Annotated in this window: 45 protein-coding genes and 3 pseudogenes (1 of these 48 running past the window's edge); 4 read left to right on the top strand and 44 right to left on the bottom strand. The window is 49.9% G+C overall.

The genetic code is table 11. The features are described from left to right. The 4 genes from PVA01S_RS08125 to PVA01S_RS08110 all read right to left on the bottom strand — a co-directional run. On the bottom strand, positions 1-611 hold the 5' portion of the coding sequence (locus PVA01S_RS08125; RefSeq protein ID WP_127606700.1) for an amidohydrolase family protein. 493 nt of this gene lie to the left of the window's left edge; 611 of the gene's 1,104 nt are visible here — the first part of the coding sequence; it begins with the start codon at positions 609-611; its stop codon lies beyond the left edge, outside the window. Between the two features lie 29 nt (positions 612-640). Further along, positions 641-1,132, bottom strand: a complete 492-nt coding sequence (locus tag PVA01S_RS08120; RefSeq protein WP_127606698.1) for an aconitase X swivel domain-containing protein — start codon at positions 1,130-1,132, stop codon at positions 641-643. After that, positions 1,129-2,409, bottom strand: coding sequence for an aconitase X (locus tag PVA01S_RS08115; RefSeq protein ID WP_127606696.1), 1,281 nt, complete (start codon positions 2,407-2,409; stop codon positions 1,129-1,131). Before PVA01S_RS08115 ends, PVA01S_RS08120 begins: the two co-directional genes overlap by 4 nt. 62 nt (positions 2,410-2,471) lie before the next feature. Beyond that, positions 2,472-3,803, bottom strand: a complete 1,332-nt coding sequence (locus tag PVA01S_RS08110; RefSeq protein WP_127606694.1) for an FAD-dependent oxidoreductase — start codon at positions 3,801-3,803, stop codon at positions 2,472-2,474. Positions 3,804-4,129: 326 nt separating this feature from the next. Between PVA01S_RS08110 and PVA01S_RS08105 the strand changes: the two genes are divergently transcribed. Beyond that, entirely contained in the window at positions 4,130-5,029 is a 900-nt protein-coding gene (locus tag PVA01S_RS08105) for a LysR family transcriptional regulator (protein WP_127606692.1), read from the top strand. Positions 5,030-5,141: 112 nt separating this feature from the next. On the opposite strand, the gene PVA01S_RS08100 is transcribed toward PVA01S_RS08105, so the two are convergent. From PVA01S_RS08100 to PVA01S_RS08070, 7 genes are all read right to left on the bottom strand, one after another. Continuing rightward, entirely contained in the window at positions 5,142-5,798 is a 657-nt protein-coding gene (locus tag PVA01S_RS08100) for an ABC transporter permease (protein WP_127606690.1), read from the bottom strand. After that, positions 5,798-6,577 carry an ABC transporter ATP-binding protein gene (locus PVA01S_RS08095; RefSeq protein WP_127606688.1) on the bottom strand — a complete coding sequence of 260 codons (780 nt, stop codon included), beginning with the start codon at positions 6,575-6,577 and terminating at the stop codon, positions 5,798-5,800. Before PVA01S_RS08095 ends, PVA01S_RS08100 begins: the two co-directional genes overlap by 1 nt. A 24-nt stretch (positions 6,578-6,601) precedes the next feature. Further along, positions 6,602-6,991, bottom strand: a complete 390-nt coding sequence (locus PVA01S_RS08090; RefSeq protein ID WP_054795741.1) for a VOC family protein — start codon at positions 6,989-6,991, stop codon at positions 6,602-6,604. A gap of 30 nt (positions 6,992-7,021) precedes the next feature. Continuing rightward, positions 7,022-7,837 carry an ABC transporter permease gene (locus PVA01S_RS08085; RefSeq protein ID WP_127606686.1) on the bottom strand — a complete coding sequence of 272 codons (816 nt, stop codon included), beginning with the start codon at positions 7,835-7,837 and terminating at the stop codon, positions 7,022-7,024. A 77-nt stretch (positions 7,838-7,914) separates the two neighbouring features. Beyond that, positions 7,915-8,982 (bottom strand): ABC transporter substrate-binding protein, encoded by a 1,068-nt coding sequence (locus PVA01S_RS08080; protein WP_127606684.1) that lies wholly within the window; start codon positions 8,980-8,982, stop codon positions 7,915-7,917. Positions 8,983-9,096: 114 nt separating this feature from the next. Further along, positions 9,097-10,176, bottom strand: a complete 1,080-nt coding sequence (locus PVA01S_RS08075; protein ID WP_127606682.1) for an ABC transporter substrate-binding protein — start codon at positions 10,174-10,176, stop codon at positions 9,097-9,099. Positions 10,177-10,513: 337 nt separating this feature from the next. Beyond that, complete coding sequence (locus PVA01S_RS08070) at positions 10,514-13,612, bottom strand: hypothetical protein (RefSeq protein WP_127606680.1); 3,099 nt, start codon at positions 13,610-13,612, stop codon at positions 10,514-10,516. A gap of 208 nt (positions 13,613-13,820) precedes the next feature. Between PVA01S_RS08070 and PVA01S_RS08065 the strand changes: the two genes are divergently transcribed. Both PVA01S_RS08065 and PVA01S_RS08060 read left to right on the top strand, forming a co-directional pair. After that, positions 13,821-14,204 (top strand): hypothetical protein, encoded by a 384-nt coding sequence (locus tag PVA01S_RS08065; protein ID WP_054795735.1) that lies wholly within the window; start codon positions 13,821-13,823, stop codon positions 14,202-14,204. Between the two features lie 71 nt (positions 14,205-14,275). Next, on the top strand, positions 14,276-14,482 hold the full coding sequence (locus PVA01S_RS08060) for a hypothetical protein (RefSeq protein WP_174817568.1): 207 nt from the start codon (positions 14,276-14,278) through the stop codon (positions 14,480-14,482). 154 nt (positions 14,483-14,636) lie between these two features. On the opposite strand, the gene pgmB is transcribed toward PVA01S_RS08060, so the two are convergent. From pgmB to PVA01S_RS07910, 30 genes and pseudogenes are all read right to left on the bottom strand, one after another. Further along, positions 14,637-17,606: a beta-phosphoglucomutase gene (gene pgmB, locus PVA01S_RS08055; RefSeq protein ID WP_127606678.1), complete on the bottom strand. Its 2,970-nt coding sequence runs from the start codon at positions 17,604-17,606 to the stop codon at positions 14,637-14,639. Between the two features lie 31 nt (positions 17,607-17,637). Further along, entirely contained in the window at positions 17,638-18,978 is a 1,341-nt protein-coding gene (locus tag PVA01S_RS08050) for an FAD-dependent oxidoreductase (protein WP_127606676.1), read from the bottom strand. Positions 18,979-19,004: 26 nt separating this feature from the next. Next, a complete protein-coding gene (locus PVA01S_RS08045) occupies positions 19,005-19,847 on the bottom strand; it encodes a carbohydrate ABC transporter permease (protein ID WP_127606674.1) in 843 nt (280 codons plus the stop codon). A 36-nt stretch (positions 19,848-19,883) separates the two neighbouring features. Further along, a complete protein-coding gene (locus PVA01S_RS08040; RefSeq protein ID WP_127606672.1) occupies positions 19,884-20,786 on the bottom strand; it encodes a carbohydrate ABC transporter permease in 903 nt (300 codons plus the stop codon). A 163-nt stretch (positions 20,787-20,949) separates the two neighbouring features. Then, positions 20,950-22,278, bottom strand: coding sequence for an ABC transporter substrate-binding protein (locus PVA01S_RS08035; protein ID WP_127606670.1), 1,329 nt, complete (start codon positions 22,276-22,278; stop codon positions 20,950-20,952). A gap of 114 nt (positions 22,279-22,392) precedes the next feature. Then, on the bottom strand, positions 22,393-23,991 hold the full coding sequence (locus PVA01S_RS08030; RefSeq protein WP_127606668.1) for a response regulator: 1,599 nt from the start codon (positions 23,989-23,991) through the stop codon (positions 22,393-22,395). Next, positions 23,984-25,792 (bottom strand): sensor histidine kinase, encoded by a 1,809-nt coding sequence (locus PVA01S_RS08025; protein ID WP_127606666.1) that lies wholly within the window; start codon positions 25,790-25,792, stop codon positions 23,984-23,986. Before PVA01S_RS08025 ends, PVA01S_RS08030 begins: the two co-directional genes overlap by 8 nt. A gap of 220 nt (positions 25,793-26,012) precedes the next feature. Continuing rightward, positions 26,013-27,584: a phospholipase D-like domain-containing protein gene (locus tag PVA01S_RS08020; protein WP_127606664.1), complete on the bottom strand. Its 1,572-nt coding sequence runs from the start codon at positions 27,582-27,584 to the stop codon at positions 26,013-26,015. 425 nt (positions 27,585-28,009) lie between these two features. Continuing rightward, a complete protein-coding gene (locus PVA01S_RS08015; protein WP_127606662.1) occupies positions 28,010-28,810 on the bottom strand; it encodes an undecaprenyl-diphosphate phosphatase in 801 nt (266 codons plus the stop codon). Next, positions 28,810-29,547, bottom strand: a complete 738-nt coding sequence (locus PVA01S_RS08010) for an ABC transporter permease (RefSeq protein WP_127606660.1) — start codon at positions 29,545-29,547, stop codon at positions 28,810-28,812. The genes PVA01S_RS08015 and PVA01S_RS08010 overlap by 1 nt, the downstream gene beginning before the upstream one ends. Then, positions 29,540-30,496 (bottom strand): ABC transporter ATP-binding protein, encoded by a 957-nt coding sequence (locus PVA01S_RS08005; protein ID WP_127606658.1) that lies wholly within the window; start codon positions 30,494-30,496, stop codon positions 29,540-29,542. The genes PVA01S_RS08010 and PVA01S_RS08005 overlap by 8 nt, the downstream gene beginning before the upstream one ends. Positions 30,497-30,522: 26 nt before the next feature. Beyond that, on the bottom strand, positions 30,523-31,548 hold the full coding sequence (locus tag PVA01S_RS08000) for a sensor histidine kinase (protein ID WP_127606656.1): 1,026 nt from the start codon (positions 31,546-31,548) through the stop codon (positions 30,523-30,525). Further along, positions 31,535-32,251 (bottom strand): response regulator transcription factor, encoded by a 717-nt coding sequence (locus tag PVA01S_RS07995; protein WP_127606654.1) that lies wholly within the window; start codon positions 32,249-32,251, stop codon positions 31,535-31,537. The genes PVA01S_RS08000 and PVA01S_RS07995 overlap by 14 nt, the downstream gene beginning before the upstream one ends. A 152-nt stretch (positions 32,252-32,403) precedes the next feature. Continuing rightward, complete coding sequence (locus PVA01S_RS07990) at positions 32,404-33,381, bottom strand: LacI family DNA-binding transcriptional regulator (protein ID WP_127606652.1); 978 nt, start codon at positions 33,379-33,381, stop codon at positions 32,404-32,406. Positions 33,382-33,477: 96 nt separating this feature from the next. Then, on the bottom strand, positions 33,478-34,401 hold the full coding sequence (locus PVA01S_RS07985; protein ID WP_127606650.1) for a phytanoyl-CoA dioxygenase family protein: 924 nt from the start codon (positions 34,399-34,401) through the stop codon (positions 33,478-33,480). A gap of 434 nt (positions 34,402-34,835) precedes the next feature. Further along, positions 34,836-35,657: a carbohydrate ABC transporter permease gene (locus PVA01S_RS07980; RefSeq protein WP_054799098.1), complete on the bottom strand. Its 822-nt coding sequence runs from the start codon at positions 35,655-35,657 to the stop codon at positions 34,836-34,838. Continuing rightward, positions 35,654-36,526, bottom strand: coding sequence for a carbohydrate ABC transporter permease (locus tag PVA01S_RS07975; RefSeq protein WP_127606648.1), 873 nt, complete (start codon positions 36,524-36,526; stop codon positions 35,654-35,656). The genes PVA01S_RS07980 and PVA01S_RS07975 overlap by 4 nt, the downstream gene beginning before the upstream one ends. Continuing rightward, the gene (locus PVA01S_RS07970) at positions 36,523-37,863 is read right to left on the bottom strand and encodes an ABC transporter substrate-binding protein (RefSeq protein ID WP_127606646.1); all 1,341 of its coding nucleotides are present in this window, start codon (positions 37,861-37,863) and stop codon (positions 36,523-36,525) included. Before PVA01S_RS07970 ends, PVA01S_RS07975 begins: the two co-directional genes overlap by 4 nt. 172 nt (positions 37,864-38,035) lie before the next feature. Continuing rightward, positions 38,036-38,959, bottom strand: coding sequence for a phytanoyl-CoA dioxygenase family protein (locus PVA01S_RS07965; protein WP_127606644.1), 924 nt, complete (start codon positions 38,957-38,959; stop codon positions 38,036-38,038). A gap of 124 nt (positions 38,960-39,083) precedes the next feature. Next, positions 39,084-40,034 (bottom strand): aldo/keto reductase, encoded by a 951-nt coding sequence (locus PVA01S_RS07960; protein ID WP_164751772.1) that lies wholly within the window; start codon positions 40,032-40,034, stop codon positions 39,084-39,086. Between the two features lie 195 nt (positions 40,035-40,229). After that, positions 40,230-42,044 (bottom strand): ABC transporter ATP-binding protein, encoded by a 1,815-nt coding sequence (locus PVA01S_RS07955; RefSeq protein ID WP_127606640.1) that lies wholly within the window; start codon positions 42,042-42,044, stop codon positions 40,230-40,232. 526 nt (positions 42,045-42,570) lie between these two features. After that, the gene (locus tag PVA01S_RS07950) at positions 42,571-43,956 is read right to left on the bottom strand and encodes a DJ-1/PfpI family protein (RefSeq protein WP_127606638.1); all 1,386 of its coding nucleotides are present in this window, start codon (positions 43,954-43,956) and stop codon (positions 42,571-42,573) included. Between the two features lie 75 nt (positions 43,957-44,031). After that, a pseudogene (locus PVA01S_RS07945) lies at positions 44,032-44,094 on the bottom strand (metal-sensing transcriptional repressor); the annotation flags it as partial. A gap of 894 nt (positions 44,095-44,988) precedes the next feature. Then, positions 44,989-47,154: pseudogene (locus PVA01S_RS07940) on the bottom strand (heavy metal translocating P-type ATPase); the annotation flags it as partial. A gap of 72 nt (positions 47,155-47,226) precedes the next feature. Further along, positions 47,227-48,033, bottom strand: a complete 807-nt coding sequence (locus PVA01S_RS07935) for a hypothetical protein (protein ID WP_127606634.1) — start codon at positions 48,031-48,033, stop codon at positions 47,227-47,229. Further along, the gene (locus PVA01S_RS07930; RefSeq protein WP_127606632.1) at positions 48,026-50,512 is read right to left on the bottom strand and encodes an FtsX-like permease family protein; all 2,487 of its coding nucleotides are present in this window, start codon (positions 50,510-50,512) and stop codon (positions 48,026-48,028) included. Before PVA01S_RS07930 ends, PVA01S_RS07935 begins: the two co-directional genes overlap by 8 nt. Then, the gene (locus PVA01S_RS07925; protein WP_127606630.1) at positions 50,509-51,201 is read right to left on the bottom strand and encodes an ABC transporter ATP-binding protein; all 693 of its coding nucleotides are present in this window, start codon (positions 51,199-51,201) and stop codon (positions 50,509-50,511) included. Before PVA01S_RS07925 ends, PVA01S_RS07930 begins: the two co-directional genes overlap by 4 nt. Before the next feature lie 201 nt (positions 51,202-51,402). After that, complete coding sequence (locus tag PVA01S_RS07920) at positions 51,403-52,050, bottom strand: response regulator transcription factor (RefSeq protein ID WP_127606628.1); 648 nt, start codon at positions 52,048-52,050, stop codon at positions 51,403-51,405. A gap of 16 nt (positions 52,051-52,066) precedes the next feature. After that, complete coding sequence (locus PVA01S_RS07915; protein ID WP_127606626.1) at positions 52,067-54,508, bottom strand: sensor histidine kinase; 2,442 nt, start codon at positions 54,506-54,508, stop codon at positions 52,067-52,069. Between the two features lie 568 nt (positions 54,509-55,076). Then, complete coding sequence (locus PVA01S_RS07910) at positions 55,077-55,637, bottom strand: cupin domain-containing protein (RefSeq protein ID WP_127606624.1); 561 nt, start codon at positions 55,635-55,637, stop codon at positions 55,077-55,079. 72 nt (positions 55,638-55,709) lie between these two features. Between PVA01S_RS07910 and PVA01S_RS07905 the strand changes: the two are divergent. Continuing rightward, positions 55,710-55,991, top strand: a pseudogene (locus PVA01S_RS07905) (IS110 family RNA-guided transposase); the annotation flags it as partial. Positions 55,992-56,178: 187 nt separating this feature from the next. On the opposite strand, the gene PVA01S_RS27620 reads toward PVA01S_RS07905, so the two are convergent. The 3 genes from PVA01S_RS27620 to PVA01S_RS07890 form a co-directional block, all read right to left on the bottom strand. Further along, a complete protein-coding gene (locus PVA01S_RS27620; RefSeq protein WP_307720671.1) occupies positions 56,179-56,490 on the bottom strand; it encodes a type 1 glutamine amidotransferase family protein in 312 nt (103 codons plus the stop codon). A 113-nt stretch (positions 56,491-56,603) separates the two neighbouring features. Further along, positions 56,604-56,987: a type 1 glutamine amidotransferase family protein gene (locus PVA01S_RS27615; RefSeq protein WP_306439335.1), complete on the bottom strand. Its 384-nt coding sequence runs from the start codon at positions 56,985-56,987 to the stop codon at positions 56,604-56,606. 2 nt (positions 56,988-56,989) lie between these two features. Further along, complete coding sequence (locus PVA01S_RS07890) at positions 56,990-57,640, bottom strand: DUF2306 domain-containing protein (RefSeq protein ID WP_127606622.1); 651 nt, start codon at positions 57,638-57,640, stop codon at positions 56,990-56,992. Positions 57,641-57,671 lie beyond the last annotated feature (31 nt).

The raw sequence follows: 57,671 nt of genomic DNA, 5'->3' as shown, positions 1-57,671 counted from the left end.
CCGGATGGCGTCGGAGGATACGAAGGACCGATTCCTTCGTTGCCCGGATGAATGGCTACCGGCAATCCGTGCCGTTCAGCCGCTTCGTAGATCGGATGAAAGAACCGCTGTCCGAGCAGTGTTCGCGACACGCTGCACATCATCACTTGAACGATATCGGGATGGCCGGCCAGCCGCTCGATTTCTTTGACTGCTGCGGCCGGGTCGGTATGGCTAACCAGAATCGAGCCTTTATAACGAGGGTCGGCTTTCAGCCAAACTTCATTCTGCCAATCGTTGTGAGCCGACGCTACAGCATTGGCGTAATCAGGATCGTAGTTTAAAGAAATGCCGATCATGGAAGCGTTCCCTGTCAAAATCGCATAATCGATTCCATACTTATCCATGTGGTGTTTCAATGCGAATACGGGGTCGCTGCCGGGTTTGCTGCCTATATCAGAGATGGCGTCCTTCCGGATATACCCGACGGAGCTCCATGGTTTTCCGCCGACGCCGATCCCGCTCTCTAACCATTGTTGATGAAATGCTTTTGGTAAAAAGGGAAGGAGATCTTGGGGACTGGAAAGATCATTGTGAAAGTCTGTATCAATCAATCGAGGGGCTACACCCATTTGTTTCACTGCTCCTTCTTCGTTATTGTTCATACGCCGGCGGCTTCACTGCGTTGTTCGGCCGCTCCAAGCCGCGAGTCCGTTGTGGTTTCGTCCCGTTGGATGTCCTTTTTTTTAGTGATTTCGACGATGCCGTTATCGGCGTCCACCTTGACCCAATCCCCCGTTTCAATCATATCCAGCGGGTCCTGATCCAGATCGGTCACTGTAGGCGCATGTGAAACTACGGTACCTAAGGCCGCCTTCGTCGTCATGATATTAAAAATCATGGCTTTAGGGGCCGCACCCACCATTCGCGCCATGTGAAAATAGGCGGACCAGCCGGAGGATCCCTTGGCACCGGGGAATACAAGAACTTTATCCTTAAAGCTCTGGCCTTGCAGCTCATGCTGCAATTCAATAATCGTACCGGTCATCGGGTTGATGCCGCCCCAGCCGGAAATCGTATCCCGGGTCACCAGAGCCTCGCCTTCCGCGCAGCCGCCAACTACTTTTCTTCCATGCAATACGATCTTTGTCATCTCAGCCCTCCACTCCACTTGCCGGTTACAGCCGCATCGATGCAATCCTTCAGTGATCCAAACCAGCATTGTATCCCCATGATCGCCGGCAGGTAGTGGGCTTGCTTCGCCGAATCGGTTGCCACCACTTTCGTTCCGGGCGGTAACACTTGCCCAAGTGCAGGGCATGTATCGCTCATCAAGAAACCTCCGGCTTCGGTAATGATTTGGGTATAACCGTTCCGGTCCGCCAATTCCCGGATAGCCCTCGGCGTAAAAATCCACAGCTGCGTACCGCTGTTTACGCGTTTGCCTTTCAGCAGCTTGCAGATTTCCCAAATCTGCTCGATAGACGCGTGCGGGCAACCGAGCATAATAAAGTCTACATTCGTGTCTTTGGCCGAAACGTTCAAGCGATCATACGCCTTTTGCCGCTCCGCCTTTCCAAATTTGAAGGTGTACTGCGGCTTTCTCTTTCCTAAAGCATCCTCGATGGATTGCGCCTCAGCCGTTATTTTAGGGATATGATACATTTCAACTCCGCCCGATGACGCTGCAGAGGCTCCGAAATGCTTGATGCGATATGAATTTGGAACATGTCGGACGCCGCTAAGGACCGGTACCCGATCGCCCACGACCTCTCCGACATAGTACCCGAGCAGCCCCCAATCGGTCATGCTCTCGACTTCCCATTCGACTTCGACCAAGTCTGTAGCTAAACGATTCTCGTCGATATGGTATCCCCAGTATGGAATCCGGCCGGTCAGCATGGCAGCGCCCGTGCTTTCCCTTCCTTCACAATTCGTGCGGGCCCCGAGCACCGAGTTGATGTAGATCACGGCGGAAGATTCCATCCACGCACAGTGCTCTCCTTTCACCGGTATGTTCCCGACCTGATAAGGAGCGCAGGTGCTCATGAGCTGGATGCCGATCCCCGCGTTATATGCCTCGTGCTCCTTGATGGATTGTACTCTTTCAGGCGTACCCCCGAGCTGCTCCCAGTGGGCGGCATCAAAGCCGGTAATCAGCTGACAGGAGTGGGTTTTCACCATGGGAATTTCGACAGCCTCCTGACTGTCCAGATTGAATTCGGAGAATAAGGCGTCGAATCCATATTTAGCTGCATACTCCCGCATTAAGCCGCTCGAGGCGACTACCGTCGTGCTTACATTGCTGGTTTCCACCAGTTTTTCCGCTCCTAATGCCTCACCGTAACGTACAAGTAAATCCATTGCCTTTTGTACGGCACGACCATCCCGGCCATCGAGCATATATTTCTCTTCATCGCTCAATTTCATGGTGAACCTCCATTATTTCCTACAGTTTGAGCATGCCTAAATCCATGGACGCCGCTTCTTCCTTATGGAACAAGTGACTCGGTTGAACTGCGTTTATCGTTGCGCTCCAAGTTATCCCTCACTCGCTCATGCAGCGCATTGATGTCGATTTCATGCACGCTTCCCTCACCTGCAAGATCCAGCGCGTGAGCTGCGGCCGCTCCCATTGCAATGCACGGCCCCATTACGCGTACGCTTGAAAGGGCGGCTGTATCTGCGTCAATACAGCGTCCGGCAGCAACCAGGTTATCGACATCGGGGGGCGTCATGCTCCTGAGAGGCACATAATGAACATGGTCTTCGTCGAAAGTTTCCCATACATAACCCTCTAAATGGCTATGAAGCTCAATCGGCCAAGAGGTGCGCGCTACGGCATCGGGAAAGCGCGTACCCGCTCGCACCTCGTCAACTGTCAGCTGCTTGCTGCCGACAATCCAACGCGTTTGACGGATACCCGGCAGGCCGTAACCGCGGACGCGTGCCTGGCCGAACGCCAGAGGGAATTCCGTTTTCAAGAAATGAATGTACTTATCAGCCTGGGCCTTGCCCTGCAGTGCGCTGGCCGAGGCCGCCACCGGTTCAAGAGGTGTTTCCGTATGCGTCATGTTGACAAGGGCTGTACCACGTCCCGGGAAGGAGAATGCAAAGCCGTCTTTACGTCCAAGCCCGTACAACTCGCCCTTTTCTTTTTGATGTGCATACACTTCTTCTCTGGTTGGGTAATGGCTCTCATCCACACCTTCAAGCACGACCATCTGGGTACCGTACACCGAAACCTCGGCCGGTTCTTGGCAAGGCAGCCCTGCTTGCCAGGTTAGCGCTGCGTCACCCGTCGCATCGACAAAGCCGGTTGCAGTGAGATGGATGTCGCCGTAACGCGTGGAAAGATCAATCGAAGTAATGCGCCGTTCTTCACGTGTAACCTCCCTCAGAACAGCACCGAGAATGACCGTGATGCCGGCCGCTCGCACGGCCTCTTCAATCCACCTTGACAAAGCGATTTCGTCATACATGACGGAGTTCCATTCTCCCCAGCGATAATGCAATTTTCCGGCGGCGCCAAGATCCCGGATGATTTCGTCGGCAATCCCGTGCGTGAGCTGGTATCCGTTTTTTCCATTGGAAAACAGTCCGCAGAATATGCCGATGATCGAATTGACGGCCTGACCGCCCAGGGCTGGAAGCCCGTCGACCAAAACAACCTTGCGCCCAAGGCGCGCTGCCTCCAGCGCGGCCGAAATACCGGAGATTCCTGCGCCGACGACACAGATGTCCGCTGCTATTTCTTGTACAGGATTCGCATTGTTTTTCCGGACCACGCGTGTAGCTGTGCTTGCTTTTGCTCCTTCAATCATGTAAACACTCCTCCTGATTAGTTGTTAGGGTTAACTTCATGCCAACATTTTTGTAAACGCATACAGCTTTGATATACACAAAAATTAACAAAAAATATTCGGTAATACAATTTGTTTTGCGTATACAATGTATTGTAAAAAACGATAGCTTCAGCAAGCGCCTTAATTTCTCCGGCTGCCCATAACGAAAATAGTATTGGTACCGCATTTTAGATATTGTATACTTGTAGTAAATAGCCTCTAGCGTCTCCTGTACATCCGTAACAAGTCACAAATAATCATACGTAACGATTCACAATTCTAACGCTGCTTACGAGGGAGATACAATGGAAATTCATCAGTTGGAATACTTTCTGGCCGTGGAGAAATACAAAAACTTTTCTGCCGCCTCATTGGAAATCTCGATATCGCAGTCCACCTTGTCACAGCAGATCAAGAAACTGGAAGAGGAATTGGGCGTGAAATTGTTCGTGCGCCATCCGCGTTCAGTTCGTCTGACTCCCGCTGGAGAAGAGTTTCTCGTTCATGCACGAACCATCGTTGCGGAGATTAAACAATCCCTTGAAACGGTGCAGAAGTATACGAATTTTGATAAGGGGAATTTCAAAATCGGGGCATTTCCCCATGCTGAATATTTGGGGCTGAGCAAGATCATTATCGACTTCATCCGATGCTATCCAGGTATTCATGTAGAGGTTCACTCTGCCAGTACGGATGATTTGCTGAAGGAATTGCGTGAGAAAAAAATTCAGGCTGCGTTCATCAATTCACCCTTTACGGGCGATTATGACATTGATTTCAAGCCCTTGATGAGCGATCGGGTCGTCATGGTCGTATCGGCTTCCCATCCATTGGCCAAAGAAGAAAGCGTCGACCTTCACGATCTGTCTCAAGAAAATTTCTTAATGGTGAAAACCAGTCCTTGGCTTCGCAATGCTTTGCTGCATGTGTGCAGCGAAGCCGGGTTTCAACCCAAAATCATTTTGGATTGCAGCCATGTGGAAACCATGCGGGGTTTTCTGGAGGAAGGCCTTGGTGTAACCTTACTGGGGAGCCGGGTTGCCCAGCGCTTCGTCAACTCCAAAACTTCGATTGTGCCCATTAAGCAAGTGCTTGAACGGCATAGCGGTCTCGCTATTCCGAAATACCCTTTCTCCAAACCGCCGCTTGCTACGAATCTTTTCCGGAAATTCACCCTTGATGCGCTCTCTAAAGCCCCGAAATAGATGAACAGCCGGCGGATTCATAGCCGTCAAATCAAATGCACCCCTTAGAATATGGATTGGATTACCTTCGGATTTTTCCAATCTCTATTCTAAGGGGTGCGCCTGCATGGACCTATTTCCACGGCAGCAGCATGGTATAGCCTGCCGACAATTTTAACCCGGCAAAAATCATCGGCAGGGAAGCCGGCAGGATCACCTTACGAATCACATTAAGAGGCTTCGACCCGAAGGTCACCGCCGCTTTGATTAAAATCGGATCGACGTTTCTTACTCCGGAGTAGGTGTTGATGACGACAGGGAAAAATACGCCAACGGCAATGATTGTAATTTTCGGCGTTTCGCCGATGCCGAGCCATAGAATAAACAGCGGCAACAACGCGATCTTCGGGATGGGATAAAGCGAATAAATGATCGGTGTCAATATGGCGTCTATCCACCGGAAGAATCCGAGAAGAAGTCCTACGACAATGCCGATGCATACGCCTATAGCATAGCCTGAAGCTATCCGGTACAAGCTTGCCAGCACATTCTGGTGAATTTCCCCCGAAAGCAGCATGCCCCAGCCAGCTGTAACAATAGATATCGGCCCCGGTAAATACGACGATGACACGACCCCCAGACGGCTGAGCACTTCCCATACAACAAGAATTCCAAGTATCCCCAGCACCGAAACATATCCCGGTGTCTTTTTCTCCATAAAGGCTACGCGGTTACGGATAGCTTGCTTCGTAGACGGCGGAACGACTGGTCTGGAAACCGCTTGCTCCATCACTCGGCCTCCTTCAAGGCTTCTTGAGCGTCATGCCGAATAAGCTGCCAAATCTGATCCGCATAACGGTCAAATTCGACACGGTATTTTTCTTCATTACGCCCGGTTTTCGGCAGATCGATCGGAATAATACTCTTAATCTCTCCCGGCCGCCGTGACATCACAATAACCCGGTCAGCCAAATATACCGCTTCCTGGATGTTGTGTGTAACATAAAGCGTACTCAGCTTGGTACGGTTCCAAATCGACAGCAGCTCTTCCTGCATAATGGTACGTGTCTGTGCATCAAGCGCCGAGAACGGCTCATCCATCAGCAGCAGATCCGGTTCGACGGCCAGTGCCCTTGCGATCCCGGCCCGCTGCCTCATCCCGCCCGACAGCTGCTTCGGATACGCGGATTCGAACCCGCTCAGCCCGACCATCTCGATATACCGGCGTCCCTTTTCCCGCTGCTCCTCTTTGCTGGCCCCCCGCTCCTCCAGCCCGAACACTACGTTTTCGTAGACGGTTCGCCAAGGGAACAGCGCAATTTCCTGGAATACGATGGACAGGAGGGGCTCCTTGTTCCCCTTTACGCCCCCAAAATAAACTTCGCCCGAGCTCGGGCTCATCAGCCCACCGACAATATTTAGTAAGGTTGATTTGCCGCAGCCGCTTGGCCCGACCAATACGACAAATTCCTGCTCTGCTATCGTAAAATTGATGTTTTTCAGGGCCGTCACTTCTTGCTTGCGCGAGTCGATGAAGCGCTTTTCTACGTTTTCAACGATGATCTTCATGATTACTCCACCACCCTTTCAAGCTTATAGCTCCACATAATTAGATAGTTCGATTAGATTGTTGTCCGGATCGCGGAGATACACCGATTCCATGAGACCCATTGCTCCCGGACGGGATATTGGGCCCAGCTCGATCGGAACGCCGCAGCTTTCCAAATGCTTGATCACTTCAGGCAGAGGCGTTTCCGCAATAAAGCACAGATCTCCGGCACCTGGTACCGTCACAGCCGCTTTGGGCTCAACTTCACTGCCTTGCTCGAATAAATTGATGCGATTTTTGCCGCATTGCAGATATTTCCTCGTTCCTCCTGCAAATATTCCCACTTCCATGCCTAATACGTGCTGATAAAATTCACAAGTGGCGGTTACGTCACGCACCGTCAATACAATATGGTCCATACGATCAATTTTCACAGGACGTCCCTCCAATCTATGATGCCGGAATTACTTCCACGGCAGCAGCTTACGCTCCAGCCACTCGAGCAACCGGTTAAACGACAGTCCCAGTACGGACAAAAGCATGACGCCAACCATCAAATTCATGGTCATCATGAGGTTGCCGTAGCGCAGAATCATAGAGCCGACCCCGCTATTGGCGGCGATCATTTCCGAGGTAACCAGCAGCAGCAGTGAAATGGATGCGGACATTTTCAAACCGGCGAAAATCATGGGCAGCGAAGCCGGCAGGATCACCTTGCGAATCACATTGAAGGGCTTGGCGCCAAAGGTGACTGCGGCTTTTATCAGAATCGGATCGACGTTTTTCACGCCGGCATACGTATTGATTACGGCCGGAAAAAATACACCGATCGCAATAAGCGTTACTTTCGGCGTTTCGCCAATGCCGAGCCACATAATAAACAACGGCAGCAGCGCAATCTTCGGAATCGGGAAGATCGAGAATACGACCGGTGTCAGAACGGCATCCAGCCATCGGAAGAAGCCGAGAAGGAGTCCGATGATAATGCCGACGGACGCGCCGATTGCATAACCTGCGCCGATCCGGTACAAGCTCGCCAACAAATTTTGATGGATTTCCCCTGTCGTTAACATGCCCCAGCCCATTGCAACAATAGCCGTTGGCGCCGGCAGGTATAAGGCCGGTACCAATTCCATACGGCTTATGAGCTCCCAGACGATCAATATGCCAAGTATCCCCAGCACGGAAGCATATACCGGTGTTTTTTTGTCCAGAAAGGCTACCCGATTACGGATGGTTTGACGTGGCGCTGGAGCTGCTTGTTTCGATACTTGTTCCATCCTATTCAGCCTCCTTTAGCGCCGCTGACCGTCATCCGGTCAGCGGCCGGATCTTAATTGTTTCGTTTATCGCAGGCTTATTTCTCCAGTGTCTTTAACGCTGCATTGTATAATTCGGTATCCACGATTTCCTTGCTGTCCAGCGACTTGGTAATCAATTTTTCTTTCAGATACCAGTCGATTTGCGTCTTGATGTCGTCCGCCGTCAGCTTGGCATCCCGATCCATATACGGGAAAGATTCCTTGATAATCTCCTCCGGCTGCTCCGTATATTTAGCTACGATTTTTACGACTTCGTCATAGTTTTGGCCTTTGACCAATTGACCGTCCTTTTTAGTCAGTACGGCGTCATGATAATAGCGTGTCCCTTTGATGTAGGCCCTCATAAACCGTTCGGCTACATCCTTATCGGCTGTAAATTTCGGCGAGGTTAGAATTGCCGTCGATTGGTAGCTCATCTCGTCCGCCACGTTAGCCAGAACTTTGCCGTACCCTTCCTTCAAGGTAATCGCAATGTTCGATGACAGAAGCATAACCGCGTCCACATTTTTACCCTTCAATGACTCCATTTGAGCTCTGGTCGAATTCATCGAGATCAGTTCAATGTCCTTTAACGACATCCCGTGCTTCTCCAGAATATTTCCGATCATATAATGGCCTGCCGAACCTATCGAAGTAACGCCTACCTTTTTACCCTTTAAATCCTCAATTTTCGTAATGGGAGAGTCCTTGTGTATGACTACGGCCGATAGCTGATAGCCTTTCTCCTCTTTCCCCTTGTCGGCCACGATGGACATCTTTTGGCCTGCCGCTACCATGTTGTACAAGTCTGCGGTCAACCCGTTTGCAGCTACGTCGATGCTGTTCGATGCTAAAGCTACGTTAACAGCATTGGACGAATCGAACCATTTGTGCTGGACATCAAGATTTTCTTCCTTAAAAAAACCTTTCTCCATAGCAATATACAGCGGGGCCCCGCCGGTCAGCTTCAGCAAGCCCAATAAAACGGTAGCCTGTTTCTTTTCAGCCGGTGAATTGGAAGCGGGCGAAGCGTTACCCTGATCCGCTTCCTTCTTCCCACAGCCAAAGAGCGCCGTGGCGAGGAACAAGAGTACAGCTAGTGCGAATATCGATTTTTTCTGCATGCGTGTCGGCCTCCAAATCATGTTGTTTGTAACCGCTATCATCTTAAAGCTACCAAAACTATGAGGTTATTGCAATTTGTTTAAGATACACGCTCCATGATTAAAGCGATAACGTTAGTTTTTTAACGTTTTCAATGCTTCATCCAGCAGTTCAGTATTCACGATATCCTTGACCTGCAGCGGCTTGGGCATCAATTTTTCCTTCGTATACCAGTCGATCTGTGTTTGGATATCGTCAACCATAAGCTTGCCGTCCCGATCCATATAAGGGAAAGACTCTCTAATAATATCTTCCGGCTGCTCCGTATATTTGGCCACGATCTTTACGACCTCGTCATAATTTTGTCCCTTTACCAATTGGCCGTCCTTTCTCATCAGAACTGCGTCGTGATAATACCGCATTCCTTTCACATATGCCCGTAAAAAGCGTACTGCCGCATCCTTATTTTCCGCGAACTTCGGTGAAATGAACGTCCCCGTCGATTGGTAGGTCATTTCATCCGCCACATTGGCCAGCACTCTGGCATACCCTTCTTTCAGCGCAACCGTAATGTTGGATGTATTCAGAATAATCGCATCCACATTTTTTCCTTTAAGGGCCTCCATCTGGCCTCGGGTCGTATTCATCGGAACCAGTTCAGCATCCTTCACGGTCATGCCGTGCTTCTCTAAAATACGAACCGACATATAATGGTTGGACGAACCGATCGTCGTTAACCCGATTTTTTTACCCTTTAAATCCTCGATCGTCTTGATTGGAGAATCTTTATGCACGAGTAAGGCTGACAGTTGATAACCCTTTTCTTCTTTACCTTTATCGGCCACGATCGATACCTTTTGACCGGCCGCTACCATATTATACAAGTCTGCGGTAAAACCGGCCGCTCCTACATCCACATTGTTGGACGCGACGGCCACGTTGACCGCATTGGATGAATCGAACCATTTGTAGTCAACGGTAATGCCTTCTTCTTTAAAAAAACCTTTTTCCGAAGCAAGGTATAAGGGCACACCGCCGGCCAGCTTCAGCAAACCTACAGATAATGTAATCGGTTTCACTTCAGCCGGTGGATTAGACGTTCCCGCCGCCTGTCCCTTGGTATCTGCTTGTACGGGCTCATTTTTACTACAGGCAACGAGTGCAGTACTGAGAAATAATATAAAGAGCATCGCTGATAGTGCATGTTTTTTCATTGTTTATTAACCCCTTCCGCGCTTTAAAGTAATATTTTTTCCTGTTCCTAGGCAAACCATGAACAAATGCGCGTCCTGCATCTCAATGATCTATAGTTATTCGGTGATACCCCCCCTTGAATGGTAACGGTTTCAATACCTTGCGAAGTTAGCAAACCGTTTATCTGAAAAGTAACAAATATAGGGAGGCATTACAATTTGTTTTGAATATACAAGGTATCGTAAATAGCGATAGCTTAAAGGAGAAATGGCACCATCCACACTTTGGTAACAGCCTGTCCATGTTCTTGCCAACCCGAATTTCCGGCAAAAGAAATGTCAGGTTGTATGGGAATCCCTACACCTTCAACAAGAAGGAACGGGACATCTCATACCGGTTTCCATATCCGTCAAGAGCTATCGTTGACAGCGTATTTTTACCCGGCTTTAACTCTTCCATCCCCAGGTGCCGCCGGAGCGTCAGACCAGATGGCAGGCCTGAGGCGTCGAATGTCCGGTTTTCCTCGAAGAAGAAAGTGGCCATAGGCAGCACCTTATCGTTCAAGTAAACGGCAAGGAGGGCCGGCCATCCATCGGAGTTTGGAACAAGACCCGGATAATGGAGCACAGCTTCCAGTACCCGATGTGAACCACCGTTACGGACCAGATGGAAGAAAATCAAGGGGGCGTTAGATCCGGGCGCCGCCGGGTACAGCTGCCTCGGGTTCATCCTGAATTGATCGGTTAAGGCGTTCATTTCGCTCTTGAGACTATCGATTTCTTTTTCCTTGTTGAAGACAGGCACCACATAACGGACGAGAACCTCGAACAGTTGACCAAAGTTAAACTGGTTCTCGAATGCCCGCATCACCTCATCAACAATTTTGGCGGAGGGGGGTCCGATACGTCCAAGCCTGACATTCTCCTTGAGCTTAAACGGCGGGAGTCCGGGAATGGGACTGGGAATTTCTATCGATACGGGGACTGTCAGGTCAAAACCAAGATTCGCCGATTGAATCTGCCGTGTCACATGTTCGCGAAGCTGGCTCGTAATCGTGCGCTTAAAAGCATCAAAATCCCCGTTGTTTCGAAACGCATCCAAGATCGGGCCCGGGTCAAAATCAATCGTCCGCAATGGACCCAGAACGGCCGGCAAAATCACTCGTTCGACGCCCGCTTTGACTGCATTCGTTAGTTCACGTTCGACGGCATCCCGAATCTGCGGCACCAAGGACAGGAAACCTAAAGCTCTTCTGGCCTCCACAAGGAACAGATTGGTTAATTGATCCAGAACGATGGTTCGAATGAGATTTTCCAGATATTCGCCAATTTTGTTAATCTCCTTCTGGAATTCCTTAATGAGGCCTTCCAGCTCTGCAAGGATTTTGTCAAGAACAACCTTAAAGATCATTTGCAGCAAATCCATCGAAATTTTGTTCATCCGCCCGAACAGCAGTGCCGCCAGTTCCTGCCCTATTTGTTCAAGTGCGTCCTGCTGCGGAACCCATTCAGGCCGCCGCAATTCATTCATAAAGGAGAGCGGCTGATAGCCTTCGAGAGGCGTTACAACTCTTTTTAGCAGCCCGAATATGCGGGCTTGGGAATCCTGTGGGAAAGGGCCGAGGTTGGCCCCGACGATCTTCAAGCTTTCTTCCAGCAGCGTATCCAACAGCTCGACCTCGGGGCCTCCGCCCACGCCTTTCAAAACATCCATGATGTCCGAGATTTGACCCGCTGCACGATTGAGGAGACTTGCCACATTTTGCTGTACCGCGGTAAGAACGGTTTCGATCAAGATCACCATATTCCGGCCGATCATGGTCAATAGAATCGAGGATAGGGCTTCCTGCACTTCCTGCTTGCCGGTTCCGCCTTGGAACCCCCGCAGCACCTCGGGGAGCACCGCTTCATTCATCAATTGCAGGGCGGGGAGCAGTGCATGGTCTAATAGAGCGGCAATCTCCGGATTTCCTCCCAGAGCCCGCCTCACTGCAGGAACGAGCTGCCCGGATAGCAAATTCCCGGCGAATGACTGGAACTCGGGAAGTATCGCTTGCAGTAGTTCCTGCGCCGACACGGGGGTGCTTCCCTGGAAAGAAAATAGAGAGGCGGCAATGGTTTGCGGCGTACCGGTGAAGGCAGCGCCGAACACGCGAAGAAACGCCGTCGTTTCTCCGGACTCCTGCAGCAGTAAAGCAAGCGGATTGCCCATAAGAAACGTGATCAAGTCTTCTTTCCGCAAGGCCTGTTCCGAACCTTGGTTCAGTTGGAGATTGATCCAGCTTCTGACGGATGCCGGAGGCTGTGCGGCGAGATTTCCTGTAAACGTGTACAGCGCAGTATCTGCGGAAATGTGCGCAGCTGCATCATGATTCAAGGTGACTGCGGACCATGCCATAGACAAGGTTTGCAGCCATTGCTGCCTCTTGTCTCCTTCCGGAAAGGAAGAAATCAGGTTTTCGCTTGCTTGTAATATTTCATCCCAATCCTCTTGCGCGAGCACGGGTTCAGCAGCCTTCCCGCTCAGAAGGTTAAGGAATTGGCGGCTTTGCTCCGTCTGGATATTAGCTTCCTGAAGCAGGACCCGGAATCGCTCTACCGCAAAAGAACTGACTTGCGACAGAATCCATCTTTGCGCCTCCTGGACCATCACTTGAACAGAGCGCTGCCTCCATTCATCTGCAGTCACCGTATTGGCGTCGGACAAAGCTTTACCGATTTCATAGGCAAGGCGAACGGCGATTTTTAACACCGCTTCTAGCGAAGCAAGATCCCGGATTGCCCCTGCCGATTGCTCCGCCGAGCGAACCAGTCCGGAAACGAGGACGTCCGATATCCGGGCCACCAGACGACGGGCTTCTGTCATCTTCAAATCGAGGACCACCCGATATCCTCCGCCGGCTTTGAAACCCATCCCCATTTCGAAAACCATCTGAAACCCGGGTTCTTTTACCTCGTCACTGCGAAACAAGGATCCGGTTACAACCAGATTGGCATACGCCATGACAGCTATCGCCGCCTGGGCGTACAAGGCTCCTTCGAGGGAAACTTCCTCCAGAAAAATATCCAGCAAGTTTCCGAAGAGCCCCTGCACTTCCGGACGCTGCTTCAGCAGCTTCAGCAGGTCTCCAACGGTCATATCCAGGCTGAGCCCGACACCGGCAGCCAGCCGCGCTATCGCTTGAAGCCGGATCGCGAGTCCCGCCTCCCTGAACATATTCAGGGGAGTCTGCGCTTGAGCTTGCACCGTCGCTTCCGCGCTTATATGGGACAAAAAGCGCACGCTTCCCCATTTTTTCATCAGGCTGAAATACGCAAAAGCGTTCGCATTTAAATCGAAGCCTCTCCTTGTGTTCAATGCCGAAGAAACAGCTTGATGCCCCTGTATATCACCCCAAGGCCGGGCTGCACTGAATGCTTTCCGAAAGATTTGTTTGTCCAGATCGATGGAGGGCAATACAATCAGCTCCTTGAAGGGTCGAATATTTTGTAAATAGTATGGAGGGGCCATGCTAAATATGCGTTATGATTGGCGGGGGATGATTCATCCGATGGGAGATGGGAGATGGGAGATGGGAGATGCGAGATGCGAGATGTCAGGTGAACCAAATAGCCCACCCGGGCATACTTTATGGGGATTATCCCTATGGAAGGACGTTGAAAATATGTACAATAACCCTTGGTATCCCGTCTTCTACGGAAACCCTTATTATGCGAACAGGTCGTTCATGCCCGTCTATCCCCAACCGGATGGATCTGCTCCTTATGGAGCCGGACTCTGGAATAGCCAGATTCCTATTTCGCGGCGGGAAGTCATTATTGAACATAACCGGGTCACGATTACGGGTCCTGCCGGGCAGCAGATCGCGGAGAGAATCAGGAACGCGAGCCCCCGCTGCGCCTTGGCCTTCTTGTTCAGATGTCCCAGTGACGGAGTAGGACCCGCTCAGCCCGGACAAATGCAGACGGACGGACCCCCTACGCCCGTCACCCCTGGACCGGAAACGATGCCGGTGATCCCGATGCCGTATCCGCCCTACCGTTATTAAATGACATAAGAAAACGGGCACCCTAAAGTGCCCGTTAGCCACCCATGCCCCTCTCGGGGCACCACAGAATAATGAAAATTGAGCTCATCCATTTTATACTATTCTTACTTTCCATCATGACGATCGCTTACCATTTGCTGACCCGGCAGGAAGACTACAAAGACTTAGGGGCGGATTACTTCGAGAAGCGACACCAAGACGCCATCGTCAGACAGACCGTTCGAAAGCTTGAGAACCTTGGCTTTACCGTAACATTGGCCACACCCGAAGCATCCTAATCCATTCCCACTCAGACTAAGAAAGAAGACGCAGCTTTTTTAAAAACCGTTTAAGCTGCGCCTAGTTTCGTGTTGTCTTTTTTGAACTTACGCTATAAGTTACTTTCAAGATAGTTGTAAGGTCATGCCCTAAGCCCTGCTATGGGAGCGCGGCTTAAGCGCGTGCTTCGTAAACTTCCTTCAAGCGGCTCCAGGTGAGCTGCCCGGTGGAGGCGACCACCGTATCCGCAATGGCCAGCGTCTCCGGATGGCCGACGCCGACGGATACCATATTCGCCGCATTCACAGCTTCAAGACCCGAGAAGGCGTCCTCAATGCCGATGCAGTTCTTCGGCCGTACGCCGAGCGCCTCGGCGGCTTTCAGAAATACTTCGGGATCTGGCTTGCCCCGTTCCAAAGCCCCGGCATCGACAATGTGGTCGAAATAATCCGTGATCGCCAAAGCTTGCAGGATGGCCTGCGCGTTCCGGCTGGCCGAGGCTACCGCCATCTTGATCCCGTTGCTCTTCAATTCCTCAAGCAGCTCGGGGATGCCCGGGAGCAGATGCTCGGGCCGGATCGTGCGAATGAGCTCCTGGTACCGGCTGTTCTTGCGGGCCATGAACTGTTCCTTCTCCGTCTCGGAGTAGGTACGGCTCGCTTGCTGCAGGATCAGCTCGAGCGACGCTCTCCGGTCGACGCCCTTCAGATTCTCGTTATACGCCCGGTCGAACGGAATCCCGAGCTCGTCGGCGAGCTCTTTCCAGGCTTGGTAGTGGAACTCCGCCGTATCGGTCAGAACGCCGTCCAGATCGAAGATCACGGCTTCCAGCTGCCGGTTCGGCAAGCTGACCTTCCGATCGACACGCACCGCTTTCCCCACGTGGTGGATCGTCACAGGGACGCCCTCGACCAGCTCGTAGGTCGTTTGGTCTTTCCGGACGCTAACGGCCAGTACGCTTCCGCGGTACACCATACGGAACGTGTAGCTTGGCCAATTTGCAGGAATGACGGGTTCAAAATACAGCTCTCCGTCGTACTGTCTCATGCCGGCAAAACCTTTGACGATCATTAACCAGCCTCCGGCCATCGAAGCGGTATGAATGCCGTCCTTCACGTTCAAGTGGTAATCGTCCAGATCGACCCGCACCGTCTGCATGAAGTAATCGTACGCTTCATCCACATACCCGAGCTCGGCTCCTACAATCCCGTGAATGCACGCGGACAACGACGAATCGTGCGTGGTTAACGGCTCGTAGTACTTGTAATTCCGCTGCTTCTCCCAAGTCGTGAACCGGTTTCCCTGCAGGAACAAGGCCATGACCAAGTCGGCCTGCTTCAGCACCTGGTGCCGGTTGATGACGAGCGCATGATAATGCAGCATTAACGGATAGTTTTCTTTCGGCGTGCCTGCAAAATCCCACTTCGCCTTGGTCAGGAAGGTGTCGTCCTGGCCGATCAGCCCCTTCTCCCGATGCACGTACATATGCTCGGCGGCCTTGGCCCAGCCTTCCACTTCTTCTTCCGTGAGACCCATCGCCTGCTGAAGCTGGGCCCAGCGCTCCGGCTGCTGCGCACGCAGTTCTGCCGCTACCTTCACGGCGTATTCCAGTTGGTCCTTCACCATCACATTGGTGTACGTGTTATTGTCAATGACGGTCGTGTATTCATCCGGGCCGGTTACACCATTGATGCAGAAGCCCCGTCCTTCGATCCAATCGCCCGCATCCGCAAAGAAGCGCGACGTTTCGAACAGCATTTCGGCCCCTTCCTGATATAGAAAGGCTTGATCGCCGGTCGCTTCCACATACTTCTTGAGCGCATAGGCGATGTCCGCATTAATATGATACTGGGCGGTGCTGGCCGCATAGTAGGCCGACGTCTCCTCGCCGTCGATGGTACGCCAAGCGTAAAGCGCTCCGGCCTGGGACATCTCCGCGGCGCGATCTTTGGCCTTCGGCAAAATATGATGACGGTAGCGCAGCAGCTGCTTGGCGATATCCGGCTTCGTATATAGGAAGAACGGCAGCATATACGTCTCGGTATCCCAGAAATAATGGCCGTCATAGCCTTCGCCGGTGATCCCTTTCGCGCCGATATTCGTCCTGCCGTCACGGCCTACCGACTGCAGCAAGTGGAAAGCGTTGAAGCGCAGCGCCTGCTGAAGCGCCTCGTCGCCTTCTACGAGGATATCGGCCGTTTGCCAGAATCCGTCCAGAACCTCGCGGTGCGCTTTAGCGATAGCGTCGAATTTGGCCTTCTTGGCATCCTCCAGCTCCCGGGTCGCCTTCTCCAGCAGCTCGGCTTCCGGGTAATCCTTGGAGGAATAGTACGTGATGTACTTCTCCAGCACGACCGTCCCGTTCGCCTCCGCCATTACGTGGAACCGCTTCTCCAGCCGCTGCCCTTCCAGCCGGGTGTCCAACCGGTACGGATGGCTCAATTGATGCTCCATGCCGCAAACGAGCGAGAACTTCGTCATCTGCGTCTGTTGAAGCAGAGCGCCGAACGTATGGTTCTCATACGATTCCTTCGTCTGCAGCACTTGTCCGCCGAAGGCCGAGCCGGCACGCGGATCCCCGGAGGCGATCTGGTTCGTCACTTCTCCGTTGATCGCCGAAACGAGCTGAAGCTCCCCGGAAAAATTAAGCGGAGTCACTTCGTAGCGGATCACCGCGAGATGCTTATTCGTGAAGGAAGCGAACCGTTCCGTCCGAATCCGGACGCGCTTACCGGTTGCGGTCTCCCATACGACCGTACGGGTCATCGTGCCTTTGCGCATATCCAGCCTGCGTTCATACTGCTCATGCTTGCCCGTAAACAGGCTGAATTTTTGTCCGTCCACATAAAGCTCGATGATTTTGCCGTCCGTCACGTTCAGCATGGTCTGATGGTATTTCGCAAAGCCGTATTGACGCCCCTTGCTGTAAGCGATCGGGGAGGAATCATAAAATCCGTTCAAGTAGGTGCCGTGAAGCGAGGTCCCCTTCGGACCGTCATAGCCCTCCTCGAAGTTGCCTCTCATGCCGATGTATCCGTTGCCGACGGCAAACACCGTCTCGTCTCGTTGATTCGTCTCTGTATCGAAGGAGCTTTCCGTGATCGTCCACGGCTCGTAAGGATAGATGATATGACCTGTTCGCATCGGTTTCTCGCTGTCTCCTCTATGTTCTTCTTTAGTCTAACAGGACGCCGTCCTGACGAAGCTGCTGCTGCAGATCCTTCACATTCAATTCATGCGGGCTGACGCCCTGCTTCACCGCCATACCGGCTGCGGTTCCGGCCGCCTGCCCCGTCGCCATGCAGCTTGGGGAAAGACGCGTCGTCGCCAGCGCTTCGTGCGAAGTGGAGATGCAGCGGCCTCCCGCAAGCAAATTCGAAACCCCTTTGGCCAGCAGGCTGCGGTAAGGAATATCATAGGCGCCGTCGCCGGCGATCCAGGCCGCGGTGACGCCTTTGTTCTTCGGATCGTGGATATCGATCGGGTAGCCGCTGCGGGCAATGCAGTCCTCGAATCGGCGGCCTTCCGTCACATCCGAGATTTGCAGGCTGTACACGCCGTCCAGACGCCGCGTCTCGCGAATCCCGATCTGCGCGCCGACCTGCGAGATCGATGCTTTCTCAAACCCCGGGAGATGCTTGACCATAAAATCGGCGACCATCAGCACTTGCTTGCGGCCGAGCTCTTCCGCTTCCGTTAAATCCTCCACGCGGGTTCCGTCCAGCCCCTGCACACGCGTCGTATTGACCAGCACCTCGTCTTCGCCCGGACCGGTAAAGAAGAGCACCTGATCCCGGTTGATCGGCAGCGCCGCTTCCTTCCAGTGCTTGTAGAAGCCTTGAACCGCCGTCAGCGGCAATTGATCCAGCTCATCGATCGGCGTTTTCTTGTAAAACTCCTCCGGATGCTCGATCATGTACTGCTTGACCCGGGCCAGATCGACGCCGCGCATGCGAAACTTCATCGTCATCGGCTGGGTGAGCTGATCCTCATCCCGGCCTTTCAGAATCGGCGCACCGGCCAGGTAAGCGACATCCGCGTCGCCGCTCGTGTCGATGAACATCTTCGCTTTCACGTCGATCTTGCCGGATTTCGAGGTGAGCCGAACCGATTCGATCCGTTCGTCCTTCACCGTCACGTCGTCCACAAAGCTATGCAGCAGCAGCTTCACGCCGGCCTCGCGAAGCATATCCAGCACAAGCACCTTATAAATTTCCGGATCATACGGTGTGATCGTGCTGACGAACCCGCAAGTATCCCGAACGTGTCCCGGAGAGGCGTTCAGCGCCATCAGGCGGTCGATGATTTCTTGGGCGATCCCGGCGATCACCTGTTTCCCGTCCATCGTATGATAGGTCATCCAGGGATACACGAGCGCGATCGTCGACATCCCTCCCAAAAATCCGTATCTCTCGATGAGCAGCGTCCGCGCACCGCTTCGTCCGGCTGCAATGGCCGCGTTGATTCCTGCCGGCCCTCCGCCGACGACAACAATATCCGTTTCGATAGTTTGCATGTAGAAGCAGCTCCTTTTCGTATGCCTTATCCCTTAATTCCCGAGCTGGCGATCCCTTCGATAAACCATTTCTGGAATATCGACACAATGGCGATCAGCGGCAGCAGCGCGGAAACGGAAGCGGCCATAATTAACGTATAGTTCGTACTGTTCTCGTCCACGTAGTTCGTGAGCGCGAGCGGGATCGTATACAGTTTGTTGTCTCTAAGAAAAATAAGCGGATTCTCGTACTCGTTCCAGTGCCAGGTGAACGTAAGGATCAGCAGTGTCACTAGAGCGGGCTTGGTCAGCGGCAGCGAAATTTGCCAGAACATCCGCCAGTAGCCGGCGCCGTCCACCTTCGCAGCCTCCAGCAATTCATTCGGCAGCGTGCTGAAAAACTGACGCATGATGAACGTGCCAAGCACCGTGAACATGCCAGGCAGAATCAGCGACAAGTGCGTATTGAGCATGCCCAGCTTATCGAACAGGATAAACCGCGGCACCAGCAAAATCTGGCCGGGAATAATCATCGTGGCCAGGTAAAGGACGAATAAGAAATCACGTCCCTTGAATTTCAGCTTGGCGAAGGCAAACCCGGCGAGCGCGCTTGTAATGAGACATCCGCCTACCGTGATCGCGGTAATTTTGACGGAGTTCCAATAGTAGAGCAGGAACGGGTACTTGCCGAACCAAACCTCTTTGTAATTGTCGAGCACGAATCGCTCCGGAATCCAATCGATCGGGTATTTAAAAATATCAGCTGGCAGCTTGAAGGAAGATGAGATCATCCACAGGAAGGGCGTGACCATGACCACGGCCAACGCCGTGAAGATCACCGTCATGACCAGCTTCAGGCCGACCTCTCTCATTTTTAATGTCGTATTCATGGGATGTGCGCTCCTTTACCGGTTACTCGGAAGTTGTTAGAACTGATCTTGCCATTTTTTCTGTTCCCGCCACTGCAGCATGGTGATCACGAAGATAATCAGGAACAAGACCCAGGACATGGCGGCGGCGTAGCCCATTTCGTAATATTGGAACGCCTGAACGTAAATGTGATAGGCGAGCACCATCGTCGAGTTCAGCGGCCCCCCCTTGGTCATAACGGCCACGGCCGCGAATACCTGGAAGGTCGAGATGATCAGCGTCACGGCGATCAGGAAGCTCGTAGGCTTCAACATCGGAATCGTGATTTTGAAGAAGCTTTTCACGCCTGTAGCTCCATCGATCGAAGCCGCTTCGTACAAATCCTTGGGCACCCCTTGAAGGCCGGCCATGTAGAGCACCATCGTATAGCCCGTATACGTCCATACGACCATGATGATGATCGCTGTCAGCGACCAATCGGGACTGGCGAGCCAGCCGGGCAAGTTCTCGACGCCTAACGAACGAAGCGCTCCGTTAATCGGTCCGTTCGCCGGGTTGTACATAACGCTCCACACGATCGAGATCGCTACGATACTGCTTACATAGGGCAGGAAGAACAACACGCGGAGGAAATTTTTCAAATAGACGAACTTGTTCAGAATGACCGCAATGACAAGACCGATAGCCATCGCCGCGGGCACCGTCACCGCCGTAAAGATGAAATTGTTTTTCAGGGACTGCAGGAAATACTCGTCGGTCATCAGCTTTTTGAAGTGCGCCAAGCCGACCCACTCGATGCCTGAGAAGCCCATCATGTAATCCCAGTCAATAAAGACCATGACCAGACTGAATAAAAGCGGAAACACGACAAATAAAAAGACCCCGAGAAAGTTAGGCAGGATAAACAGATAGCCCGCCAGATTCTCCTTGAAGTTTTGTTGGTTAAATCTACTTTTCACGTGAAGTCACCCTCTTTTCTTGATGCTCTCATTGTAAGAGACCCGGCCCCCGGACAGAATGGCGAAAGCTTTGCACTTTAAGGGTGATTCTTGGTTCGGGTCATGAGAAAAACGCCCCCATCCTAAGATAGGGGCGTTCGTCGGCACGCTTATGGGCGCAGCCTTATTTCTTCTCCGATTGAATAGCCTTGTCGGCGCGGGACTTCAAGGCTTCCATCGTTTTGTCGATGTCCTGCACGTTCATGAAGAACTTCTCGGATTCTTCCCGGAGAATCGTGTTCAGCTGCGGGAATGCGACCGAGTTGAACCGCGTTGCAAAGGTCAGGTTGCCCTTGATCAGCGCCGTCAACGATTCTTTATCAATGATCTTCTCATCTTGTCCGATGATCAGCTCTGTAATTTTGTTAAAGTCTGCTTTCTTGTTCGTCGGGATGCGTCCGCCGGCAACCATATCCATGTTGCCTTCCTGCAGGTACCAAGCCATGAACTTGAACGCCGCTTCCTTGTTGGCGCTGTTCTTGTTAATGGACATGAAGTCGTTCACACCGCCGTTGTTGACGTTCGTCCCCTTCGCAAACTGCGGAGTAGGAGCGAAAGCTACCGCGAAGTCGCGCGGATATTTGGCCGTGTCCTTGATCGTGCGGAGCATGTACGTGCCGCCGTAAACCATCGCGGCTTTGCCCGTCAGAAGCTCGTTCGCCGGATCCAGCTTGTTGGCTACGCCTTCCGCCCAAGGCACCATGGAGCCCTGGTCATACAACGCTTTTTGCAGCTCCAAGCCTTTTTTCACAGCAGGGTGGTTGAAGTTGGACAGCCCGTCCGCCGTATAGAAAGCATCCTTCGGCTGTACGGTCGCCAGCGCGAATTTGCTGATAAACAAGTCGGAGCCCGGCGTAATGAAGCTGCCCTTCCGTCCGTCCTTCGTCAGCTTTTGAGCCAGCGCTACATACTCGTCCCACGTCCACTCGGCAGGCACCTTGACACCGGCTTCATCAAGAGCTTTCTTGTTGATGACGATCATGTCGATAATCTTGTTCGCCGGCAAATAGTGGATTTGATCCTTGAATTTCTGGATGTTCTCCATGCCGATGATCTCTTCGACATTGAAATTTTCTTTCTTGATCAGCTCGTCAAGCGGAGCTGTCATGCTCGCATTCAGGCGGCGGTTCAGGTTGGCCTCCCCGTAGCTGACGAAAATATCCGGAGCGTCGGACTGCGTCATCAATGCCGTATCCAGCTTCGTATTGCCTGAATCGTCGTTGACGTAGCGAACATATTCCATTTGAATATCCGGATGGCTTTGGTTCCACTTGTCAATCACGGCTTTCGGCCCGTTCTCTTCCGGAACGGCGCCCCACATGCGCAGTTTCACCGCTTTCTTCTCGCCGTTTGCGCCGCTGTTCGCTTGCGTATCGGTATTGCTTCCGCAACCGCTAACAATTAAGGACGCGGACATGACAACGGCAGCCGTACCCATAACCCATTTTTTCATAGCTTGAACCCCTCCATGGTGTATGCTTTAGCTTTCGAACCTCAGCTTAACAAAGATGGACCTGCGGCAGAAGGGGTGATTCCTGCTAAAAACCGTCTCATTCTTGGTTGCTGCTTATTTACGGCCCAGCACCGTTTTGCGGTATTCCAGCGGATGAATGCCCTCCACTTTTTTAAATAGCTTGCTGAAATAGTTCGTATCGGTATACCCGACCTTCTCCGCAATCTCGTACACTTTGTAGTGCTGGTCCTTCAGCAGCTCCCTCGCTTTATCCATCCGGATCCGGGTTATGAAGTCCATGATGGTTTCCCCGGTTTCCCGTTTAAACAGCACGCTCAAATAGTTCTCCGTAAACCCGATTTCCTTAGCCAGCTCCGATACTTTCAGCGGTTCGTCGTAATGCTCGCGAATTCGCTGTACGACCGCTGCAATCTCCGGTCTCCACTGCTGCGTAGCCAGCGTCTTGTAATATTGAAAATATCCGCCTATCCATCCGCAAAACCACGCGTAAAGCTCCTCCAGCGTTTCGATCTGGCGAACGGCGTGCAGCGGATACCGGTTCCGGTGCGGAGGCACGGCGTATAAATCGCCTTTCAGCGGGCGCAATCCGTGACCGAAAATGTGGACGAGCTCTACCCATTCCTCGCGCAGCATATCCGGGCTCCGGAAAGGCCCTTCGCGCAGGCTGTCCGTCCACTGGTCCAACAGCGCGAGCACCGCGGCTTCATCCTGCTTCTCAATCAGCTGGATCCATTGCTCTTGCGTCCATGGAACGTGTGTCTCCAGGGGACTCGCATATTGCAGCGAATCGAAAGCGATGATACCGCCCATCCCCCGGTAAAACCGGTGCTCCAGCGCTGTCTTGGCTTGGAGATAGCCGGTGTACAGCTCATCGGTCGACATCAGCGAATCGGAGTAACCCACACTCACGGAAAGCTTCAGGAACGTGCGGACCGCCTCCTGCATTTCAAGCAGCATGTCCGCTTCCATATAATCGGTGATGACCGCAAACCGGCCGCCCTCGATTTCCACCAGCTCGCCGTCGTCGTATTTGCGCAATATTTCGGTCAGAATGTTGGCCACGGTATAAGTCAGCAGCTTCTCGGACTGGAAATTATTTTCCTCCAGCACCTCCTCATAAGCGTCCAGCTGGAGGTTCACAATACGGTAGGGGGGGTTGAGCGCCGGTATGTGAAATTCCGCGAAGGTGGCCCGGATCTCCCCCGGCGTGCACTGCTTGGTCAGCAGATCCCTCATCCGTTTCTCTTTCACTTCCTTGCCGTACAAGTGTGCCTGCATCTCCAGCCGCGTCGCTGCCGTGGCGGTCAGCCGCTGTGCCTCAATCTCTTCCTTCAGCCGGACCAGCTTGGCCAAGAGCTCCTCAGGCTCCATGGTCAGCTTCAGGATATAATCGACAGCGCCCAGCCGCAGCGCCTTCTGGACGTATTCAAAATCGTTATGGCTGGAAAGAATCAGGCACTTGGCCGCAGGAAACTTTTCCTTGATGCGTTCGATCAGCTGCAGCCCGTCACAACCGGGCATCCGAATGTCCGTCAGCACGATATCGCAAGGGGTCCGCTCCATGATCGCCAGAGCCTCATTCCCGTCCGAGGCTTCCCCGACGAGTCGAAACCCGTTATCCTCCCAAGGAATGATTGTTTTCAATCCGATCCGGACCAAAATTTCGTCGTCCGCAATCAACACGTTAATCATGCTGCGCCGCCTCCTTTGCAAGCGGAAGAGTGACCGTCACGGTCGTCCCTTTACCAGGTACACTACTTAGGTGGAGCCCATGTCCGGGTCCGAAATGCATCGCGATCCGCTCGTGCACATTCCGGATGCCGATGCCGGTCGATTTGGCATGGGACGGCGCTCCGTCCGTGAACAGGCGTTCGAGCTGGTCAGGCTCCATCCCTTGTCCGTTATCGGAAATCGACAGCACCAGCTTGTCCCCTTCCTCATGGGCGGTGATGGAAACCTTCAGCGGGGTACGATTCCCGTGAATGATACTGTTCTCCACAATCGGCTGCAGCGTAAATTGAAGAATTCCGCAAGACATGAGCCGCTCCGGCACGTCGACGTGAACGTGAATATTATCGTGAAAGCGCAGCTTTTGCAAATCCATATACATCTCCAGATGACTCAGCTCTTCACGCAGCGTCGTCCGCTCCCGATCCGCTCTCATCGAGATTTCAAGCAGCTTGCCAAGCTTTGTAATCATCTGGCTGACGTGCTGCGCCCCGGAAAGCATCGCTGACCACTTGATGGAATTCAGCGTATTGAACAGGAAATGGGGATTGATCTGCGCCTGGAGCGCTTGAAACCTCGCTTCCTCCTTGCGCCGCTGCTCCTCGGACAGCCTCAGGATCAGATCGTCGAGTCTTCCGACCATCTCATTGAAGCGCAAGCCAAGCTGAGACACCTCATCCGACCCGCGAACGGAAACCCGGGAGGAGAAGTCCCCTTGTCCAACCCGGTCCATCGAATGCAGCAGCCGCCCGATCCGTTTGGCAAACTGCAGCATCACAAGCGCAAACGCACACGTGAAAATCAAGAACCAAACAAGCAGCCAAAGCAGCGATTGATTTTTGATCTGTCCCAGACGCGATTGCAGCTCCTCTTCGGGGGCCAATTGCACCGCGGTCCACCCCAGATGCGGCATGAACGCCTCATTCAACGCAAAGCGCTGTCCTTCGGCTTGAATGCTTCGGTATTCCTCTTGGCGGGAAAGCGTGTTCGCCCGAAGGGCCAGACTCACGACCTCCTGCGGCAGATCAGGCCCCCGCTGGTCGAGCAGCTGCCCGTCCTTCTTGATCAGCAGCGTCGCCTGGTCTGTCCCCGGGGCATTCCCCGGGAGGATGCCCGTCCCCATCGGGGACGGCAGCCCAATCAACAAAAGCCCTGCCGCTTTGCCGTCCGAGCTGTCTTTAATCAGCCGGGACATCAGGAACAGCGAGCTCTCTTCCGCAGCCTGCGACGGAGGAAGGAGCGTTCCCTGATACGCGAGCTGCCAGTAGGGCCAGCCTTCTAATCGAAGAGTCTCCTGGACCCAGGCTTCCTTCTGGAGCTGCTCGTACAGCCCCGACTCCTCGGAACCGGGCGCTGTGGACAAGACATGTCCGCCAAAGTCCAGCAAAGCGACCACCGCATTGCTGTCGAGCAGAATGTCGCGAATATTCATCAGCTTCTTTTGAACCGACGTAAATCGCTGGAACGACGGATAATCGGTCATCCAGCCCTGCCGGTCTTTCATCTGCAAATAAGCAGCCACTTCGGTATCGTTGACGATCAAATGAGAGGCGTTGAGCATCCGCTCAGCCGTCCCGTCGATGCTGCTTGCCGTATGGCGAACCGCTTCCTGACGGCTCTGATTCACTTCGCGGCGCACGACCTCCTGGCTGGATACATATACGTTATAGATGATAATGGTGATAGGAATAAAGATGAGCAGGATAAAGGAAAGTATGATTTTTCCCCGAATTGAAGATAGCGGCGATTTTATCCACCGGAGCATGCAGGGTATCCTCCTCTCCGCGATTCACGTTAACGTGGTACGGGATCAACTTTGTAATATAGCATATCCTTCATTCGATGAAAATGAACATATCTTGGCGCTTTGAGGAAAATTCTTGCTAACCGCACCATAAACCGCAGCCCGTGCGACCCATGTACCTTCTGAAACGCAAAGAAGTCCCGACGCATACATCGGGACATGCCGGCTGCCATTCGATTCATTAAAAATCGAAGTACGCGCTTCTCTTATGTTGGATAAGAACAAGATCTTCCGAATAGGTAGCGCCTTCCGATCTCGTACCGTCCACAAACTCGCCCTTAAAGGAGAGGAAGTTAAAGCTGCCATCCACGAAATACCGATTGTCGCAGATGAGCAATTTCTGGTGGGTCTGGCCGTACTTCATTTTGAATAAATCGCCGTACCTGCTAAACTTCTTGACCAAACTGGCGGCCAAGGGGACGGTTTCGTCCGGTTTTCCATATTGGCGGGAGGAGGGGTCGCTAATTCCGTACAAAATCTTAATGCGAACTCCCCGCTTCAGGGCTTCTTCCAGCATGCGAATAAAATCGGCGTCGACGACTTTTTTGGTAATCCAAGGGCTGATGATGTTGATTTCTTCCTTCGCCTCCTTCAAGGCAGCAAGGAAGATCTCGCGGATCTCGTGATTTTTAAGCGAACGCTGCTTGGGCAGCGCCCGTTCCTCTTTAATGGTGGCGATCACTTCTTTCTTAAGCGCAGCTACGATTTCTTTCATGTCCACTTCAGGCTTTGGACCGGGGGTCGCTTTCCTCTGCCTTTTTACCGGCTCAGGCTTCGGTCTTTCTGCCGGAGCCTTGCGCGTGATGCTGGCGGCGCGGGCAATCTTCGGCTTATGATCGCTTGCCAAATCGGCGAGCGCCTCTTCCAGCAACGCGATGCCGCTAACCTGCTGTAAACGCTGGACATGAACAGGCTCCAGGTTCAATCCTTGAATAAAGGTCCCGTCCAAATCAAAAAATTGAATCGATTCGTCCTGCTGCAGTTCCTCTAAGCCCACTTCCGATTCGATAAACTGCCTCGCCTGCAAGGCGTAATGCGCGTTGATCTCGAAGAAGGCCGGGAGCTCGATAAAGGGCTTGATCGCCTGCATATACATGCTTCGTCTCTCCGCCGCTTCCTTCGCAGAGGGCTTGCCGTACGTATCTAAGACGAAATAGATCGGTTTATTACCGTTCGTTTTACCGAATCCCTTCGCCTGCAGCTTCTCGATATAGTCGGTCAACATGTCCGTAGAACGGAAATATCCCCAGCTCATGTTTAGAATAATTAGCACCATGTCCGCGCCTGTAAGGTCCGGCAAACGGTAAAAGTCGACCTCTTCGTCTGAATCGGGATATGTAATATGAGCCTCTTTATGTGTTGTCCATAAGTTAATGTTACCCATCAAGGCAAATTCAATCCCGTTTACTAAAGAAGCACGGGTCCACTGGATGCCTATCTCCTCGTAGCTATACGAAAGGGTTATATCCCCTATGGTCAATCCCTTTGCGCCAAGCTTCTCATGCAGCAAGTCCCGCAGATCGTTCGGATGCATCCGCCTGCCTTTCGGCGGATAGGTTTCTACGGGCAGCCCCTGATACTGGTGATGCGTGATCTGTAAGGCCGGCCGCTGCGAATGTTGGATAAGAATCCCATTGCCATGTATATTTTTATCCGGCAGCAGCCTGTAGCCTAGCAGCGCATTCATGACTCTTGCCGTAGTTTCCTCTTCAACCCCCAGAACGGCGACTCTATAATTCGCTCCCGCTTCCATATATGCATATCCCCTCCGTGTGATTAGTACTGCAACCCCGTAATTTTGACAGCAGGGAAGGTCATGTCATCATCGAGAGCGGCTTGCTCCCGGAAGCCCCGGACATCCTCCACAATGGCGGCAGCCAAAAAAGCGAGGAAGCGACAACACCCATCCTTGAATGCCCGTCATAAATAACACTATAGGCCACAGTTTTACCAATCTTTTCACCCGCCACGAATAGTCGTCTGACCATGAGCTTTACTTCTACTATAGCAGATTTGCATAGTGCTGTGGGCGTAGTTCTTGAGACTAATAACGTGTGCATGAAAAAGCCGAGCGGAATCAGGATACAAGGTCTGAAACCAGCTCGGCTCTTGGCCATACTAAGCAAGCAAATCCGGAAATTAGAGGAAAAAAGCCCCTGATCGGAGCCCTCAAGTGCCTTACATGACAAAGATATAGAACACCGCCGCAAGCACGAAGCGATACAGCGCGAACCACTCCAATTTAAGCCGTTTGATCAGATTCAGGAACGTGACCACCGCGATCATCGCCACGATAAAGGCAGCAATGAAACCGATCAGGAACAGAATTAACGCATCTGCGGTTAACAACTCCCGGCTGTCGTACATGTCCAGCACCGTTGCGCCGAGCATGACCGGGACGGAGATGATGAACGTAAAGTCCGCGGCCGCTTTCTGGCTGGTGCCGAGCAGCAGCCCGCCCGATATCGTCGATCCCGATCTCGAGAACCCGGGCCAGAGCGCGAAGCATTGGAATAATCCGATGCCGAGCGCTTGCTTGTAGGTAATGTCGTCGGTATTCTCGGCGGTTACCTTTCGTCCGAGCCGTGCGGCTGCGATCATCAGGATGCCGCCGGCGACTAAACCGATCAGGACAGGAGCGGGTCCGAACAAATAGCGTTTGATGTAGTCTTTAAAGATCAGATAAACGATTAAAGCGGGAATCATGGCAATCATCATGTGAATCGCATTCAATTTGTTTTTGGTCGAGAAATTGAAGGTCAGAAGATCCTTTGCAATATCCATATACCTTGTCCAATACAGCACAAGGACGGCCATCACCGCTCCCAGCTGAATCACGATCTTGAACGTGGTCGCGGCACCTCCTTCAAAGCCCAGGAGAGCACCGGCCAAAATTAAGTGACCCGTAGACGAGACCGGGAGAAATTCCGTTAATCCTTCCACAATTCCTAATATAATGGCGCTAATCATTTCTGGCATTAATGAATGTCCGCCTTTCTGAAGTAGGTAAGGGTGGCAACGAATCCGATGATCGAGATAGCCCCAATGACCATATAAGAATATGCCGGCGGGTAAGCCTGCAGAAGCGTACCGTGCGCGATATCGAATGCGGCTGTCCAGGGGATCAATCCTTTATATTCCGAATTCGAGCCCATCACATTGATCAACGTGATGACGATGGTCGCGATAATCGTGGGCACATAGTTTTTCAGTACGATGGCGATCAGGATCAGGGGGGTCGACAGCATCGAGAGAAATGCGCCGGTAATCATAAATTTCCGCAAAGACTCCACGAGTAACGAGGCGCTTAACCCTTCGAACTGCCCGACTACGCCCAGCAGCAGCGTCAGCCCCCATGCAAGCAAACTCAGCAGCATGATCCACATGAACAAGAGGAGCATCTTGCTCAACATGAGGCTGGTCCTTGAGACGGGGATCGTTAACAGATTTTTCAGGGTATCCTCCATATATTCACGGTTAAAGAGATACGCGGTGACGACCCCATACAGGGGAACTCCTATTAATAACACCGTATACAAATGGGAATTGAACAACAGCTCCTGAAAAGGAACAACCCGCGTCGGTTCTTTCGTCTTGATATGGATATACGTGGAAACGACGACCATAAACGGCGCCACCGCAGCGCCGATCACGCTTAACAGAAACATCCTGGAGCGCTTCAGCTTCAAGAGCTCCGTATATAACAGATCAACCAATGGCGCCGCCTCCCACCAACTTCGCAAAATAATCTTCCAGCCTGTCTTCGCTGAGCACGATCCTCGATACTTCAATCTCGTGCTGCACCAACACTCGATTGATCTGCCCCTGCTGCCCCAGATGAGAATAGACGCGGATACGGCCTTCATCATGCACTTCATAGTCATGGATATGGAAGTGATTTTCCAGCAGCATGGCCGCTCTATTGTCGTTGGATACCTGGAACTCCACATATTTGCGATTGATTTGCCGGAGCTGATCCATCGCCATCTCCTCGAGAAGCTTCCCTTGATGAATAATGCCCATACGATCCGCCAGCTGTTCAATCTCCGATAAAATATGGCTGGAAATCAAGATCGTAATCTTTCTTTCTGCGGCCAGCGATTTAATGAGCCTTCGCATCTCCTTGATGCCGATCGGGTCCAGTCCGTTCGTAGGCTCATCGAGGATCAGCAGCTCCGGATAATGGAGAAGCGCTCTCGCTATACCCAGCCGCTGCTTCATCCCCAGGGAATAGTTCCCCACCAGCTTCCTGGTTTCGTCCTGCAGTCCTACAACCTCCAGCGTTTCGTCAATCGCATGTTTCTTGTGGACACCCATAATTTTGGCATTAATCAGCAGGTTTTCCCTGGCCGTAAGGTTCCCATAAAACCCGGGCACTTCAACGATGGACCCGATTCTGCGTAAAATCTCCTTGTGCTTCGCGAACAGATTTTCCCCGAAAATTTCGATTTGACCGCTGGTCGGCTTGATCAAGCCGACGAGCATGCGGATCGTAGTCGTCTTGCCCGCACCGTTACGGCCGAGAAAGCCGTAGATTTCGCCTTGCCTCACCGTCATATTCACATGATCGACCGATTTCTGATTGCCGTAAATTTTAGTCAGATCGGTAGTTCGGATAACGACGCTTATGATATGAAACCTCCTTCTATTAGCTAATGGTTCCATTATAAGAGGAAGAGTTTAACTGCTTCTTATTTAATTTTTAACTGTTTCTTAAATGCAATGCCGAACGTCGTCTTGTCCCACGGTGTACTTTCCACCCCTATCCTGCCGCCATTCTTCTCTACCAGAGCTCTGGCAATGGCAAGCCCCAGTCCGCTGCCTCCGCCCGCCGGGTTCCTGGATGGATCGCTTCGGTACATTCTTTCGAACACATTCGCAAGATCGGCCTGGGGAATACCGGGGCCCCGATCCCAAACTAGCAGCTGGTATTCATGGGCGGTTTCTGCAAGCTCGATCCCCAATACGTTCCCGTCCTTTCCATAGCAGATGGCATTCTTGACGATATTGCCGATGATTCGCATCACGCTTAGACGATCTGCGAGGATAGGGCAATGCTCGTCCGGAATACGGACATGCAGCTCCATTCCCATTTTTTTCAGCTCCGGCAAAAATGCGATTAGCGATTCCCTGATGATTTCCGCAAAATCAAGGGCTTCCTCCAGTTGGGGCATTTCATCCGCATCCAGCTTCGCCATCGTAAATATTTCATCGATTAGTTCCTTCAAGCCGTTAGATTTCCTGGACAGGATAGCAAGGTATTCCTGTTTCTCTTGTTCGGAAATCGCGATCTCATCCTGCAAGGCATCTACATAGCCTATAATCGATGTAAGCGGAGTCCGGATATCATGCGAAATACTGGACAGCAGGCGTCTTCTTGCCGTCTGGGATTGGACCGCCGCGATTTGAACGTTCTCCAGCTGCTCGATTAATGCATTGACCGAAAAAATCACTTCATTCCATACCCGGTCGTCCTTGGCCAATAATCTTGTCTTCACATTCCCGGTCACAGCCCGCCTTAGCTCCGCAGTCATATGCTTGAGTCCGGTGCGGGAACGGAGCCTGATGAAGATAAGAAATCCCGTTGTCACGCCAAGCGCGGCAACTAACCCCCCGCTGAGCATCCCGGACGTAACGTCATGGAATTGCAGGATCGCCAGCCCGGCGATGACGATCAATTGAACGATAAGCAGCGAGATCTGCTCACGATGATACATCTGGATCACCTGTAAATTTGTATCCAATTCCCCAAACCGTTTGAATCCATTGCGGATTGGAGGGATCGGCCTCGATTTTCTTCCGGAGCTTTCGGATGTGCACCATCACCGTATTATCGTCTTCGATGTAATGGCTGTCCCACACATGGCGAAAGAGCTGTGTCTTGGTAAATACTTGTTCGGGGTGGGAAACGAAGAACTTCAGCAGTTCAAACTCTTTGGCCGTTAGCGCGATCTCTTCTCCGCCGACATGGACGGCGTATTTCTTAAGATCGACCGAGATGCCCTTGTACCTGATCATGGTTTTCTCTTGCGCGATCCCCTCGCTGCCCAGAATCAAAAATCTCCTCAGCAGCGCTTTCACTCTGGCGACCACTTCCCCCATGCTGAAAGGCTTGGTGATGTAATCATCCGCGCCTATGCCCAGGCCTAAAATTTTCTCGCTCTCCTGGTCCTTGGCGGTAAGCATCAGAATGGGAACGTTGGTTTGGTTTCGAAGTCTTCTGCACACCTCGATCCCGTCTATCTTGGGCATCATGAGATCCAATATGACAAGGTTATAGCTGTTGTTATCGAACAGACGAAGGGCTTCTTCTCCATTTACCGCAACATCTGCCCTGTATAACTCCCGCTCCAAATATTTCTTCAATAAATCGCTAATTTCCCGGTCATCCTCGGCTATGAGCACGCGAATGTCTTCCATACTTCACCTTCCTCTTTAACATTTCAATTCGCCCTACTCGCCCAATGATAGATTCATCGGATAGATCTCTTTGATTATAAACGCAAAAAAACAAAGATGGACACTTTTTTGAAAGTCGCCCACCCTTGTTCCTGTTTCAAAATGAAAGTCAATTAAACTGTAGATCGCTCGATAAGTCGAAAATCAAATTCCCGATATTCCGGTTCGTTTTTTTTCTTCGCGATTTGGTCGTGGACAATCCGAAACGCACAGCTTCCCATTTCCATAAGCTGATTATCTATTGTAGTCAGATCGAAAACTTCTGCGATGGGTTGATTATCAAACCCGATAATGGCAAGATCATTAGGCACTTCGATCCCGTTTTTCCTTGCTTCCATAATGATTCCTGCAGCAACCTGATCGCTGGTCACCAGGAGGGCGGTAGGCCTTTGTTCCATTGTTCTCAGCTTGTTTAACACCTCTACCCCATCTTCAATTCTATAGCTTTGATAAAACATCCATTCTTCCCGGAAAGGCTGATTTATGGAATGAAGCGCATCCTTGTACGCTTTCAAACGTGATTGACTGTTAGCGCCGCTATTTCTGCCTAAGCAAAGACCAATATATTGATGTCCCTTTTCAATTAAATAGTTGATACCGTATTTAAAACTGGTGTAGTGGTCGAGGTAGACCGAAGAAACGGGCGATTGATTGACATCCTCACATGCTACAATAGGTCCGTATCGGGTATAGGGTTCAATTTGCTCCAAGGGCATGCTTTTTGAACAAATAATGATGCCGTCAATTTGCTTCATTTTCAACATTTCCAAAACGGCTGTTTCATTGCATAACTCATAATTGGTCTGACATAATATTAATTGGTAATTCTCCTTGAAAGCTTCAGCTGAAATCCCTTCCATTAATCTGGAGAAATAGGCATGGTTAATAAACGGCATCATGACCCCGACCAGATTGGTCTTTCCCTTAATTAAATGAATAGCATTCATATTTCTGGTATATTCCAATTGCTCGATGGCATCGAATATAGCTTTCTTTTTATCTTCACTTACGTACGGCTGATTGTTTAATACACGTGAAACCGTAGAAATTGAAACATTAGCCAACTTGGCAATATGTTTAATATTGGCCATCTGACCTCCTCCTTGCTGTATGCTTCCACTAACGATTGCAGCTCTACTTAACCTTATTAAGTTTAAGCAGAGCTGCTCGGCTCCATTATTTGGGAATCACCATTTCTTCAATCCTAGCAGCTTCTCGCCTAACTCCGTAAGAACAGCCCGCTCGTATTTTTCCCGTTCCCAATTTCGGGGGTCTCCCGGAAACGCGAGTCCCTCCGGAGTCAATCTCTGATCCCAGGAAGCTATTCTCGAATGCAGTAACTCTTCATCATGCTCTTGTGCAGGGAACATGGAAATATATTGAGAAAGGCAGGGTTTGCTAGAAATGTTTTGACGAATGCCATGAGCCAATTTACTGTTAAATATAAGCAGATCGCCAGCTTTCATAACCAATTTCGTCGGAGTAAATCCGGTTGTATCCGGTTTATACGGATTCCTGTCTTTAGGCTGCGTTTTCACCCATTCGTCGAAATTTCGGTATAGCTCAGGAACGACTTGTAATCCTCCCATTTCTTCGTCCGTATCCACTAAGAAGAGAATACCCTGAACATTGACAGGAATAGGGTCCAACGCAGTGTTTACATCCCAATGGATAAACCCGTTCCACTCAAATCCCGGCTTAACAGGAAAATTGATGTTGCATCGATCAATGGTTACCCATAATTTTTCATCTCCCCATATATCCACGAATGACTCATACACCTTTTGCGACGTACGATTGTCCCATAGATACTGATGATGATACAACTCAACCATACCCGTGCCCTGCAGTTCTTTCATTTGAATTTCGCGCCGAGGCGGCGTATACCAAGTGGAAGGATCGCTCGGATTTTTTTCTTCAAATTCCCACATGAGGTCTACCATGCGATCGATTTGATTCTTTGGAATGACATCTTGAATAATGACATATCCGTTTTCATTCCAGAACTGCCAATCCTCTTCGCTAAGGACCTTCAGTGGTTCATTGTTTAAACGCTGATTGAATGGGGTGGTGATTTCAACCATGTTATTGACTTTATTATAAGGTTTCATTCGATAACCCTCCAAGTAATAAGAAGTTTTTTTCAATATTAGAAAGGACTCTTTTTTTGACAATTTACTGTACATTCAGGGTTGGTATTGGAGCGCTTGCAAGCTAGCTTACACTTATGTGCAAATTCGCACGAGGCTTGTAACTTGATCTCCGGATTCATCACATGCAGCAGCTCCTTATTTGGTTGTGCATGTTTATCGCAGGATCGGTTATGATCCATCCTGACTTACCTCCTAGTGTGACAAAGTAAGATACTGTCTGGCTGCTCCAACCGGCCGGTTATAGGTTTCGAGCTGCTGTATTTGTATCTTATTTTGTGAAAAGCATACCATGTCAAGAGCCTTTTATTGCTTTTTATCAAGCATCCAATGGCTTCCCTTCCCCTATAAAAATAGGGGTGCAAAGCGTTCCTTTGCTCCCCCTACGGTTATCTCTATTTTACGGCTCCCATACTTAAGCCCTTCACCATAAACCGCTGAAAAATAAAAGCGACCATGATAACCGGAATAATCCCCACCGTAACCGCTGAAGAAATTTCGCCCCATAAAATGGCATGCCCCGTCATAAATCTTTGCCCCGCCACGGTAAATGTTGTCGCATGCAAATCCGAGAATACAAGGGAGAAAAAGTATTCGTTCCAGCAAGCGGCGAACGTTAATACCGCTACCGCAATGATACCTGGAGCCGTCATTGGAAAAATGACGCTCGTCATGATCTTAAAAGTAGAGGCACCATCAAGCCCGGCAGCCTCATCAATTTCGTTCGGAAGTTCCCGTACGAATCCGCGAATAATCCAAATGGCGAGCGGCAGATTAAAACTTAAATAGATCAAAATGAGACCAAGCGGGGAGTCGACTAAACCGATAACACTAAACAACACATACGTAGGGATAATGAATACAGCCCCGGGCAGCATGCGTGTTGATAATAGCCAGAGCTCATACTTCTCGCCTCCGGTATTATGCCTAGCCATCGTGTAGGCCGCAGGAAATGCAATCATGATCGTAAGGATCGTACCAAAAACAGAAGTCAATATACTATTCTTCAAATAAAACCATACCGGGAAATTCGCATCCTGAAAAATTCGTTCATAATGCTCGATGATGGGTGCAAAGATCCACACGGGCGGTTGAGTGATGATTTGCTGGTTCGTCTTTAAAGAATTTAATAGTGTAAGTAGAATCGGGACATTGAAAACAAGGATAAAACCAGCTATGAGAACATATGCCCATCCATTCTTTCGTATCTCGTTCATGTTGTCTCCTTCTTAGCGGAAAGTGTGCGGCCCATCAATATTCGGAACATGATACGAACGGCCCACGATAGAAGCAGGAACAGAATAAAGGTGACGGCGCTCGCCTTGCCAAAATCTCCGCCTTGAAAAGCCGTTTGGTAAATATAAATGGATAAGGTCCCGAAGCCATCGGCTCCGCCTTTAATAATATAGAGATGGTCAAACGTTCTTATTAAATCCAGGGTACGAAAAATCATCGCTACGGCAAGTGCGGGACGTACCAATGGGAACGTAATCTTCCCAAACATTTGCCATGCGTTCGCTCCGTCGATCGTTGCCGCTTCATATACATCAGAGGGAACCGCTTGAAGGGCCGCGTAGACTAACAAAAAAATAAACGGCGTCCATTGCCACGTATCGATCAGAATAAGAACGATTTGTCCTAACACCCCTGTAAGGAGCGGATCTGAAATACCCAGCAGCGTTTGAATATAATAAGCTAAATTTCCCGTCAACGAATCAAAATGACCAAGATACATAATCCCCACCATCGCCGGAGCAATCATCATAGGGGTCAGGAGAAACGGGAACCAGAATTTCTTCCCGGCCGTACAACGATTAACAAGCAAAGCCAAGGCAAAGCCGAATACGGTTTCCAGCAATAAACAGCCTGCCAAATAAACGGCGCTGAAATTCAAGGTGCTCCAAAAATTCACATCCAGGAATAACCGGCTATAATTGTTCAGCCCGTTAAAGCGGGGTTCGTTAAAGTTATGAATGTTTACGTCCATAAGGCTAAAAAACAAATTAAAAACAAAAGGGTAGAACGTGACACCAAAAAGAATAACGGAAGCAGGTGCCAGCATGCTAATCCTTGCCAGTTTACTCATTTCATTTCACCCTGTTTCGTTTTCTCTAATTGAGTTTTCATATCTTTTTCCGCGCTGCTCAATGCTTCATCCACGGTTATGGCACCGCTCCAAGCAGCGTTTAACGCTTTATTCATGATGTTCGAGCTGATATAGGTCATTGGAAGGATGGGGGGTTCCGATTTTCCGTGCTTGTCTACCTCGTTTGCCAGGAAAGAATAGTAATCGCCATACACTTCTTTCACTTTATCGCTTTTAAATATAGATTGACGTGGAGTTGATCCCCCTCTTAGCGTGTATTCCAGACCCCCCTCTTTTCCAGAGAGGTAAGCGATAACTTGAAAAGCTTCACTTTTCTTCTTAGAGCTGGCATTGATGGCCAGTGTGATCGAATGAACATGGTAACTTCTCTTAATCGATCCGTCTTGTTGCTTGACGCCCGGAATTGGAGCATAACCGACTTTATCCGCTACCAACGGAGATTTATTTTTATTGGATAAATCAGCCCATGCCGCATTCCACTGCTGAATAAAGGCTACCTTCCCCGCTTGAAAAGCACCCAAAGTTTGCGGATACTCGTAGTTGGTATAGTCTGCCGGCACCCATTTATTTTTGACCAATTCGACGCCATACTGCGTCGCTTTCTGTCCAGCTTCATTGTTTATGCTTGGAGCGCCTTCTTTATCAAACAGCTCTCCACCGTATGCCCAGAATAGCTCTTCCCACATATGCATCGGTTCCGCAAACCCTGCCGCAGCGTATAACGTTGTACCGAATTGTGTCGGTGAATCCGAATTCGTGCTCTTGGAAAATTTCCTGGCCGCTTCCAACGCCTCGTCCCATGTTTGCGGAGGGACCGGAAGTAAATCTTTACGATAAAAGAGGACCGGTTCTGACATATCGACGGGAATGCCATATTGCTTCCCTTTATATTTCCCGGTATCCAGACCGGCTGTAATAAAGTCTTGGATGGCGAAATTCGAATCTTCAGCGATATAGCTATCTAAAGGTTCCAAGAAGCCCCCTTGTGCGTATTGGGGTACAAACCAGCTCATGGGATATACAATGTCGATAGTATCGTTTTTGGATAACAATTGACTTGTCAATTTGTCCGCGTACCCGTTCCTTCCGAGCAATGAAAGATTAATCTTAATCCCCGTTTCTTTCGTCTTCGTTTTATTCCAGGCATCAACAACGGGTCGCATAGCCTCACCTTCAGGACCTTCCCACATCTGAAGATTAACTACCGTTTCCTTTGCGGAATTATGTCCAGAAGATGCCGTTTCAGGCTGGGGGCTGCACCCCGTCAAACCTAAACTAACGAATAAGGCCGAAATCAATAGTTTTTTTGCTTTCAATTCAAATTCCCCCTGTAATGAGTTGGTTTCAAATCATTTCTTCCTTTATTTTTGTAAGCGATTTCATTTTTGTTAGATCGATACGCTGCTGCCCGAATTTAGCTACCGGTGTTCCCACGGTATTAAATTCGCAGCAGCAGCGATGATCCCTATCCTAAGAAATGACTATACGTTACCATGACTTCGAGCCCAGCAATTTTTCGCCTAATTCGGAAAGTACAGCCCGTTCGTATTTTACTTGTTCCCAGTTACGGGGATCTCCCGGAAACGCCATGCCGCTAGGCGGGATTCTGTCGCTCCAAGACAAGATTCTGGATTTTCTTAATGCTTCATTTTGCTCCTGTGCCGGGAACATCGATACGTACTGGGCGATACGCGGCTTCGTAGAATGATTTGGACGAATGCCATGTGCCAGCATGCTGTTGAAAATAAGCAGGTCCCCGGCCTTCGCCGTTATTTTCGTTGGGGTAAAGCCGGTTATATCAGGTTTATGCGGGTCTCTGTCCGCAGGTTGAGTCTTCACCCACTCATGAAAATCCCGATACAGCTCGGGAATACATTGGAACCCTCCCATTTCGGCATCCGTATCCACCAGTGACAATACACCTTGAACATTGACTGGAATCGGATTCAAGGAAGTATTAACATCCCAGTGTATGAAACCTTTATATTCATGACCGGGTTTTAACGGGAGGTTGAGATTACATCTGTCGATGCTGGCCCACAGGTGTTCGGTTCCCCAAATATCAACGAAAGCGTTATATACCCGTTCATACGAACGGTTATCCCACAAATACTGATGGTTATACAGCTCAACCATGCCCGTATTGGCCAGCTCCTTCATCTGAATTTCGCGGCGTGGAGCCGTATACCAGGTTTCCGGATCGTTTGGATTTTTTTCTTCGAATTCCCAAATCAGGTTAACCAGTCGGTCGATATTTTCTTGTGGAACGGCATTAGGAATAATAACGTAACCATTGTCTTTCCAGAACTTCCAATCGTCTTCGCTCAGCACTCGCAAAGGTTCATTATTCGGACGTTGATTCAATTTAAAATCAGTTTCAAGAATATTATTCACTACATTTTCCTTTTTCATTTTACTGTCCTCCTAAGAGAAATTAAGATCGCCGTGCCTTACAAAATGAAGCGTAATTGATGAAAACGTTCTCAGGTCAAGAAGTTTTTTTCGTTTATTTAATCGCATTAACAGTCAAGCAGGCTTAATTGTTTTGTTTGTCAGGTTGTTCAAATAGAGCATTTATTTGTGAAATGTGTTCCGTATGCAGCGAGAAATTCAAGTCAGCGCAGCTTTCAGAAATTTGCTCCGGTCTCCTCGCGCCGATGATGACGGACGGAACCATATCCCAACGCAAAGCCCAGGCAATGACAAGCTGGCTTATGGAACAGCCATAGCTTTCGGCGATGGGACGGAGCTGTTCAACGGCTGCGAGACTTTTAGCTAATTGTTCCTGCTTAAAAATCTCTTCTTCGCTTCTCCAGTCTCCCTTCTCAAAATGCGCTACCCCTTTAAATTTCCCTGTCAGGATTCCTCTGCCTAGTATTTTATAGGGCAGAATCGAGATCTGACCCTTAGAAGCGTATGGAATCACTTCATTCTCGGGCGACCTCTCCAACAGACTGTATTCAATTTGATTCGAAACAAGGGGCAAATACTTGCCCGCTTCTTTCATCTCTTCCACAGAAAAATTGGATACACCCACGTAGCGAACTTTACCTTGATCTACTAATCTGCTTAATGCTTCCATCGTTTCTTCAAGCGGCGTCTCAGGATCCGGCCAGTGAAGCTGGTACAGGTCAATTCTATCTGTTTGCAGCCTTTTTAAACTGTCCTCACAAGCTTGCCTAATATAATCCGCTCGCAGGTTTTTTCGAAGATTCCCCTGATTGTCCCACTGCATGCCTACTTTGGTGGCTATAATCACATCGTCTTTATGGTGTTTAAAAACTTTCCCCAATAAGGTTTCTGCATACCCGAACCCATACATATCAGCGGTGTCAAAAAAATTAACGCCCCTATCCCGAGCATGAAAGAGGGTATGCAGAGATTGTTGTTCATCTGCCGAACCCATACCATGCCCGGAGATCGGCCACGTTCCAAAGCCTATTTCAGAAACCTTTAGTTCGGTTTTGTTGATATAATTGTAGTTCATTTCCCCTAGACCCCTTTCAATATCGTTTTTTTCCATAAAATAACGTAAGGTATGAAATGCTTTTCAGGTCAAGTTTCTTTTAAAACAAAGAACAGCAGTCCAGAACAATAAAAATCAGTTCCAGACTGCCGCTTGCTTTATTTTATTGAACGATTACCGTACAGCACATAATCGTTAAAGCCTTTTTCCTATGCGCTAGGCATGCCTTACAGCTCCGCTTCGTACTTCTGTTCGCCTAAAGCCGGACATCGATGGGGAAGACAAAACTCCAACAGCGTTTTGCCCGTTATACAATTCTTTGTAATAACCGTTCAGCTCCATCAAATACTTGTGATTGCCGCTTTCGACAATGCTCCCGTTTTTAACAACAAAAATCGTATCGGCTTCAAGCACCGTTGAGAGCCTGTGTGCGATCATAATGATCGTTTTTTCACGACCTATTTGATAAATCGATTTCTGGACGAGCTTTTCACTTTCATTATCGAGTGCGCTGGTTGCTTCGTCTAATAGAATCAGGGCCGGATCCTTTAAAAAGACGCGAGCGAGTGCAAGCCGCTGCTTCTGACCACCGGAAAGTTTAATGCCTCTTTCGCCGATTTCGGTATCATACCCGTTGGGTAAGGCACAAATAAAATCGTGAGCGAAGGCTTTCTTCGCTGCGGCAATCACCTCTTCATCCGCAGCGTCGAGCCTCGCCATTCGAATATTGTCTTTCACCGAAGAGCTATATAAAAAGTTATCCTGTGTAACGATCCCCATCTGATTCCTTAGACTGGAGATCGAATAGTCCTTGATGTTAACGCCGTCGATAAGAATTTCTCCGCCGTCTGCATCATACATCCGGGTCAAAAGCTGTAAAATCGTACTTTTGCCGCCTCCGCTCTCGCCGACAAATGCGTAGGTCTTCCCTTTTTGAAGCGTGAAAGACAAGTCCTTGATCACCTTATCCTCATTATTGTAGGAGAAAGAAACATGATGGAATGTAATGGAGTCCGTAAACTCTTTTAATTCATAAGGACGATCTTTTTCTTTGATGGTGACGGGAGTGTGTAAAAATTCGAACATTCTTTGCAGAGCAACGCTTCCTTCCGTGATCGCAGGAAAAGCTTGAACCAAGGCCGTGACGGGGCTTCTCATTCGATCTACATAGGCAAAGAAGGCAATTAATGTTCCAAGGGTCAAACCGCCGTCTATGACGTATAAGCTGCCGACCAGCACAACAATAAACGGAGTCACATCGCTTAGAACGTTAACCGAAGCTAAGGATATCGCATTCATTCTGGCTTGATGATCCGTAAGACGTTCATAATGAATCAAGTGTTGATCGAGTTCTTCTTTATCCTTTCTTTCGGCTGAGAACAGCTTGGACCAAAAGGCTCCCTGGATTTTTTCAAATATAAATCCACTGAGAATTGAGCGATAGCTCATCATCTGGCGCGTAGTGGTTTTTAACCGCCTGGAAAGGAGGTGAGCGAGCGCAAATTGAATCCCGACCAGCAGAACGGCAAGCAAGGTTAACTTCACGTTCAAGGTAAGCATCACGCTGACGACGAAACCCAGCACAACCGTTTCGATCCAGATGTTGGAGAAGACAGCGGTCATGAACCCTCTTATTTTTTCGATATCGTCGAAGAGACGCGACCCGACTTCCCCGCTTTTATTCTCAGTAAAATACTTCGTATCCAGGGAATGAATTTTATGAAAAGCATCGGTACGCAGCGCCTTGATGATATTGTTATTGGCTTTATGCATGAAAAACTGCCTGACGTATTCCATCGGCCCGCGAATTAGGAAGAATACAACAAGCATAATAGCGGCAATGAGAAGCAATTGTTGTATCTTTGCTGCATAGGACAACGCTTCGTTCTGAAGTAATTCATCAAATAAATATTTAATAACCAAAGGTACGCAGAGCGGGATCAGAAACCGGAATAAACTGCCGACAAATCCTAATATATAAAGCTTCTTTTGTTTGCTGACATAGGGTAAAAAGTGGTTGAAGCTGCTCAAATGAATAACCCCCTCTACGGAATAAATTTATTCCCAACTCTTCGGTTCCTATAAATCTCCAACAGGTAAACAGCGAAGGTGAATACCAGCATCGTCAGGAAAACGGCTGTGGATATACCCACTATGCGCTTAAGTTCTTCGTTTCCTGTAAGCTCCAGGCAAACGGCCGCACAAAAACATAAGAGTAACCCGATCTGGCTGACAATCCCCATCCAATCCAATATTTGATCTCGCTTCATGGTCCCGCTCCTTATTCAAGTAGTTCTGTTGCGTATTTTTTCGTTAACACGATGCTGTTCCTATAAACATCTTATCGTGAAAGGAGACCGTGCAACGCGCAAACAATGACCAAGGCAGCGCAAAAGATTGCGGTCTGCACGCAAATGTTGAGGAACCGGCTCTGCAAAAAAATCCCCTCCGGCAGCAGCTTTGGAAAGCCGTGTGCCCGGAGGGGAAAACAGATACCTATCAAGTCCGTCGCCTAAGGCTCGCTTGCAGCGATTCAGCCATGCGGCATGGAGACTTTTTAACTTAGCGTCTTGCTGCGATGAGCACAGCACGGTAGCTTTCGCTTCAGAATGAATCGTCTGTCCATATAAACCGCGGCCAGAACAGCTACGGCTAAGGTTAGAAGCAGCGCTCCATAAGTTTCAATAGGGAACGGGTTGCCTTCAAGACGGAAATCGTCAGCCCGAAACTCAAGTCGTTTCACCGCATGTTTAGCGGTTAGAAGGTCCTCTTGCTTCGCTAAATCTTCAAGCTGAACCTCGAACAAAAATCGATTCGGGGAATCGGCATGAACGAACTGGAGTTCCATGGCATTGCCCCTTTCGTTCCAGCTTTTGATTTCCTCCGTTGCCCGTAATTTTGCCTCGGTGCCCGGAACGATCATTTTATCCAATTTCGGGAGATTGGACATCGTATGTCTGGCGATCACGTTCAAACCGTGTTTCGTCACAAGCGGCTGATCCGTTCTTGACACGGACAGAACTCTAGTCGTTCCGGAGTCGGAATAAATATCAAATACGGAAGCCACCGCCATTTCCCCCACACCGTCATACAGCAGCACGCCTGCCTTTGTCTTGTTCCACTGGAAAGCATTATTCAATACATAGGTTGCATAGCGGTAATCGAGATAAAATGGCTCTATTTTCGGGTTTTGAAGGAAGTGGTAAGAAGGATAATTCATTTCCTTCGCTACTTTTGCCGCCATCGGTTCGCCCAGCTTTTGTGAAATGACATAGAGAACGGCATCGATCCCTGACGATATGCCTGCCGAGGATATCATCTTATCGCCATTCGTCACATAACGCTGATCCCATTGCCAGTTTACTTCAGGATATTTCTTGGTAAGGATCCACTTCGTTTGCCAATGCGATGCTGCAATCTTCCCATTCAATAATCCGGTAGCGGCCAGATTGTCCGATCCGGCGCATATGCTTAACAGCGTAGTTTCCTTGTGCTTTAGTATCCATTCACGGACAGGTTCATATTTCTTCGGGTCCCCCATCGTCATGAAAGGGATCGCGATAATGTCGGCGCTTCTTCCCAGCAGTTCATCCAGCTCTTGAAAAGAGTAGTGCGGCACCACATCCAATCCGCCTGTCAGTGTCTTCACCTGATTGTCCGCAGCAACGGCATACACATTGTATGCGCCGGTCATCGAGAACATTTGGTACGGAATCGTGAAATCCAAGCCCTCCGTATTTTCATTCCCCAGCAAAACGGCAACCGTAGGTTTATTGGGATCATGTTCGGGTTTCTGCATTCCTTGCAGAGAAGGAACGGGTTCCTTGCGAACCGAGCCCCAGAACGCTTTCTGAGAACCCAAATATCCGAACGCGGCGACCCCGCCCACAAACACAGCGATCATACTTAGATAAACTCCGACTCGTAATAAAAACTTCAACATCCGGACCATCTCCTTCATGTTCCTTTTAAGATTCAAGATTTCATCGCAAATGATATCCCTTTCAATCATTCCCTAGATGCCGCGGACCTGCCCCTCGATCCGGTTCAATCGGGAGACGAGCGTCTTTGACGTTTCGTCCATTCATTCCACCCTGACGACAAAAGGTACTGTAATCAATTGGCCGTTCCGCTGGAATTGGGCCCATATTTTATAAATCCCGGCACCTGGGAAGCTGGTGACAAACCGTGCCTCCGGACCCTTCGCTTTCTCATCGACCGGGTGAACGTGCAGGTATTCCTCCGTGTCCTCGCTCAGTATGACCACATGGCCGACAGCGCCCAAATAGGGTTCCAAATCGGTTATAGGCTCCTGTGTATTCGCATCGGCAAGCTTGAAAGCCAATTCAACCTCCCCGCCGGTTTGCGGGTGATCGTTCTCAAGCGTTACCTGCACACCATCCACAACCTTCGAATGCTCGCGATCGGGCTTAAGCGGTACGTTATTGGCGGAAGCCCCCTCTACCTTGATCCATTCCGTTCGGGTCGTCTTCCCCCCGCCGGCGGGAACATAGTCGGCTATAAGCTTGTAATCGCCGCCGGCAGGGAAAGTGGTCGCGATCTCGAACTCGCCGCTGCCCTTATACTCGGGATGAATATGATCGAAGTATGACAAATCTTTGCTGACGACGATCAAATGCAGCAGCTTCTCATGGTTGATCTCAAAATTTTGAACCGGTTCCTTCTTTTCGTCCTGTATGTGAATCCGCACCGTTGTTCTTTCCCCGGCCCGGGCATTCTCAGTAGACCACACCGCATCTGTTGCCATTGAAGCCTTACCGTCCTTATCGTTACCATGGCCATGCGAATCCTGCTTCTTTTCCTCCGTTGCCGCTTGATCGGCCTTCGGAGCGTTCTCTTGCTTCCCGAATCCATAACCTGCAAAGAACGACATGCCGACAAGCAAGATAACCAATACGAATTGCATCCTACCGTTCATACCTCTGTCTCCGTCCTTCACCGTTTTTTCCGCATCCTGCAATCGAAGGGCATTCAGTACGACGGACACCGAACTCAGCGCCATAGCCGTTCCGGCCAGCCATGGTTCGAGATAACCAAATGCCGCAATCGGTATGCCGATCACATTGTACGCAAGCGCCCAGAATAAATTTTGCCTAATATTGACCATCGTGTTCCTGCTCATGGAGATCGCGTCCGGAATGCTGTTCAGATCTCCGCGCATCAACGTCACGTCTGCCGACTCCATCGCTACGTCCGTTCCCGTTCCGATGGCCATACCGATATCCGCCGTCGCCAGCGCGGGAGCATCGTTGATCCCGTCTCCGACCATGGCTACTTTCTTGCCGGCCGCTTGCAGCTTCTTCACTTCGCTGGCTTTGCCTTCCGGAAGCACTCCAGCCAGAACTTGATCGATTCCGACCTGGCTTGCAATCGCCTTGGCCGTACGTTCATTATCACCGGTGATCATCACGACTTCGAGGCCAAGCTGCTTCATGCGAGCCACTGCTGATCTGGAGGTTTCCTTGACCGTATCCGCTACGGCCACGAGTCCGGCATATTTTCCGTCAACGGCAATAAGCATGGCGGTTTTTCCTTCGGATTCCAATCCGTTCATTTCCTCATAGGCATGCTCTACATTCACGCCGTGCCGCTCCATCAACTTCCGGGTCCCGATCAGCATTCCCTTACCCTCGACGATCGCCTTGATCCCGTAGCCCGGGATCGCCTGGAACGATTCGGCCCGCGGGATGGAAATGCCTTTCTTACGAATGCCTGCTACGATGGCCTCCGCAAGAGGGTGTTCAGAATTTTTTTCGGCTGCGCCAACCCAAGAGAGCAGCTGCGTTTCATGGAAGGCCCCCTCCACCCGAATATCCGTCAGTTCCGGTTTTCCTTTGGTTACCGTCCCGGTTTTGTCTAATACAATAGTCGAGACCGAGTAGGTATTCTCCAGGTGCTCCCCGCCTTTAAACAATATGCCGAGCTCGGCTGCACGCCCGGAGCCTGCCATAATCGATGTCGGTGTCGCAAGCCCTAATGCGCAAGGGCATGCAATGACGAGAACGGCGATCGCATTCTCCAGCGCTCCGGCGATATCCCCAGGCTCCAGGAAATACCATGCGAGGAAGGTTACCGCGGCGATACAAACGACGATCGGTACAAAGATCCCTGAAATCACATCCGCAACTCGCTGAATCGGCGCCTTGGAGCCTTGCGCTTCTTCCACGACTTTAATGATTTGGGCAAGCGCCGTCTCTTTCCCGACTTTGGTGGCCCGCACCCTTAGTACGCCGTCCTTGTTCAGTGTCGCCCCGAACACAGGGTCGCCGGTTCGCTTGCCGACCGGCAAACTTTCACCGGTCAGCATGGATTCGTCGACGGCGGCTTCCCCTTCTACGACGATGCCGTCCACCGGCACTTTCTCGCCGGGTTTTACGAGGAACATATCCCCTACGACTACGCTCTCTACCGGCATGCGAATTTCTTCGCCGCCGCGAATGACGAGGGCCGTCTTCGCTTGCAGCCCCATCAATGATTGTATGGCTTCCGATGAACGGCCTTTGGCCAGATGCTCAAACAGCTTGCCGAGCAGGATCAACGTAATCAGTACGGCGCTCGTTTCGTAGTATAGCTCTGACGGTTTGTCGCCGATTGTGACGTACAAGCTGTAAAAATACGCCGTCGATGTTCCTAACGCTACGAGCACATCCATGTTAGCGCCGCCGTTACGCAGCGCCTTGAATGCCCCGATATAGAACCTTCCTCCAATTAAGAACTGAATCGGGGTAGCCAGAGCGAATTGAAACCATGGATCCATGAAACGATCCGGAACCCAAATCCAGGACGTGAAAGAGAAATGCCCCACCATCGCCCACAATAAGGGAAGAGTCAACAGTACAGAAAAAAGGAGTATCCATTGTTGACGTCGAATTTCTTGCCGCCGGCGATCCTTGTCGCTCTTCAATTCGGATCGGAGCTCCGCCCGGTACCCCAATTGTTCAATTTTCTTGATGATCTCGGCGGCAGTAACCGTCGACGGAGCGTATTCTACATGCGCCGTTTCCATGGCAAGATTAACTGTCGCTTTGACGCCTTGCATTTTATTAAGCCCTTTTTCTATGCGGGCAGCACACGCGGCGCATGTCATTCCTGATATCGCAAGCGTTCGGCTCTCACTCATATTTCATCCTCCGCTCTTTACGATGTAACGGCAGTCCGAACGATGCTCTCGCGGCTGCCGGACAGCGGCCTCTTACGGCACTTTCACGACAAAGGATACCGTAAACACTTGATTGTCCCTTTGAAATTGCCCCCATACCTTATAGACCCCGCTCCGCGGAAACGTCGTCTCGAAGTAAGCATCCGGTCCCGTTGCCTGCCCTTCATCGGCATGGACATGTACATACCGCTCGCCGTCCTCCGACAAGATCACGACATGCCCGATCGCCCCTAAATAGGGCTCAAGGTCGGTAATCGGCTGATTCGTTTGTTCATCCGCGAGAGTAAAGGTAAGCTTCGACTCTTTTTTAGGTTCCAGTTGGTCAATGGATAAGGTTACCCGTTTCCCGTCGACGATTTTCTCCAAACTCGCATCCGGCACGACCGGTACCGGTTCGGCACGCTTCCCTTCGATCCGAACCCATTCCATTTTCGTCATCGAATCGCCGCCGGCAGGTTTAAAATCGGCAATCAGACGATATTCCCCGCCCGCGGGGAAGTCATTCTCGATCTCGAATACCCCGTCGCCTTTGTACTCGGGATGAATGTGATTGAAATAAGCTAAATCTTTGCCGATCACGATCAGATGCAGCAGCTTCTCGTGATTGAGCTCGAATTTGTCGATCCGCTCGCCGTCGTCCTTCTTGATTTCGATCCGAATCAGCGTCCCTTTCCCGGCCTCGGAAGCTTTCCCGTCGTCAAGGGTCCATACCGCTTTGACGTTGTCTGCCATTATTCGATTGCTTGCAACGGACACGTTCTCGTTCTCCCATGACGGTTCCGGCCCGCAAGCCGTAAGCAGTACAGACATTAATAATAGGAGCAGGATGCGTTTACTCATATCGAAGCGCCTCGCTTAAGCTGGTTTTTGCGGCTCTGGATGCCGGTGTGAAACTGGATATCAAACTAATGAAGATCCCGAACAAGCCGATGATGAGCAGGATGGTCCCGGAAACTCCGAATTGATAGGTTAATGAATGGATTTCCAGGAACGTTGAAGTGATGAATATCAGCAGAATTCCAAATGCGCAGCCGATCACCGTAGCGGCCAGCCCGATGCCGAAACCCTCCAATAAAACCATGCGGATCAATTGGCCGCGCATCACCCCAACCGCGCGCATCATGGCCAGTTCCCGAACACGCTCCATAATGTTCATCATCAGCGTATTCGTGATGCCGATTCCCGAGATCAAGATCGACAGAATCACAAGGAGGTTGATGACGCTGAATGAACCGGTATAGGTTGCGCCAATTACCGACACCCAGTCTTCCGGTCCGAACATTTCCTCGATCCTTACCCCGAATTGGTTGAAAATATTTTCCCTTAATTGCAGCGGCGTGATGTTCTCGTCCTTAAGAACAAGGGCATTTCTTTCATATTTGAGCCCGAAGCGGTCCCGGAAGCGGTCTTCGCTCACAAACGCTCCATAACCGCTATTCTTCATCGTCTCGACAACCGCAACCACTTTGAAGGATACCGGGCCTTGAAGCGTCTCCAGCGAGATGCTCTCTCCGATTTGGCCGCCCCATATCCCGTAAGAAATCTTATCCATAATGATCTCATCTTTATCCAGATCGTTGATGAGCCCGCTGTGCGATGTCCCCGAAACCGCGAACAGCGGGAAACGATCGATCCACTCCGCCCCGACGCCGTAAACAGGGAGTTTGCGTTTTTGGCCCTGCAGATTCCAGATAACGGATTGCAAAGGGTAGGTTACCGCATCGGCCACGCCTTCGGTCTTCTTTAACGACTCCAAATCCGTCTGTTCGATGTGATGAAACATAATATCCAGATTTCCGCCGTAGGAAGAATAAATGACTCTTTCGTAAGTCTGGATGAGGGCGGAGTTCAATGAGCTCATCAAGAGAATCATCGCGATCCCCAAACAAAGGATCACCGAGGTCATCGACGTACGACCCAGATTCCGGGTAAGATTGCGCGTCGCCACTTCGCCGCTAAACCCGAACAGGAGACGATAGACCGGCCTTAACAAGACAACGAACATTCGGAACAGGTAGGGGAAGACTAGCGCAACGCCGATCAACAATGGCAGGATCAGAAGCAAATGCTTGATAAAAAAGCTCGACAGAATCAGAAGCACGCCGATGATGCCTTGCCATTTATTGAGGGAAGCCTTCTCCGACCGATTTTCCTTTAGCACCGCGATGACGCTCACTCGACCGGCTTGGCGGATCGGGTACAGGGAGGCGGCAATCGGCACCAACACGCCCGCAATGATGGATATAACAAACCCCTTTGAGAGCTCCATGCTTCCTTCGTCATGGACATTGAACAACATAAAGATGATGGTCTTTAAAAGATATGCGAGTCCATACCCGATGAACAAACCTGCCGCTGTTCCAATCAAGGAAAGCAGGAACACCTCGAACAGAACAAAAGCTCGCAGCTGCTCGGGCGTATATCCAATCGTCTTCAGCGCGGCAAACTCTTTCTTTCGCTCATTAATGCTCACGTACAGGGAATTGAATATGACAAAGGCGCTTAATGCAATTCCAAGGCATCCGGCGATATATAACGCGAGAAAGAACGTATCCGCATCTTTGAATTGGGAATTGAAATCGATGACGACAGGCTGCATATAGATATTCTCGTAACGCTTTGCCAGTTCATCGATCTTCTGCTGCACAGCTATAACATCGGGTCCGGGAAGGGACTTAATTTGTACGCTCTCGATCTTTCCGGACAATCCGAACCAATCCTGCAGGACGGGGAGCGGGACGGCTACCGACCATGGATGATACTTGGCCATCGTCCAACTGGATGGTCCCATCAATTCAGCCGTATACTTGACGATGGCGGATATTTGAATCTTCCTGATTCCCTTGTCTGTTTCCAGAGAAATCGTATCGCCCACATCGGCTTTCCACACCTTCGCCGTTCGATCCGTGATGATGGCGCCGCCTGTAACCAAGCTTCCCTTGATCGTTTTAAAATTCGTAAGCGGTGTGTCCAAATGGCTGTATCCGCTCAGATCGACTCTTTTTTGAATAGCGGTTATTCCCTCTTCTTCTAAATACAGCTTTGTATTTTGTTTGAGTACGGCGACCGAAGCCGTGTCCCCAAGTTTCTGAACTTCTCTAAACACTTCTTCCGAGAAATAAGCTTCGGTCCCGAAAATCGAATAGTCCGCTTTGCCGAAGGCCGCTTTCAGGTAGAGGGGAAACGCCTTCTTCGCGGAATCGACGGAGGCGATGACCCCGAACGTAGAAGCGACCCCGATGACAATCGACATGACCGTCAACAGCGTTCGAAGCTTTCGGCGCATTAAATTACGCCATGCAATTTGCCAGAGATTCAATGAAATTCCGCCCCTTCCCATTCGCCTTGGACCACTTCTCCGTCCCGGAGCATGATGACCCGGTCCGCCGTTTTCGCTGCATGCCGGTCGTGTGTGACCATGACAACGGTAATCCGCTCTTCTTTACTCAATCGGGACAGCAGCTGCAGCACATCCTGACCGTTTTTCCGATCTAAATTCCCCGTAGGTTCGTCCGCCAGGATCAGGCCCGGCTTTATCGCAAGCGCTCTTGCGATCGCCACGCGCTGCTGCTGTCCGCCGCTCAGCTGTGATGGAAAATTCGATGCTTTCCCTTCTAAATTGACCTCGCGGATCAATCGGTTGACGATCGAATCGATTTCCGCTTTCGGCGTTTTATTCGCCGCTAGAGAGAGCGCGATATTCTCCGCGACAGTCATCATGGGAAGCAGCTGGTAGTTTTGAAATACGAAGCCCACTTTCGTCCGGCGAAACAAGGTTCTATCTTTCTCGTTCAACTGATCCAGCCTGACCCCATCGACAGTGATGGTGCCGGAGGTCGGAAGGTCCAGGCCTCCGATCAATTGCAGCAGTGTACTCTTACCCGAGCCGCTGGGACCCATGATGGCAATGAATTCCCCTTTCTTAATGTGAATATCATTCTGCTTTAAAGCTGTGAAGCTGCCCGATTCCAAAGTAAACACTTTGGACACTTTCTCTAGTTTGATCATCGTTTGTCGTCCTCCTAATGGTCTGAGAATGAGTACCCTTGCTTGGTATGAGACCATCATAATACAGGTAATGAATGGCCAACGCGCAAACGATGCAAGCATCCCCGCAAAATTTTGCGGATTCCGCGCAAATCATGAGCCCTCTTTTCCACAAACAAAAGACCGGTCTTTGACCGGCCTTCAATCATCGTTCGTATAAAATTAGTATAAATCCTCTGTTGGAAGAATCCCCAAACTTTTTGCCTTCTTAATGACCTCCACGCGCGAGCTGGCATGCAGCTTTTGGAAAAGCTCCGTCAAACTATATTCCAATGAGCGCTGGCTGATCATCAACGTTCTGGATATCTCTTTGTTGCTCTTGCCTTTAGCCAATTCCCGAAGCAGCTTATCTTCTTCTTGGGTGATCGTGGTTTCATCATGACCCGTCTCCCCTTGCACAATAATCTCCTGACGCCTCAGCTGCTTAAGCAGCTGCATAGGGACAATGGCCTCTTTCCTTGCCGCGCAGCGAATGGCTTGGATGAGCTGTTCCCGGGTGGATGTTTTGGCAATGAAACCGGAAACGCCTGATTCCATGAGCAAATTGAAGTGCGGCGCGATTTCAAAGCCTGAATAAATGAGGATGACGGCATCAGGTACATACTCCAGAACTTTACGCGTCAAATCGGCGCCGTTCATATTCGGCATGTATAAATCGAACAGCATCACATCAAATTTTTTGAGACGAACCAAGTCAGGCACGCCATACACATCGGTTTCAATCGTGACATTCATGTTCGGCTCGGACTCGATCAGCATTTTCGTTCCCTCAACAACCGAACGATGATCGTCAACCAATAAGATCTCCATATCGTTCACCTTTAAGCTAAATTTTTGGAAAATGAATCGTTACGTGAAAACCTTGCTGCGGGGCTGACTGAAATTCCACTTTCCCTTCCAAGCTAAGCACCCTTTTTTCTATCCCGGCAATCCCCATATGCTGAAATGAGCCCTCGAAAGCGGATAAATCCATCCCGACCCCATCATCGGAATAAGAAAAATGAACATGATCTGCACGGCTGATCAGCGACATCGTTATCTTATTGGCCTTGGAGTGTTTGGAAGCATTGTTCAGTAATTCCTGAACGATTCGGTACATTCCGAGAATTTGCTCCTCGTTCAGTGAAACATTCAACGGATCAGCCGTGAATTCAATCTCATAATTGGAGAACATCCTCGTATACTCAAAGAGACTTTTTAACGATTCGACCAGTCCCATCTTTAGCAGGAACGGCGGCCGCAGCTCGTTGCAAGTAATTCGGATCTGATGAATGGCATCTAATAGACCCTCTTCAATCTGCATCAACTCACGATGTGCTTCCTTCTCGAAGGCTCCGGTAGAACGTAACGATTCCAGCCTGCGATACCAAATAATTAAATCCTGAAGCACCGAATCGTGCAAGTCGCTGGATAGCGAGGATCGTTCTTTTTCCGATAGTTTAAATAACAGTCTAAGCATCCATTTAGGCGTTTCGTTGGTCGTTACCAAGTCCTCAAGCCGCTTCATGAGGTCTTCAATCAAGTGAAGGTTATCGTAAAGGATGGTGACATAGTGAACAGCCGTCTCAAGCCATTCTTCCTCAATCCTAAGCAAGGGATGCTCCATTGCGATTCGTAAATAGACCGGCTGTTGCTTCTCGCCGATTTTAATCCAGGTATCATGCGGACTCATGATGGCAGCTTCCTGCCCCCTCGGCACTTCCTCGATGGAAACAGCCGTGACTTGCAGCACTGTCCTTACCTCATCGATGAGCCGATTCTCTAGCTCGGATACTTTCATGACGTTGGCCAGATCATTCGAGAGCCCATTTAAGCTTTGCTGGAGGAATTTATACCTTTCCTCCCTTTTGATTAACTCCCTCTCCTCTGTTTTTCGCTTCGTAATATCCTTTACAATACCATGAATACCATTTAAGTTCCCCGAAAGGAAGATAGGCACGAACGTGATACTTACAATTTTCTCACCTTGCTTCGCGTTATGGAGGCGGCATTCAATATCCCTGGGCATCCCCTGCTGCATCACCTCGAGAAGCGTTTCGTATACCAGCGGATGATCTTCATCAAAAATCATTCCCATAAAGCAACGATCTGTCAGCTGGGATAACTCCATGCCGGTAATCAGTTCGAAAGCACGGTTGGCATTGACAAAATAAAATCGGTTCAGCTCAATAGAAAAGACCCCGTCCAAATTGTTTTCGAATAAAGACTTATACCTTTGTTCGCTCTCTTCCAATGCCAGCTCCGAACGCATTTTTTCAGTAATATCCAGAATGATACCGTCCAACCGTTCTACTGCTCCCGTATGGTCCAGCCAAGGATGGATGATCAGTCTTCCCCACCTCGTTTCTCCCTCCACATGGATGAATCGAAACGCTTGGCGAACCGGCAACCCCATATCCAGCTTCCTTTTCACTTCTCCCATTAGAACAGCATTATCCGCGGGGTGAATATGATCATGTAAACGAATCGGATTATCGATGAATTCACTCCTCGGTATTCCGGAAATCTTCTCCATACTTTCGGAACAGAACGTATAGCGGGTAAAATCTTTATCGGTTGACCAAACCGCAGCGTTTACATTATCCAGTATGTTCTCCAGCAGCTGCTCCGTCTTTTTACGCTCCGAGACATCCCTTGCAACAGCGACAACATACTTGACATCACCTTTGCCGTCCAACACGGGCTTTACCCGGGCTTCTATGTGTATCGTATGGCCCTCCGCATGTATGACCCGGTACTCCAAATTCACCGGCTGTTTCGATTGTAGAACATTCCAATAGTTGAATCGCACACGGTCGCGGTCTTCCGGATGAATAATATCGAACGCATCCATCCCTTCATATTCATCATTGTTGTAACCGGATAACGAGGTCATGGATGGGGACACGTAACGAACAATGGCTTGATTGTCAACCAGAACAATCGTATCCGATGTATTCTCCGCAATAATCCGGTATCTTTCTTCCCGTTCCTCCGCCTCGAACTCCATCCGCTCTCCTCTCCTTGCCTCTTTTAATAAGACCGTGTAGGCAATCGGGAGATTGTCATCATTCAAAATAGGTGTCACAATGACATTCGGGTTTATTCCAGTCCCATCAGGGTGGATGATGTTGTTATGGTACATTGGCGCATCGGAAAAGCCAAACCTGTTCTCAAAAACCTGATTGACCCAAAGGACACGATCTTCAAGATCAATAATATAGATGGGATCCGGCAAGTTCAGCAGCAATTGCTGAGCCCCCCTGATTACGTCCTGATATTTTCCCATGGTTACTTTCTCCTTATTAACCGCTGTCATAAGTATCCTTCACATTTCACCTGAGCTCATTATAAATGATTTCTCCACCGTTTACCGCGCAAAAAAATAGGGAATGCCCGCAAATTATGCGGCTAGATAAAGAATATCTTCTAAAGCGTGGATAAACTTTTTAATTCCTTGGCTATCCGAGTTAAACTTCTTTGTCTTGCTGCGCTTCCATTCCTTATCACTGCGGAACTTTTCAAATGGAATGCAAGCAGCGACATGAAAATCAAGAACCAATATCTATTCCAGCATAGAAGGGGTAAAAGACAAGGGCTTCTGTTAAGTTCTTTGTTTCTACGCAAAAAAACCTGTCTTTTCGACAGGTTAAATAATCATCAAGCGTGCAGTGCCAAGAACATGGAGCGCCTCATTTCTGTTAAAGAGTCCAGGAGGGAATACCTGCTGGCTCTAAACTTATTCCGGGCGGTTGTTCCCTGAGAGGTCACTGCACAAAATATATATACGACTATGTGAGTTCAATTACTAACAGTACCTTATTATCTTTACGGAGAATGCCTGCAAGTATATGGTTTTACTCGGCAGCCATTGCGTCTGCTTTCGTTTTATGAACCGTACCAAATGGATGCTGAGGCGGGGCATAAATAGAATAAAGTTTAAGTGGCTTATTGCCCGTATTTATTAAATTGTGCCATTTACCAGCAGGTACCATGATTGCAAAATCATCATAAACTCTTTTTTCAAAATTTAAATTATCTTTAGTATCACCCATGCGAACTATACCTTGCCCCTCTTCAATACGCAAGAATTGGTCAACTGTGGGGTGAACTTCTAAACCGATGTCTTCTCCAACTTGGATACTCATCACAGTAACTTGTAAGTTATTTCCTGTCCATATGGCAGTGCGAAATGTACTGTTTTGCTTTGTAGCCTCGTTAATATTCACAACAAATGGTGCTCTTCCAAAATCTTTTAACTCAATTCTACTTTCCATATCTGATGACTGCCGATGACCAAATAGGTTTGTATGCTCTATTTCTTGTGGAATCGCCCAGTACACAGGCTGTCTTACATAGCTATACATTGGGACGTTAACGTAGTATGGATATGGATACATATACCCAGCGTAGTACATTTTGTTTGCTCATTCCCTTCACAGAAATATAAAATATGCTATTCACTATGGCTTGGGAATGTGCTTTTATTTCGCAATCAACGCGAATTGAGAGAACTGGTCCGTTACCGTCGAAGTCTGATTCAAGAACGATCTCGCGAACATAACCGCGTTCAAAAAGTTCTCGAAGGCGCCAACATGAAGCTGGCTTCCGTCGTCTCGGACATTATGGGGCTCTCCAGTAGGGACATGCTTGAGGCCATGGTCGACGGCGAGACTGATCCGGAGAAACTTGCCGGCTTCGCACGCCGAACAATGAAGAAAAAGAAAGAAGAACTCGAGCTTGCGCTCCGGGGTAACATGAGCTCGCATCAACTTTCTTCATATTTTCAACGGGACTATACTTTTGATGATGCTCCATGAGGTCTGTCCCAAATAATTCTACACAGTGACGAACCATATCAAGCGCCGAGTGTCCTAATATTTGTTATACGTGAAAAATATCCCGTCCGTTTAAAATATAGAACTTAGTACTTTTCGATTCCTCACTTTTCGGCATTACTCAGGGAACTACAGCCGGTTGTTCTTCTTTAGACGCTTTTTGACTCGTCTTAAAGTCGATCGGCGCAATGCCTTCCGCGTGCCACACCGTGCCTCTTCGCTCGTACTCGAATAATCTTTCTACGGCATTAGCAATTTGGGGCCCTAACTCACGCTCAACCAAATACAAGGCCACGTCAAGTCCCGAAGTCACGCCTCCCCCGCTCACGAAGCGAGGACCATCTTCAACGACTCTTGCATTCACCGGAATTGCACCGAGAGCTCCTAACGCAGCCATGCCTATTTGATTGGTAACTGCATGTCTATCTTTCAACAAACCATCCATAGCAAGCAGCAATGAACCTCCACATACTGTAGCCACAGTGATATTCTTATTTTCGAAAGCTCGTTTCATCATATCCGGCAAGCCTGTCTCGTTGGCCTGCCTTAATATATTCGCAATGGCATCTTCCGAATTTCCCGCCGGTTTACCCGAGCTCCAGGCACCAAAATAATTCCCGAACGATTTGGGTCTAATGCGGCTTGCGCTTCGAGGGCGGGCCCATTCATACCGCTCGGGACTGAACGCTTACCCTCTGCGGATACCAATTCCACAGTAACTGCCCCTCCTGAGTACATTCCCGCGGCAGCGAATACTTCATATGGCGCTAATGCGTCCAGCAGATCGAAACCATCGAATAATACGATTTGAACATGCATACTTTTGTCCTCGAATATATCATTTTTCTCTTTTGGTTTCGCACTTACGGCAGAGGAAACTAGACTTAGAACTAGAACAAACGACATGAGTAATCCGAAAAATTTTTTCATCCTTATACCATTCCTTTTGGGGAACCACAACCTCTACCGATAGTTCTGATGATCACCTCAGGAATAACGAGCAGCAGCACAATGGAGCCGTAAACGCCAATTGTATAGCTGGTAGCGTAAACCAGACCGAATCCCTGATGAAAAAGGGAGGTGATGAGATGAATCAACATGTTCGTAAAACAAAAGGCGTAACTTCGGATCATCCAGTTCCGGTGCCGGATGATCCGTTTCTTTTTGATTTGAACGAACGCCACAATGGTTATAACCGGCCATATAATATTTAGCGCATTGAACCCCATACTGCTTATTTTTCCTCCGGTTGCGTAAGGAGCCATGTATCCGGAAGTCAGCACGACAAGAAGTACGGACACTAAATAAACATAGCCGTTAATGCGATGGAACTTGCGGCTTTTTTCAAAGATACGATTATAAAAGTTGAGTAGCCCGGACGCCATGGCGATGCAGGCAAATGCAACATGAACGTACATAACGTTTAACCGGACCGGGAGATTAAGCTCACGCTTAAGTCCGGTTTTCTCGCTCAAAAATCCCTCGGCCCCGGGGTCGATAATATAATTGTCCACCAAGGCGGAAAGGATAAATAGAATAGTGACACAGGCCAAAAGTCCGTATAATGTTTTCCCTTTCTTCATGAGATCCAACCCCCCCGCGGCGCCTTATTTA

The sequence above is a fragment of the Paenibacillus validus NBRC 15382 genome (assembly GCF_004000985.1).
Taxonomy (GTDB): Bacteria; Bacillota; Bacilli; order Paenibacillales; family NBRC-103111; genus Paenibacillus_G; species Paenibacillus_G validus.
Note: the sequence above shows the minus strand (reverse complement) of the source record. Positions and strands in the feature narration are given on the sequence as shown.

Coding starts and splice junctions, on each gene's coding strand:
- PVA01S_RS08050 (WP_127606676.1), bottom strand. CDS start 18,978: ATGCAAACTATCGAAACGGATATTGTTGTCGTCGGCGGAGGGCCGGCA.
- pgmB (WP_127606678.1), bottom strand. CDS start 17,606: ATGCGAACAGGTCATATCATCTATCCTTACGAGCCGTGGACGATCACG.
- PVA01S_RS07980 (WP_054799098.1), bottom strand. CDS start 35,657: ATGAACGAGATACGAAAGAATGGATGGGCATATGTTCTCATAGCTGGT.
- PVA01S_RS08110 (WP_127606694.1), bottom strand. CDS start 3,803: ATGATTGAAGGAGCAAAAGCAAGCACAGCTACACGCGTGGTCCGGAAA.
- PVA01S_RS07910 (WP_127606624.1), bottom strand. CDS start 55,637: ATGTACTACGCTGGGTATATGTATCCATATCCATACTACGTTAACGTC.
- PVA01S_RS08005 (WP_127606658.1), bottom strand. CDS start 30,496: ATGGAACCATTAGCTAATAGAAGGAGGTTTCATATCATAAGCGTCGTT.
- PVA01S_RS07935 (WP_127606634.1), bottom strand. CDS start 48,033: ATGAGTAAACGCATCCTGCTCCTATTATTAATGTCTGTACTGCTTACG.
- PVA01S_RS07890 (WP_127606622.1), bottom strand. CDS start 57,640: ATGAAGAAAGGGAAAACATTATACGGACTTTTGGCCTGTGTCACTATT.
- PVA01S_RS08015 (WP_127606662.1), bottom strand. CDS start 28,810: ATGCCAGAAATGATTAGCGCCATTATATTAGGAATTGTGGAAGGATTA.
- PVA01S_RS08105 (WP_127606692.1), top strand. CDS start 4,130: ATGGAAATTCATCAGTTGGAATACTTTCTGGCCGTGGAGAAATACAAA.
- PVA01S_RS08030 (WP_127606668.1), bottom strand. CDS start 23,991: ATGATTAACGTGTTGATTGCGGACGACGAAATTTTGGTCCGGATCGGA.
- PVA01S_RS08100 (WP_127606690.1), bottom strand. CDS start 5,798: ATGGAGCAAGCGGTTTCCAGACCAGTCGTTCCGCCGTCTACGAAGCAA.
- PVA01S_RS07925 (WP_127606630.1), bottom strand. CDS start 51,201: ATGATCAAACTAGAGAAAGTGTCCAAAGTGTTTACTTTGGAATCGGGC.
- PVA01S_RS07995 (WP_127606654.1), bottom strand. CDS start 32,251: ATGGAAGACATTCGCGTGCTCATAGCCGAGGATGACCGGGAAATTAGC.
- PVA01S_RS08065 (WP_054795735.1), top strand. CDS start 13,821: ATGTACAATAACCCTTGGTATCCCGTCTTCTACGGAAACCCTTATTAT.
- PVA01S_RS08060 (WP_174817568.1), top strand. CDS start 14,276: ATGAAAATTGAGCTCATCCATTTTATACTATTCTTACTTTCCATCATG.
- PVA01S_RS07920 (WP_127606628.1), bottom strand. CDS start 52,050: ATGGAGATCTTATTGGTTGACGATCATCGTTCGGTTGTTGAGGGAACG.
- PVA01S_RS07950 (WP_127606638.1), bottom strand. CDS start 43,956: ATGTTGAAGTTTTTATTACGAGTCGGAGTTTATCTAAGTATGATCGCT.
- PVA01S_RS27615 (WP_306439335.1), bottom strand. CDS start 56,987: ATGAAAAAATTTTTCGGATTACTCATGTCGTTTGTTCTAGTTCTAAGT.
- PVA01S_RS08020 (WP_127606664.1), bottom strand. CDS start 27,584: ATGGAAGCGGGAGCGAATTATAGAGTCGCCGTTCTGGGGGTTGAAGAG.
- PVA01S_RS08025 (WP_127606666.1), bottom strand. CDS start 25,792: ATGCTCCGGTGGATAAAATCGCCGCTATCTTCAATTCGGGGAAAAATC.
- PVA01S_RS08080 (WP_127606684.1), bottom strand. CDS start 8,982: ATGCAGAAAAAATCGATATTCGCACTAGCTGTACTCTTGTTCCTCGCC.
- PVA01S_RS08085 (WP_127606686.1), bottom strand. CDS start 7,837: ATGGAACAAGTATCGAAACAAGCAGCTCCAGCGCCACGTCAAACCATC.
- PVA01S_RS07960 (WP_164751772.1), bottom strand. CDS start 40,034: ATGAACTACAATTATATCAACAAAACCGAACTAAAGGTTTCTGAAATA.
- PVA01S_RS08115 (WP_127606696.1), bottom strand. CDS start 2,409: ATGAAATTGAGCGATGAAGAGAAATATATGCTCGATGGCCGGGATGGT.
- PVA01S_RS07990 (WP_127606652.1), bottom strand. CDS start 33,381: ATGGCCAATATTAAACATATTGCCAAGTTGGCTAATGTTTCAATTTCT.
- PVA01S_RS07915 (WP_127606626.1), bottom strand. CDS start 54,508: ATGGGAAAATATCAGGACGTAATCAGGGGGGCTCAGCAATTGCTGCTG.
- PVA01S_RS08045 (WP_127606674.1), bottom strand. CDS start 19,847: ATGAATACGACATTAAAAATGAGAGAGGTCGGCCTGAAGCTGGTCATG.
- PVA01S_RS08095 (WP_127606688.1), bottom strand. CDS start 6,577: ATGAAGATCATCGTTGAAAACGTAGAAAAGCGCTTCATCGACTCGCGC.
- PVA01S_RS08000 (WP_127606656.1), bottom strand. CDS start 31,548: ATGTATCATCGTGAGCAGATCTCGCTGCTTATCGTTCAATTGATCGTC.
- PVA01S_RS07985 (WP_127606650.1), bottom strand. CDS start 34,401: ATGAAACCTTATAATAAAGTCAATAACATGGTTGAAATCACCACCCCA.
- PVA01S_RS08035 (WP_127606670.1), bottom strand. CDS start 22,278: ATGAAAAAATGGGTTATGGGTACGGCTGCCGTTGTCATGTCCGCGTCC.
- PVA01S_RS08120 (WP_127606698.1), bottom strand. CDS start 1,132: ATGACAAAGATCGTATTGCATGGAAGAAAAGTAGTTGGCGGCTGCGCG.
- PVA01S_RS08075 (WP_127606682.1), bottom strand. CDS start 10,176: ATGAAAAAACATGCACTATCAGCGATGCTCTTTATATTATTTCTCAGT.
- PVA01S_RS07975 (WP_127606648.1), bottom strand. CDS start 36,526: ATGAGTAAACTGGCAAGGATTAGCATGCTGGCACCTGCTTCCGTTATT.
- PVA01S_RS07965 (WP_127606644.1), bottom strand. CDS start 38,959: ATGAAAAAGGAAAATGTAGTGAATAATATTCTTGAAACTGATTTTAAA.